Raw genomic sequence first — 55,411 nt, 5'->3', positions numbered from 1 at the left:
CCTGCGCCCAGATCCTCGACCGAGCGACCGCACCGGAGGTGCCCTCATGACCGTCACCCTGGTCCGTCTCGGCGGACGGCCCCACCTGCCCCTGCTCGTGCTGGGCCCCTCGCTGGGCACCTCGGCACGGTCCCTGTGGGGAGACGTGGCGGCACGTCTCGCCGGAGACTTCCAGGTGGTCGGTTTCGACCTGCCAGGGCACGGCACCCACCACGGCGCCTACGCCGACCACGACGTCGCCTCGGGGCCGCCCACGCTGAGCATGGCCGCCCTGGCCCGCGATGTCCTCGACGCGGTCGACGTGCTGGCCGACACCCGGCCGGGGGCGCCGCCGGCGAGCTTCGACTACGCCGGCGACTCCGTGGGCGGCTGCGTCGGCCTGCAGTTGCTGCTCGACGCACCCGCGCGCGTGCGGTCGGCCGTGCTGCTCGCCACCGGGGCGCGCATCGGCACCCCGGAGTCGTGGGCCGAACGCGTCGAGACCGTGCTCGCCTCGGGCACTCCCGCTCTCGTCTCGACCTCGGCCGAGCGGTGGTTCGCGCCCGGCTTCCTCGAGCGCGACGGCGCCACCGGCTCGGCGCTGCTGCACGCCCTCGCCGATGCCGGCGACCTCGGCTACGCCGCCGTCTGCTCCGCGCTCGGCAGCTTCGACGTGAGAGAGCGGCTCGGCGAGATCGTCGCGCCCGTGCTCGCCGTGGCCGGCGCCGACGATCTGGTCACGCCCCCGGCCGGGCTGCGCGCGATCGCCGAGGGCGTGCGCGAGGCCTCCTACGTCGAGCTCGCCGACGCCGCCCACCTGCCGCCGGCCGAGCAGCCTGCCGAGGTGGCACGACTGGTGCGCAACCACGCCCTGGGCCTCCCCTTCGACCAGCCTCTCGACCAGCCTCTCGACCAGCCTCACGAGCGCCAGTCCGGCCAGAACCGGCCCAGCGAGCGCGACACGCTGAGCGTGGCCCAGGTGCGGGAGGCCGGCATGACGGTGCGCCGCGAGGTGCTCGGCGACGAGCACGTGGACCGGGCCGCTGGCCGCACGACCGGCTTCACCCGCGACTTCCAGGCCCTCATCACCGAGTACGCGTGGGGGTCGATCTGGACCCGCCCCGGCCTCGACCGCCGCTCCCGGTCGCTCATCACCCTGACCGCGCTGGTGGCCCGCGGGCACCACGAGGAGCTGGCCATGCACGTGCGCGCCGCGCGCCGCAACGGCGTCACCGTCGCGGAGATCGAGGAGCTGCTGTTGCAGACCGCGATCTACTGCGGCGTGCCCGACGCCAACACCGCCTTCAGGATCGCTCAGCAGGTGCTGGTCGATCTGGGCGACGTCGACGCCCCGGCCCAGACCCTCGAGGAACCCTCATGAGCCACGCCTTCGTCTACACCGCCGTCCGCACGCCCTTCGGCAGGTTCGGCGGCGCCCTCTCGGGCGTGCGCCCCGACGACCTGGCGGCCGCGTCGCTGGGAGCCGCCCTCGACCGCGTGCCCGGGCTCGACCGCGAGCGCATCGACGACATCGTGTGGGGCGACGCCAACGGCGCCGGCGAGGACAACCGCAACGTCGCTCGGATGGCGCTGCTCCTGGCCGGGGTGCCGACCACCGTGCCGGGCGTCACCGTGAACCGGCTCTGCGGCTCCTCGCTGGAGGCGGCCATCCAGGGCTCTCGGGCGATCGAGGCCGGTGACGCCGAGGTGGTCGTGACCGGTGGCGTGGAGTCCATGACCCGCGCGCCGTGGGTGCTGCCCAAGAGCGAGAAGGCGTTCCCCGCGGGCGACCTCACCGCCGTGTCGACGACGCTCGGGTGGCGGCTGGTCAACGACCGGATGCCCGCGGAGTGGACCGTCTCGCTGGGCGAGGCCAACGAGCAGCTCGGCGAGCTGTACGGCATCTCCCGCGAGCGACAGGACGAGTTCTCGGCCCGCTCGCATCGACTCGCCGACCAGGCGTGGGACGACGGGTTCTACGACGACCTCGTGGTGCCGGTCGAGGGCGCCGAGCTGTCGCGCGACGAGGGCATCCGGCCGGGCACGACGCCGGAGAGGCTCGCGGGCCTCACGCCCGTCTTCCGTCGCGACGGCACCATCACGGCGGGCAACGCCAGCCCGCTCTCCGACGGCGCGGCGACGGTGCTGCTGGGCAGCGAGGCCGCGGCATCGCGCTACGGCCTGGACCCCCTGGCCCGGATCGCCGGCCGCGGGGCGAGCGCGTGCGACCCGCAGCTGTTCGGCTTCGCTCCCGTCGAGGCCGCCCACCGGGCGCTGGCCCGCGCGGGCGTCGACTGGAGCGACGTCGGGGCGGTCGAGCTCAACGAGGCCTTCGCGGTGCAGTCGCTGGCCTGCGTCGACGCCTGGGCCAAGGACGGTCTGGACCCCGAGCTGGTCAACGCGCGCGGCGGGGCGATTGCGCTCGGCCACCCGCTCGGCGCCTCCGGGGCGCGGATCCTCGGCACCGTGGTGCAGCGACTGCGCGAGGAGCGCCAGCGCTGGGGCGTGGCCGCGATCTGCATCGGGGTCGGCCAGGCGCTGGCGGTCGTCGTCGAGAACCTCGACACCGAGGCCGGCGCGGGGACCGGCACGGGCACCGGCGCCGGCACGGGGCGGGCCGGCTGATGGGCGTGCAGGTGTGCGCCGACCACGACGAGGCGGTGGCCGACGTCCGCGATGGCTCGACCGTGCTCATCGGCGGGTTCGGTCTGGCCGGCATGCCGACACGGCTGATCGACGCGCTGATCCGGCAGGGGGCGCGCGACCTCACCGTGGTCTCGAACAACGCCGGCAACGGCGACACGGGGCTGGCTGCGCTGCTCGACGCTGGGCGGGTGCGGCGGATGATCTGCTCCTTCCCGCGTCAGCACGACTCCCACGTCTTCGATCGGCTCTACCGGGCCGGCGAGATCGAGCTCGAGGTGGTGCCCCAGGGCACGCTCGCCGAGCGCATGCGTGCCGCCGGCGCGGGCATCGGCGGGTTCTACTGCCGCACGGGCGTCGGCACGCTGCTGGCCGAGGGCAAGGAGACGCGCGAGATCGACGGCACGACCTACCTGCTCGAGAAGCCACTGCCCGGCGACATCGCCTTCATCAAGGCGCACGCGGCGGACCACGCCGGCAACCTCGTCTACCGCAAGACCGCCCGCAACTTCGGACCCGTCATGGCCACGGCCGCCCGGTGCACGATCGCCGAGGTCGGCGAGGTGGTCGCGCCCGGCGGTCTCGACCCGGAGGCCGTCGTCACCCCGGGCATCTACGTCGACCGGGTGGTGTCGGCATGAGCCTGCGGATCACCGACGCGCCCCGCTCGAAGGACGAGCTCGCCGCGGCCATCGCGGCCGACATCCCGGCCGGCGCATACGTCAACCTGGGCATCGGTCAGCCGACGCTCGTGGCCGACCACCTCCGCGACGACGGCGGCGTGGTGCTGCACACCGAGAACGGCATGCTGCACATGGGCCCGGCCGCCCACGGCGACGAGATCGACCCCGACCTCATCAACGCCGGCAAGGTGCCCGTCACCGAGCTGCCCGGGGCCTCGTACTTCCACCACGCCGACTCGTTCGCGATGATGCGCGGCGGCCACCTCGACGTCTGCGTGCTCGGCGCCTTCCAGGTCTCCGCGACGGGCGATCTGGCCAACTGGCACACCGGTGCCGACGACGCCATCCCCGCCGTGGGCGGCGCCATGGACCTCGCGGTCGGCGCCCGCAGCGTGTGGGTGATGATGACGTTGCGCACGCGCGAGGGCGCTCCCAAGCTCGTGCCCTCGTGCGCCTACCCGCTCACCGGCGTCGCCTGCGTCGACCGCGTCTACACCGACGTCGCCACCTTCGACCTCGCCGAGGGCGCCGTGACCGTCACGTCGCTGCACGGCGTCGCGCGAGGCGAGCTCGAGGCGCTGGTCGAGGTGCCGTTGCGGTTCGCGTGAGCGCCGCGGGCCCGGGGACGGCTGCTCGCGCGTAGCGGTGAGACACGCGTCGCCGTGCGGTTCGCCGCCGACTCGCCCTAACGATCGATCACCAACCGGGAGCACCCGGCCGCCGCGCGCGAGCAGCACACGAACAAGACGTCCATGGCCTCCTGCTCGGCGGGGGTGAGGATGCTGTCGCGGTGCTCCACGAGGCCCTCCACCAAGTCGGTCTCGCAGGTGCCGCAGGTGCCTTCGCGGCACGACGACAAGATGTCGACGCCGGCGCGCTCGAGCACGTCGAGGATCGACTCCTCGGTGCCGACGGCGAGCACGCGTCCGTCGGAGGTGAGCTCGACCTCGAAGGCCCCGCCGGGCGCGGCGGCGTCCTCGCGGGCGACGAAGCGCTCGACCGCGAGGGTGCCGGCGGGGAAGCTCGCGCACGCCTGCTCGACCGCGGCGAGCATCGACGCCGGCCCGCATGCGTGCACCCGCAGGCCGTCGCGGGGTGGACCGACGATGCGCCCGAGGTCGAGCAGGCCCTCTTCGTCCTCGGGGTGGACGACGACCTTGGCGTCGCCGTAGCGGCCGGCGAGTTCGTCGGCGAAGGCCATGCTCGCCCGCGAGCGCCCGCCGTAGTGCAGCACCCAGGGCACCCCGGCAGCCTCGGCCGCGGCGAGCATCGGGACCAACGGCGTGATGCCGATGCCGCCGGCGAGGAAGAGGTGACTCCGCGACGGCTCCCACGCGAACTGCTGCCGCGGGCCGCGCGCCGACACGACGTCGTCGGCGGCCAACCCGTCGTGCACGAAGGCCGAGCCGCCGCGCCCGTGCCGCTCGCGCAGCACCGCGATCTGCCATCGGGACCGGTCGGCCGGGTCGCCGCACAACGAGTACTGGCGCACCAGACCCTCGCCGAGCGTGAGCTCGACGTGGGCGCCCGGCTCCCAGGCCGGCAGGTCACCACCCTCGGCATCGGTCAGCACGAGTCGGCGGACTCCCTCGGCCGGGTGGTCGGTCGCCACGACCCGCAGCTTCAGCTCGACCTCGGTCACGAGCGATCCCCCTCCTCGTGGGTGTCCGGGTGGTCGAGCAGCCAGGTCCACAGCTCGATCGGATCCTCGGCCTCCTGCGACTCCCCGCACCAGCAGTACCCGACCAGCACGTCGGTGTGCAGCTTCCAGACCACGCGGTAGACGCGCTCGCCGCGCAGCATCCGGTGCGGCGCCGGGAGGTCGGCGCGCACCGAGGCGCTCGCCGTCCTCATGCCTCCACCAGGGCGCCGGCCTCTCGCTGCCTCTTCAGCATCCGCCGCGCAGCCAGGCCTCCGGTGTCGATGTTGATGCTCAGCTCCTGGTAGTTCTCCTTCTCCGACTCGACCACCACCTGGAGGACGTCGAGCGCCTCGACGTCTTGCAGCACCACCGTGCGGTTCGACTCGGCCAGGAACCGCGAGACCTCGGTGTCCTCGAGCGCGAAGTCGCGCGCCACCATCCAGAAGTCGTGGGTGGAGCGCTCGGTCTCGGGCGTGATCGCGTAGACGACCTCGACGCGGAAGGCCTGGTCGTCGGGCCGGCCCTCGACGGGGTCGGGCGTGCCGACCGGCGCGATCCGCGAGTGCAGCAGGTAGAGGCACGGCGGGTGGTACTCGATGTCCTGCCAGCGGGTGATGCGCCCTTCGATGCCGGTCGAGCGGGCGTAGAACGGCGGGCACGCCGCGTCGTCCATGTGCCGACTCACGTAGACGATGTGAGCGTCCTCGTCGACCTCGGTCGTGATGGGGGTCTCGGCCACCTCCGGGGTGCCGATGTGACCGCCGTGCAGGTAGGTCTCGTGCGAGAGGTCGAGGAGGTTGTCGACGAGCAGCTCGTAGCCGGCCGCCAACGACTCCATGCCGCGCACGGTCGTGTAGTCGGCGTGGTCGAGCCACGGCGCGCGCGGCAGCCGGTCGGTGTCGGCCCGCTCGGGGTCACCGATCCACACCCACACCAGCGAGTCCTGCTCCGCGACCGGCCACGACGGCACCCGGGCGCTGCGCGGGATCCGCTTCTGGCCCGGCGCGGCCACGCACGTGCCGGTGCGGTCGTAGGTGAAGCCGTGGTAGCCGCAGATCACCTGGTCGTCGACCAGCTGGCTCTTCGAGAGCGGGAACCGGCGGTGCACGCAGCGGTCCGCCAACGCCACGACCTCACCCTCGACGGTGCGGTAGAAGACCAGCGGCTCACCGCAGATCGTGCGCCCGAAGAGCTCGGCCTCGATGTCGCTGGAGTAGGCAGCGACGTACCACTGGTTCATCGGCCACGGCGGCGTGGGCTGGGTCATGGGTCTCCTCCTCGACGAGACGGTGTGGCCCGATGCTCGACAAGAGGCTGTGGCGACCGACACACTGTTTCCGACTAACGGAAGAGTTTTCATGCCGCGCAGCTCCGACGGTTCGCGTTCGCTCAGCACCCGCACCATGGACGTGCTCGGCGCCTTCGGCGCGGGCCACACCGCGCTCACCCTCTCCGAGCTCGCCCGCGCCGCGGACCTCTCCTTGACCACGACGCACCGCATCGCCCGCGATCTCGCGGCCTGGGGCGCCCTCGAGCGCAGCACCGGTGGCCGCTGGCGGGTCGGACTTCGCCTCTGGGAGGTCGCCGCCCACGCACCCCGGGCGTTGCCCCTGCGCGAGGCCGCCCTCCCGGCGATGGAGGATCTCTACGAGGCCACACACGAGAACGTGCAGCTCGCCGTCCGCGAGGGACTCGAGGTGGTCTGGCTGGAGCGGCTCACCGGACGCGGTTCGGTGCGCGTGCTGACCCGCGTGGGCGGTCGCTTCGCCCTGCACGCCACCGGCGTCGGACTGGTCCTGCTCGCCCATGCGCCCGCCAGCGTGCAGGACCAGGTGTTCGACGCACCCCTGCGACGCTGGACCGCCCAGACGATCACCGACCCCGTGCGCCTGCGCGCCCAGCTCGCCGAGATCCGCCGCACCGGCATCGCGGTCTCCGAGGGCCAGGTCACCGACGACGCCGTCTCCGTGGCCGCCCCCGTGCGCGACGGCGAGCAGGTGGTCGCGGCGGTCTCGGTGGTGATGCACAACGACGGTCCGCTCAGCGTCGCGGCGGTCGCCCCGGCCGTCCGCGCGACCGCGCGGGCGATCTCGCGTGCCCACACCCCGTAGGCTCGTGAGCCCGATCACACGGGAGAGAGCGCAGGCGAGACCATGACCGACACCGTGCTGTTGTCCATCGGCGGCCTCGACGCCGAGGCCACCGGCGGCCACACCTTCGAGCGGCACAACCCGGTCTCGCACGAGGTGGCGACCCGCGCCGCGGCCGCCGGTGCGGAGGACGCGATCGCCGCGGTCGAGGCCGCTGCCGCAGCCTTCCCGGCGTGGTCGCAGACGAGCCCAGCCGAGCGCCGCGCGCTGCTCGACGCCGCCGCCGCGACGCTGGAGGCGAAGGCGGACCAGTTCGCGGCGGCCACCCTCGCCGAGACCGGCGCCCCGGGGTACTGGGGCCACTTCAACGTAGACCTGGCCGCCGGCATGCTGCGCGAGGCGGCTGCGCTGACGACCCAGGTGCACGGTGAGACGATCCCCTCCAACGTGCCCGGAAGCCTCGCCATGGCCGTGCGCCAACCTGCGGGCGTGGTGCTCGGCATGGCCCCGTGGAACGCGCCCGTGATCCTGGGGGTTCGCGCCCTGGCCACCCCGCTGGCCGTCGGCAACACCGTGGTGTTCAAGGCGAGCGAGAAGTGCCCCCGCATCCACCGGCTCGTCGTCGACGCACTGCTGGAGGCGGGTCTGCCCGACGGCGTCGTCAACTTCGTGAGCCACTCAGCCGACGACGCGCCGGCCGTGGTGGAGGCGATGATCTCCCACCCCGCCGTCCGCCGGGTCAACTTCACCGGCTCGACGGCGGTCGGCCGGATCATCGGCCGGCTCTGCGGTGAGCACCTGACCCCGTGCGTGCTCGAGCTCGGCGGCAAGGCACCCCTGGTGGTGCTCGACGACGCCGACCTCGACGACGCGGTCGACGGCGCTGCCTTCGGCGCCTTCGCCAACTCCGGCCAGATCTGCATGTCGACCGAGCGGATCATCGTCGACGAAGCGGTCGCCGACGAGTTCGTACGACGTCTGGCCGCCAAGGCCACGGGCCTGCCGTACGGCGACCCGTCGGGTCAGGTCGTGCTGGGCTCGGTCATCGACGACTCCACGGTCGAGCGCTGCAACGAACTGCTCGACGACGCTCTCGCTCACGGCGCCACGCTCGTCGCCGGCGAGCGGGTCACCTCCACCCTGATGCCTGCCACCTTGCTCGACGGCGTCACCCCCGCGATGCGGATCTGGAGCGAGGAGTCCTTCGGCCCGGTGAAGTCGATCCGCCGCGTGCGCGGCGTCGAGGAGGCCATCGAGGCCGCCAACGACACCTCCTACGGCCTCTCGGCCGCGGTGTTCGGCGCAGACGCCGCCCGCGCACTGGAGGTGGCCGGCCGCATCGAGTCCGGCATCTGCCATGTCAACGGGCCCACCGTGCACGACGAGCCGCAGATGCCCTTCGGCGGCGTGAAGGCGTCGGGTTGGGGGCGGTTCGGCGGTCTCGCCGGCGTGCACGAGTTCACCGACCTGCGCTGGATCACCGTGCAGACCGGGCAGCGGCACTACCCGTTCTGACCGCCCTGGGCGTCAGCCCAGCGTCGCGCCCGCCGAGCGCAGGTTCTCGCAGGCCTCGACGACGCGCGCCGCCATGCCCGCCTCGGCGGCCTTGCCCCACGCGCGCGGGTCGTAGGCCTTCTTGTTGCCGACCTCGCCGTCGACCTTGAGCACGCCGTCGTAGTTGCTGAACATGTGGTCGGCGACGGGGCGGGTGAAGGCGTACTGGGTGTCGGTGTCGACGTTCATCTTCACCACGCCGTAGTCGACGGCGTCGGAGATCTCCTGCGCCGAGGAGCCCGAGCCGCCGTGGAAGACGAGATGGAAGGGCTTGGAGCCGGCGTCGAGGCCGAACTCGCCGACGACGGCCTCCTGGGCAGCCCTGAGCACCTCGGGGCGCAGCTTCACGTTGCCCGGCTTGTAGACGCCGTGCACGTTGCCGAAGGTCAGCGCGGTCATGTAGTAGCCGCGGTCGCCGTAGCCGAGCGCCTTGGCGGTGGCGATGGCGTCCTCGGGGGTGGAGTACAGCTTCTCGTTGATCTCGTTCTCGACGCCGTCCTCCTCGCCGCCGACGACGCCCACCTCGATCTCGAGCACGATCTTGGCGGCGATGCACTTCTCGAGCAGCTCCGAGGCGATGGAGAGGTTCTTGTCGAGCGGCACGGCCGAGCCGTCCCACATGTGCGACTGGAACAGCGGCGCCTGACCGTTCTTCACGCGCTCGGCCGAGAGTGCGAGCAGCGGGCGCACGAACCCGTCGAGCTTGTCCTCTGGGCAGTGGTCGGTGTGCAGCGCGATGTTCACCGGGTAGCTCTTGGCGACCTCGGCGGCGTAGGCGGCGAAGGCCACGGAGCCCGACACCATGTCCTTGATGCTGGGGCCGGAGAGGTACTCCGCGCCGCCCGTGGAGATCTGGATGATGCCGTCGGAGCCGGCGTCGGCGAAGCCCTTCAGTGCCGCGTTGAGGGTCTGGGACGACGACACGTTGATCGCGGGGAACGCGTAGGCGTTGCCCTTCGCGGCGTCGAGCATCTCGGCGTACTTCTCGGGGGTGGCGATGGGCACTGCTTCTCCTCGGGGCGCGCTGCTGCGGTGGAGCCGGTCCGGTGGCTCGGGGTCACCCTAACCGCGGCTGTCAGGCTGGGGGTATGGACCGATGCCCCACCTGGACGACCAGCAGCCGCAGCACCCTGGCGACCGCCTCGCCTGACGAGGCGTGGTCGATCGTGGCCGGGGCAGGACCGGGCGCTCACTGGTACCTCGACGCGGCGCCGTTCGTCGTGCGCGGCGTGCTGGATCGCCTGGTCGGAGGGGCGGGGCGACGCTGGCCCGCACCCGATCGACCGCTCCTCGAGCCGGGCGACACGGCCGGCTTCTGGCAGGTCGAGGAGGCGGACGTCGACCTCGGCCTGGTGCTGCGTGCCGACGTCCGTGCGCCCGGCACCGTCCGGCTGCACACCCGCGTGCGCCAGGAGGACGCCGGGTGCCGGCTCGAGCAGACGGTCACGCTCGACCCGCGCGGGTTGCTCGGGCTGGGCTACCTCCTCGCCGATCTCCCGGCGCGCGAGGTGGTCATCGAGCTGACCCAGCGGCGGCTCCTGGCTGATCTGGCAACGATCCGGTGACGAGTCGGTCGCCGGGTGGACAGCGCGGGCCGATCGACTTTACGTTCTGCACGTCTCAGCCCTTTCTCAGAAGGTTCTCGATGTCTCCCACCACCCACCGGCTCGCTCCGGCGCTCGGGCTCACCGCGCTGTTGATCTCCCTGCTCGTCGCCCTCACGCCGTCCGCCGCTCGCGCCGACGACCCGCCGGCCGACCCCGACCCCATGGCCGGCGCCCCCACCGTGGGCACCTGCAGCCGGATGACCTTCGACGAGGCCACCCAGTACTCCGCACCCGACGCGACCTACGACTGCACCACCCGGCACACCACCAAGATCGTCGCGCTCGGCACGCTGCCCGACGGCGTCTCGTGGGACCAGCCCGCCAAGGTCAAGGCTGCTGTAGGCGAAGCCTGCGGCCCTGCCTGGCAGGAGTTCAGCGGCACCGACCCGCTTCGGTTCACCCGTTCGCTTCTCACCGGGTGGTGGTTCGCCCCGAGCCAGGAGCAGCAGGACGCCGGCGCACGCTGGATCCGCTGCGACGAGTCCCTGACTGCCGGCCAGAAGCTGGTGACGGTCAAGACCAAGGCCTACGCGAAGGTCACCAAGCGGGCTATCCCGAACAGCGTCGGCCGCTGCGTCACCAGCAAGTACGCCTACACGCTGTGCAGCGCGCCCCACGCCTGGAAGCACACCGGCGCCTTCTACGCCAAGAAGGTCTCCGACAACCAGGCCAAGGGACAGAAACAGCTGGAGCGCAAGGCCAAGAAGGGTTGCCCCTCGCGGGTGAAGGGCAACAGCTACGTGTGGTCGCAGCACTATCGGGGCCACCACACCTACGTGATCGTCTGCTACTCCAAGGACTGAGAAGACGAGGCCTTCTTCCCAGGGGCCGTGCACTCCGTGACAACCGGAGGGCACGGCCCCTCCGTCTTCATGGGCGAGACCGACTCTCCCGACGAGGTGGACCCATGAACCCCAACGACCTGCACGACCGTTTCGAGCGCACGCTCACCGACCAGCGGCCACCCACTCCTGATGTGGCAGACCTGCTCGACGACGGACACCGCGCCCTGCGCCGCCGACGACTGCTCGCCACGGCGGGCGGCACGACGGCGACCCTCGCCGCGGCTGCCGTGGTCGGCGTCCTGACCGTCGGCGGCACCCCCACCGCCCAGGAGGCACCCGTAGCCGGCTCGCCCGCGGCGCCCAGCTCCAGCGCGTCCGCCCCCGGTCCGATGGCCGGCGTGCGCTTCGACCCGCCGAGCGAGAAGGTGATCACCGAGGCGAACGCGGCCGTGACGATGGGCGACGACGGGAAGGTCGACGTCGAGCAGGGCCACCTGGTCGTCGAGACGCGGCGACCTACCCCCAACCCCGACGGGCTGGAAGGTCTCGCCACCGTCTACCGCCACCACCTCTACTTCCATCTGCTCGGACCGGACGGGAGTGGCGTGTTCCAGTGGATCGGCGACCCGTCGCTCAGCCTCACCGTGTGGATGCGGGCCCAGACCCAGGCGATGGGCGACACCGGCGGCACCGATTCCGATTCGACCACGATCGGCCCGCCGGTCATGCCGGAGGCCGTTGACGCCCGCTGGGTACGCTTCGTCGGCGACACCGAGGAGCTCGAGGCGACCGACGGTGCGCGCATCGTCGAGCAACGCCCCGGCGTGTTCGTCGGCAGCCGCTGGGCGGAGAAGACCGACAACACCGCGGCCGCGGTCGTCGAGACGAGCGACGGCACGCGCTACTTCGTGCTGGCACGCAGCTTCGACGGCAAGGCCGGCCAGTACATCGGCGTGCGTGCCTCCGACGTCGATGCCGCGGACGGTGGCGAGCCGACGCTGGACGACTTCCTCACCCTCGCCACCAGCCGGTACACCCCCGGCGAGAGCGGCACCTCGGAGGGACTCCGGTGAAGCGTGCCGAACGCGACGCGGCGTTCACCGAGTTCGTCGCCGCGCACCGGCGCCGACTGCGTGGCCTCGCCTTCGGGCTGTGCGGAGACTGGCACGCGGCCGACGATCTCGTGCAGACCGCGCTCGTGAAGCTCTACACCGCGTGGCCGCGCGCCACCCGAGAGGGCAAGGAGCTGGCCTACACCCGGCAGATCCTGGTGCGCTCGGCCATCGACGAGTCGCGGCGTCCGTGGCGACGCGAGCGCACCGGGCTGCCGAGCGGCGACCGCCCCGCGCCGTCGGAGCCGAGCGTGGAGGAGCGCGACGAACTGCTCACCGCCCTGGCCACACTGCCCCGCATGCAACGAGCCGTCGTGCTGCTGCGGCACTGGCTCGACCTCCCGGTCAGCGACGTGGCGCGTGAGCTCGGCATCAGCGAGGGCACGGTCAAGAGCCACAGCAGCCGGGGGCTGGCGGCGCTCGGCGTGACGCTGGAACCGGCCGACACCGCCTGAGCCGGACTCGGGATGAGTCTCGCCGACCGGCCCGACACGCTCGAGGTGGCGCTGCACCTCGCGGAGTCCTGACGAACCGCCTCCTGACGATCAGGTGTCTGACAACCTGGGGCGTCCGGGCTGCGTATCACCAGTACGCAACCCCGGAAGGCACCCACGATGAACGACCTCCACGACCAGATCGACGCCTCGTTCGGCGTCGGACCCACGCTGCCCGACGCCGCCCAGCGGGTGGCGCTCGGACGCCGCACGCAGCGCCGCCGCCGCGTGGCCGCCGCCGCGGGCGGGCTGGGCGTCGCGGCCGTGCTCGGCGTGACGTTCGCCCTCACCGGGCCGGGCGGCAGCACCCGCGCCGACGACCTGGTGGCGACCTCACCGGCGTCCGCGTCGGCCTCACCCTCGACCTCGTCGAGCCCCTCCGACGCACCCGCCGGCGGCTGGGAGGACGGCGAGCAGGTGCGCTATCGCGACGGTGACCTCGAGGTGCGGCCCGGCGTGACGGTGGTACGGACCATCGAGAACCCCTACGCCCGCACGGCCCCGGCGCTCTCGCGGGCCTACGTGCTCGAGGAGGACGGCCAGCGCTCCTGGCTGATCGCCGACGCCGACGACACCGGCGACCTCGGCTACCAGGCGAGCGTCCCGATGCCCCACCGCACCTTCGCGGAGTGGGTCGACCAGCAGGCCGAGGGCGAGAACGCCTCACGGTTCCCGGCGACGATGCGGCTCGCCGACGACGGATCGGTCGTTCCGCGCACCGGCGTCACGGTGGTGCAGCGAGCCGATGGAGTCGACCTGGCCCTGGCCGAGACCGGCGACACCACGGGCGCGGCGATCGTCACGGTCGCCTCGAAGCCGGGACGCGACTACTTCGTGGTCTGGACGCTGCGCGACGGCACGTTGGAGGTGTTCACGGCACCTCCGGGCGATCTGGTCGGCGCGACGTTCGAGCAGTGCCTGAACTACGCCCGCGATGGAGTCGGCCCGTTCCACCTGACGACGAGCGAGTCCCTCCCGACGGCGGGGGTCGCCTGATGAGCCTCAGCCGCCGAGCCGCGCGTGAAGCCGACTACGCGGAGTTCGTGGCCGACCGCCAACAGCACCTGCTGCGCATCGCCTACGCGGTGTGCGGCGACTGGCACGGCGCCGAGGATCTGCTCCAGACCAGCCTGGTCAAGCTCTACCTGGCCTGGCACCGGGTGCACCGCGACGGTCGAGAGGAGGCCTACACCCGGCAGATCATCGTGCGCACCCACATCAGCGACACCCGGCGTCCGGTCTTCAAGCGCGAGCGCGCCGGCCTCGAGGGGTGGGACGCCGCCGCGCGCGGCGACCTGGCCTACGAGGAGCGGTCGGCCCTGTTCGACGCCCTCCAGCAACTGCCCGAGATGCAGCGCAAGACCGTGCTGCTGCGCTACTGGCTCGGCCTCTCGATCGCCGAGGCCGCGGCAGACCTGGGCATCGGCGAGGGCACGGTGAAGAGCCACGCGAGCCGCGGCCTCGATGGCCTGCGCACAGTGCTCGATCCGGTGGACGCCGCCGCGCTGGAGCGGTGAGCGTCAGCCGCGCCAGGCGGTGTCACCGCAGAGGTCGGCGTGCTGCACCACCCAGGTGTGCATGGCGATCGCGGCCGCGGCCGAGGCGTTGATCGAGCGGGTCGAGCCGAACTGGGCGATGGAGAAGGTGGCGTCGCACACCTCGCGGGCCCGCTCGGAGAGACCCGGGCCCTCTTGCCCGAAGAGGAAGCACACCCGCTCGGGCACGGCCATGGTCTCCAGATGCAGCGAGCCGGGCAGGTTGTCGACGCCGTGCAGCGGCACCGGACCCTCGGGCAGCGCCGCGAGGTAGTCGTGCAGCGCGGGCACGTCGGCGTGGTGGCGCACATGCTGGTAGCGGTCGGTGACCATCGCCCCGCGCCGGTTCCACCGGCGGTTGCCGACGATGTGCACCTCGGCAGCCAGGAAGGCGTTGGCACTCCGCACGATCGTGCCGATGTTGAAGTCGTGCTGCCAGTTCTCGATGGCCACGTGGAAGCCGTGACGCCGGGAGTCGAGATCGGCCCGGATCGCCTCCATCGTCCAGTATCGGTACCGGTCGACGACGTTGCGCCGGTCGCCGCTGCGCAGCAGGTCGGCGTCCCACTGGTCGCCCTGCGGCCACTCGCCGGGCCACGGCCCGAGACCGACCTCCGCCGGGCCGTGCGGCATCGGGTCGTACGGCGCACGCGGCTGCACGCCGTCCGTCTCGCCGTGCGTCTCGTCGTCCACGGGGTAGGACCTCTCTTCACCATCAGGGTCTACCGGTACGGTAGTGGGGTGTTCGTGCTCCCCGACCTGGTGGCCGTGGCTCACGTCACCCTGCACCCTCTGCTCCTCGGCATCTCGTGGATGGATCCGCAGTGGCTGCTCGATCAGTTCGGCACCCAGCTCATCTGGCTCAGCCTGCTCATCGTCTTCGTCGAGTGCGGGCTGTTCTTCCCGTTCCTCCCCGGCGACACCCTGCTCTTCGCCCTCGGACTCTTCATCGCCGGCGAGCAGATCGAGGTCTTCGGCCTCAGCCAGCGCCCGCTGGAGCTCCTGGCCGCCATCGTGCTGCTCGGTGTCGCCGGGTTCCTCGGGAACGTGGTCGGCTACGAGATCGGCCGCAAGATCGGCCCGCCCATCTACGACCGCAACGGTCGCATCCTCAAGCGCAAGTACTTCGACAATACCCAGGCCTTCTTCGACAAGCACGGCAACAAGGCGCTCGTGATCGGGCGGTTCGTGCCCTTCGTGCGCACTTACATCACCGTCGTCGCCGGCGCCACGCTCATGCCGCGGCGCCGCTTCTTCACCTGGAGCGCCGTCGGCGCCCTGGCCTGGGTCGTCTCGATCACCATGCTCGGCTACTTCCTCGGACGCACCTTCCCGGCGCTGGGCGAGAACATCGACTACGCGGTCATCGCCATCGCCGCGTTCACCGTGATCCCGCTCTTCTGGGAGGGCATCAAGCACCGCCTCGGCGAGCGCCGCCGCGCCCGTCAGGACGGCGGCGCCGCGCGGTCGGACGACGGCATCGCTGCCGCAGCCGAGCACGAGCCGGTGCGCCAGCCCGACGCCTGAACCGGCGACGGAACCGACGCCGAGGCAGGGTCAGCGGGCCGGCGCGGGCTCGACCTCGTTGCTGGGGTCCGCATCAGGATCCGCGTCGGGGTCGACGTCCGCCACCCGCGCGGGCAGCAGCAGCACCAGGCCGACCACGAGCACGGCGACCACGGCCGCCACGGCGAAGGCCCACCGGAATCCACCGACGGAGGCCGCGGCCGGGCTGGCGCCGTCCGCAAGGAGGCTGGAGGCGCGCGAGCTGAGCACGGTGATCGAGACCGCCGTGCCGACCGCGCCGGCGACCTGCTGGGTGGTGCCGAGGAGCGAGGAGCCATGGGAGTAGAGGTGCCCGGGCAGCGCGCCGAGGCTGATGGTGAACACCGGGGTGAACAGCGCGGCCAGGCTCGCCATGAGCAGCATGTGCACGGCCACGACGAGCACGTAGGGCGTGGTCTCGCCGATGCGGCTGAGCAGCGCGAGCCCCGCGACGATGCCCACGGACGCAGGGATGACCAGCGGACGCGCACCGACCTTGTCGAAGGCGGCGCCCACGCGAGGCCCGAGCAGCCCCATGGCCAGTCCACCGGGCGCGACCAGCAGGCCGGTCTGGAGCGGCGAGAGCCCGCGCATCTCCTGCAGGTACAGCGGCAGCAGGATCATCGCGCCCATCATCGCCAAGAAGCCGACGGACTGGATCGTGATGCCGACCGTGTACGTGCGGTGCGCGAGCACCCGCAGGTCGAGCAACGGTGCGTCCTTGCGCTGCAGCGAGACCTGGCGCCACACGAACAGCCCGACGACGGCGAGCCCACCCACGATGAACGCCGTCGGCCGGGCGCTGCCCTGCGGTCCGCCGATGAGGCTCAGCCCGTAGACCAGGCTGCCGAATCCGAGAGCGGCGAGCACCACGCTGAACACGTCGATGGACGACGGCGCAGGTTCCCCGACGTCCACGAGGTGGCGCAGGGCCAGCCAGGTGACGGCCCCCGCGATCGGCACCATGACGGCGAAGAGCAGTCGCCACGACCCGAACTGGAGCACGACACCGGAGACCGCCGGGCCGAGAGCAGGCGCCACCGAGATCGCCAGCGTCACGTTGCCCATCACGCGACCCCGATCGTGCTCGGGCACGATCGTCATGAGCGTGGTCATGAGCAGCGGGAGCATGACCGCGGTGCCGGCAGCCTGCACGATGCGGCCGGCCAGCAGCAGTGGGAACACCGGGGCGACGCCCGCGATGACGGATCCGGCGAGGAACGTGAGCATCGCGGTGCGAAAGGCCACCCGGGTGGTGACCCGTTGGAGGAACCACCCGGTCACGGGGATCACGACGGCCATCGTGAGCATGAACGCCGTCGACACCCACTGCGCCGCACGAGCGGTGATGTCGAGGTCGACGATGAGCCGCGGGATCGCGTTGACCATGAGGGTCTCGTTGAGGATCACCACGAACGTGGCCAGCACCAGCCACCGGAGCACCGCGTACGGGTTCTCGACGGGCTTCACCGGCGCGGGAGCGTGCTGCTCGGTCTGTTCGGGCATCAGGGGGACTCCTGGGAGCGAGGGGTCGGCGTCATCTGGTGAGACCGCGCGGGGTCGCGCTTCTCATCGGTGTGCCGGGACACCCGACCACGCGATCGGTCGGTGACGCCAGCGGGTTTCGGCGGATCAGGACGCCGACACGGCGTCGAGCTGGGTCTTCGTGAGCACCGAGCGCACCTCGAGATCGACGTCTGCCAGCGGGTTCTCGCCCTCGGGGCTGCGGTCGATGGCGCACACGACGGTCTCGACGATCGCGCCGGCTTCACGCAGCGCATGCGTGGCGTCGCGGACGGCACCACCGGTGGTGATGACGTCCTCGATGATCGTGATGCGACGACCCTCGACCTGCGGACCCTCGGCCAGCTTGCAGGTGCCGTACTCCTTGGCCTTCTTGCGCACGAACAGCGCCGGCTGACCGGTGAGCGCCGAGACCATCGTGGCGATGGGCACACCCCCGAGCTCGAGCCCGCCCAGCAGCTCGGTGTCGTCGGGCAGCAGCCCCACCATCTGCTCGGCGACCCGGCGCAACAGCATCGGGTCGGACTCGAAGAGGTACTTGTCGAAGTACTCACTGGCCACCTGCCCCGACCGCAGCGTGAAGCTCCCGGTCAGGCGGCAGAGGGCGTCGATGTCGGCGGCGAGGCTGGCGGCGTGGGCGTCGGTCACGGGTCCATTGAACCCCGGCGCACCCTCGCTACGGTGAGGCACATGGCAGCGCAGCGTCAGCCCGTCGTCCGACCGAGCCGGTTCGAGGGCATCGAGCCGACGATCTTCTCGCAGATGTCGGCACTGGCTGTGCGCTCGGGCGCGGTGAACCTGGGGCAGGGCTTCCCGGACGTCGACGGTCCGGCGTCCGTGCTCGAGGCCGCCGCCTCTGCGCTGCGCCAGGGCGCCAACCAGTACGCCCCGGGCATCGGGGTTCCGGCGCTGCGAGCGGCGGTGGCCGAGCACCAGCGCCGGCACTACGGCCTCGAGATCGACCCCGACACCCAGGTGTGCGTGACCACGGGTGCGACCGAGGGCGTCGCCGCCGCCCTGCTGGGGCTGCTCGAGCCGGGTGACGAGGTGGTGGTGGTCGAGCCGTACTACGACTCCTACCCGGCGATGCTCCAGGTGGCCGGTGCGGTGCGGCGCCCGGTGACGCTGCGGGCGCCGGACTTCCGGCTCGACCCCGACGAGGTGCGGGCGGCCGTGACGCCGCGCACCAAGGCGATCCTGCTCAACTCACCGCACAACCCCAGCGGCACGGTGCTGACGCGCGAGGAGCTCGAGGGCGTGGCGGCGGTGGCGATCGAGCGCGACCTGATCGTCGTCACCGACGAGGTCTACGAGCACCTGACCTTCGACGAGCACCTGCACATGCCGATCGCCACCCTGCCGGGCATGTTCGAGCGCACGCTCACGCTCTCGAGCCTCGGCAAGTCCTACTCGCTCACGGGGTGGAAGGTGGGGTGGGCGACCGGGCCGGTCGACCTGGTCGCGCAGGTGCTCGACGCCAAGCAGTGGCTCACCTTCACCTCCGGCTCACCGCTCCAGCCGGCCGCCGCCGTGGCGTTGAGCGAGGAGCCGGACTGGCCCGCTTCGCTCGCCGCGGATCTCCGGATCCGGCGCGACCTGCTGTGCTCCGGGCTCGCCGAGGCTGGCCTGCCCGCACGCACACCCGAGGGCACCTGCTTCGCGACCACCGACATCGCGCACCTCGGCTGGCGCGACGGCTTGGAGTTCTGCCTGGCGCTGCCGGAGCGGGCGGGAGTGGTCGCCGTCCCCCTCCAGGGCTTCTACGACTCCGACGCCGGACGCCACCTCGTGCGGTGGGCGTTCTGCAAGACACCCGAGGTGATCCGGGACGGGCTCGACCGGCTGAGGACGGCCGACCTCGAGCGCTGAGCCGCTACCGGCGTCGGTACCAGGCGCGTGACTCGGGGCGCAGCAGGAGTCCCAGCGACATCATCATCACCATCAGCGGCAGCAGCAGGGCGACCTCGCCCAGGCTCAGCACGAGCAGTCCGACGGCGGCGACGGCACCGGAGATGCACAGCGCGAGCCAGGCCCAGCGGTGCCCGCGCCACGCCAGCACCGCGACGCCGGCCGCCGCCACGGCCCAGGCGATGGCGAGGCCGAGCATGGCGTAGATCGCAGCGCGGACGTCGTCGCGCGTGACGTCGCTCGAGGCGAAGGCGGAGTTCTTGGTCTGCTCGATCGCGTCGTCGATCGACCGGTTCAGGCTCGCGGGATCACTCGCCAGGCTCACGATCGCGAGCACCAGCCCGATCACGACCATGGTGCAGGCGGCCCACGCGAGCACCAGGCCGCCGCGCAAGGGCCCGGGCACGCCCGAGCGACCCGCGGGCGCCGGCGTGCCGGCTGCTGTGGCCGTCGTCGTACCGAAGCCCTGGAACGCCGACGGCCCGGCGTGGGTCGCTGGCGGCAGTCCGGTCGACGACGGCGGCGGGGCGCTCTCCCACGGGCGATGGTCGCTCGCGGGTCGAGCCTCCTGAGGCGGCTGCGGCACGCGCTGTGGACGCGTGGAGGCCGGCACCTCGGGCGGGTTTTTGAACCAGCCATGAGCGGGCTGAAGCCACAGCGACACGACCGCACCCGCCATGAGGGCGGCCACGAGTCCACCCGACAACATGCCCGCGAGCAGCAGCGGCACGGCCAGCACGCTCAACGCCACCCGCGCCGTGCGCGAACGCTGCATCACCTGCCACCCGAGGATCCCGGCGGCGACGGCCGAGGCGGCTGCCACCATCGCCAGGATCTTGATGGCCTGCAGGGCAGCAGGAACCCCGACGCCCAACCCGGAGAGCGGCGGGTCCGAGAGCACCTGCTCCACCTGCTCGCGCGTCTCGACCGTCTCCAGCCCCGCGATCAGCTGCCAGGCGCCCATCACCACCAGCACCGCGCCCACCATCAGCAACACCCCCACCATCGTCACCTGGCGAGGGCGCTCGGGGGTGCCGGACGGCGTCGTCGTGCTCACGTCGCACATTCCACCAGACCGGCTCAACTCCCCCCGCCCCACGTCTCGACGGCCGCGGTCTGGGGCGATTGGGCTGTCGTTTGGGATCAAACGACGGTAAAGAGCCCGGTTTTTACCGTCGTTTGATCCCAAACGACGGTAAAACCGACCCAGCGCAGCCGAACCCTCGTCACCCGAGGGTGGGCAACCAGCTCACGTGCCCGGCGAGGACGGCGTAACCGACGAAGGCGCCGACGTCGAGCAGGGTGTGGGTGACGACGAAGGGGGTGACCCGGCCCCAGCGGCGGTAGAGCCAGCCGAAGAGCAGGCCCATCACCAGGTTGCCGACGAAGCCGCCCAGGCCCTGGTAGAGGTGGTAGCTGCCGCGCAGGAGGGCGGCCAGGCCGATGGCGGCCGTATCGCAGAAGCCCAGCTGGCGCAGCCGCACCAGCACGAACCCCAGCACCACGCACTCTTCGAGGACGGCGTTCTCGAACGCGGCGAGCACCAGCACGGGGTACTGCCACCACTGGCCCGGCAGCGACTGGGCGACGACGGTGAGGTTGGTGCCCAGCGCGAACGTGGCGAGGTAGAACGCGACGCCCACCGAGCCCACTCCGGCGGCCAGCAAGGCCCCGACCCCGACGTCACGGCCCCAGCCGCCGCCCGTGCCCTGACCGTCGACCCCGCCCTTCCAGGGCCGCAGCCACACCTCGCGCAGCGAGGTGGCCGAGCGCGCCAGCAGATACGCCGCCAACCCGACCGGCACGAGCGCGAAGACGATGCGCAGCAGCTGATACGTCAGGTCGAGCCAGGGCCGGTCCGGGGCGAGGGAGTTGTTGAGATTCGCCGCCTGCCCCGACAGCGGGCCGGGGGCGGTCAGCGCCGCCACCAGGCTCACCACGGAGTAGACCGCCGAGCGCCCCAGCGACACGAACAGCACCAACGCCAGCTCGCACCACAGCAGTGCCCGGGCGAGATCCGGCACGCCGCCGGGTACCGGAGTGACGATCAGCCCGAGCCGCCGCCTGGGCGTCTCGGGCTGATCGGTGGTCACGCCCTCATCATGCCGGGCGCAGGTGAGTGGCTCATGAGCCGGCGCTGAGCACCAGGCCGTCACTCTCGGGGTCGACGTCGACCTCGACACCCCCGCCGTCGGCCACGTCACCGGCGATGAGCAGTCGCGCCAACGGGTCGCCGATCGCGGACTGGATGAGCCGCCGCAGCGGGCGGGCGCCGTACGCCGGGTCGTACCCGGTGTCGGCGAGCCAGGTGCGCGCGGCGTCGGTGACCGAGATCGAAATGCGGCGCACCGCCAGCCGCTGCTCGAGCAGCGCGAGCTGGAGGTCGACGATGTGCGCGAGGTCGTCGCGGCTGAGCGGGTCGAACGTCACGATCTCGTCGAGCCGGTTGAGGAACTCGGGCTTGAACGCCGCCCGCACCACCTCGAGCACCGCCTCGCGCCGCACCTGTGCGGGCACCTCGGTGTCGACCAGGTGCTGGCTGCCGAGGTTCGAGGTGAGGATGAGCAGCGTGTTGCGGAAGTCGACCGTGCGCCCCTGCCCGTCGGTGAGCCGGCCGTCGTCGAGCACCTGAAGCAGGATGTCGAACACCTCGGGGTGCGCCTTCTCGACCTCGTCGAGCAGCACCACCGAGTACGGACGCCGCCGCACGGCCTCGGTGAGCTGGCCGCCCTCGTCGTACCCGACGTAGCCCGGCGGCGCACCGACCAGCCGCGAGACCGCATGCTTCTCGCTGTACTCGCTCATGTCGATGCGCACGATGGCGCGGTCGTCGTCGAAGAGGAAGTCGGCCAGCGCCTTGGCCAGCTCGGTCTTGCCGACGCCCGTGGGGCCGAGGAACAGGAACGAGCCGGTGGGCCGGTTCGGGTCGTTGATCCCGGCGCGCGAGCGGCGGACGGCGTCACTCACGGCCGTGACCGCCTCACGCTGGCCGATGAGCCGCTCGCCGATGACCGACTCCATCTGCAGCAGCTTGGTGCCCTCGCCCTCGAGCAGGCGCCCGGTCGGGATGCCGGTCCAGGCCTCGACGACGTCGGCGATCTGCTCCGGGCCGACCTCCTCACCGACCAGCGGGTCGGAGACGGACTCGGCCTCGGCGACCTCTGCGATCTGCTTCTCCAGCGCCGGGATGCGGCCGTAGCTGATCTCGCTGGCACCGGCCAGGTCACCCTCGCGCATCAGTCGGTCGGCCTCGACGCGCAGCTGGTCGAGCTGGCGTCGCAGGTCGCCCTCCCCCTCGAGTGAGGCCTTCTCGGCCTCCCAGCGGGCCTCGAGCCCACGCAGCTCCTCCTCGGCGTCGGCGAGGTCGGCGCGCAGCGCGGCCAGGCGCTCGACCGACGCGTCGTCGGACTCCTTCGCGAGGGCGAACTCCTCCATCTTCAACCGGTCGACGTGGCGACGCAGCTGGTCGACCTCCTCGGGGCTGGACTCGATCTCCATGCGCAGCCGTGAGGCCGCCTCGTCGATGAGGTCGATCGCCTTATCGGGCAGCTGGCGGCCGCTGATGTAGCGGTCGGAGAGCGAGGCGGCGGCCACGAGCGCGGCGTCGGTGATGCGCACCCCGTGGTGCGCCTCGTACTTCTCCTGGATCCCGCGCAGGATCTGGATGGTGTCCTCGACGCTCGGCTCGCCCACCAGAACCTGCTGGAAGCGGCGCTCGAGCGCGGGATCCTTCTCGATGGATTCGCGGTACTCGTCGAGCGTCGTGGCGCCGACCATGTGCAGCTCGCCCCGCGCCAGCATCGGCTTGAGCATGTTCCCGGCGTCCATCTGCGAATCGCCGCCGGCACCAGCGCCGACGACCGTGTGCAGCTCGTCGATGAAGGTGATGACCTGGCCGCCGGCGTCCTTGATCTCCTCGAGCACGGCCTTGAGCCGCTCCTCGAACTCGCCGCGGTACTTCGCGCCGGCGACCATCGCCGCGAGATCGAGGCTGAGCACACGACGGCCCTTGAGGGAGTCGGGCACGTCGCCGGCCACCACGCGCTGGGCCAGGCCCTCGACGACGGCGGTCTTGCCGACGCCGGGCTCGCCGATGAGCACGGGGTTGTTCTTGGTGCGGCGGCTGAGCACCTGCACCACGCGACGGATCTCGGCGTCGCGGCCGATCACCGGGTCGAGCCGGCCGTCCTCGGCCGCCTGCGTGAGGTCGACGCTGTACTTCTCCAGCGCCTCGTAGGTCGACTCGGCGTCCTGGCTGGTGACGCGGCGGTTGCCACGCACAGCGGTGAGGCCCTCACGCAGCCCGGACTCGCTCAGCCCGGAGTCGGTGAGCACCTTCTGCGCGCTCGACTCGACGCCCGCCAGGCCGATGAGCAGGTGCTCGGTGGCGACGTAGTCGTCCTTCATCGACGCCGCCAGGTCGAGCGCCGCGGCCAGCACCCGGGTGAGCGCCGGCGAGGCGCCCGGCTGCTGCACGGTGGAACCGCTCGCCCGCGGCAGCGACTCGGCCACGGAGCGGGCCGTCGCCAGGAGTGCCCCGGCCTCGATGCCGGCCTTGGTGACCATGGTGCGGGCGATGCCGTCGTCGTGGCTCAGCAGCGCCACCAGCAGGTGCACCGGCTCGGTGGCGCTGTTGCCGGCGGTGGTGGCGGCGAGCTGCGCGGACTCGATGGCCTCGCGGCTGCGGGTGGTGAACTTCTCGACACCGAACTGACTCATGAGCATCTCTCCTGCGCGGCGTCCGGACTCCCGACCGGACGCGGGTCTGATGGGAACGTATCTGGCCTCTGCGGCCTACACCAGGATCAACATCAAGAAAGTTGAGTCCATTCCACTCAACGTGCCCACGCCTTCGAAGTCGACGTAGAACTCATCTGCCATGGCTGCTGCCCCCGTCCGGCCTGCTCCCGTCCGGCCTGCGCAGACCCCGGCCCGCGCCGCGTCGACGAGGGCGACGAGGGCTCGACGTCGATCCCGACCCGTCACCTACCCGGTCGCGCCGCGACGCAATCGCGGCGCATCCGGCTCAGCCTGGCTCAAAGGCCCTCGGGCGGCGGTTCGCCGCTCGCCGCCTCCGGTGGGGCATCGTGCTCGGGAAACCTCTCGCGGCTCGCGCCCTCGTCGAGCAGGGCGGCGCGGCAGAAGTCCTCGCCGAAGGGCGTGAGGTGGATGCTGCGGCGCACCACCTTGGCGAACGTGACCGAACGGCAGGCCTCGAGCACGTCGGGCTGCGCCTCCAGCACCTGGTACTCCAGCGGATCGCGCACGGGCTCGCTGGAGAACCACACGACGCCGAGCCGGAAGAGATTGTTGAGGTAGGCGGGCACCTGCTCCGGACGCCGCAGCCCGGCCCGGGCGCCGATCATGGTGAGCCCCGGGGCGACCAGCTGGCTGCTGACCAGCCCGACCGGACCGCCCGTGCGCACGTCGACGCTGGGCTGGGGGCCGTGCTCGAGCAGCATCATGAGCAGCCGGGCCTCGTCGGGGGCGAGCTCGTCGAGCATGCGGGAGAAGGCCGGGTGCCCGGTGTCCGCCTCGTCGTCGTCGATGGCGCGGGAGCGCTGCATGAGGGCGGCGCCCCGCTCCCGCAGCGTCTGGCCCGACCTCGGGGCCGGCCCGCGGGCGGTGTTTGCCTCGCGCTCCTGCAGGTGCTCGCGCGGTACGGCGCCGAGTCGCTCGGCGGCACGCAGCAGCACCTCGCCGACCGGTTCGCCGTCCGCCACCTCGCGGGCCATGGACGACGCGATCCCCGCAGCCAGGGTGGCGTCGCGCGCGAGCAGGCGGGCGGCGTCCGGGCTGCCGAGTGCGATGAGCAGACGACGCAGCGCAGCCACATAGGCGCGACTCCCCCAGCTGGCGGTGTTCCACGCCGCGGAGGCGGAGAGCCGCGCGAGGCCGGGCAGGGACGCCGCGACGCCGGCCGCCGTGATCGGGGTGCTCTCCCGGTCGTCGGGGGCGCTCACGAGGAGACGCCGAACACGAGCAGGTGCAAGAAGCCGCCGGCCAGACCCATGACGGCACCGTGGGCGTAGAGCATCCACTCATCCTCCCGGATCGCCGAGCGCATCATCTCCACGAAGTCGCGCGGCGGCAGCTCCTTGGTGCGCCGGGAGACCAGCTGCTCGATGCGGTCGGCCTGCTGCTCGGAGAACGCGGGGTCGGTGAGTGGCTCCATGGTGCGGTCGACGGCCTCACGGGCCACGGCGTCCCGGATCCCGTCGAAGCGACCCGGACCCATCGCCACCCGTACCGCTCGACGGGCCGGACCCGCCGCACGATCGACCGACGGGCCGAGCGCTGTGACCAGCAGCTGCCGGGTGCGGTCGCCCGACGGGCCCTCGAGCAGGTAGGTGACCAGGCGCTCGAGGGTGATGACGTCCTCGGCGATGATGCGCGCGTACACCTCCGCGGCCTTCGGCTGGCGCCGCGGGAAGAGCCCGTGCACGCGCACGCCGAGGATGCGACGGGGCTCGGGGGGCTCGAAGATCAGCCACATGCCGAGCGCGTTGGTGACCCAGCCGACCAGCACGCCGAGGATCGGCAGCAGCCACCACTGCCCGAAGATCGAGTCGACGATGGCCACGGGGATGCCGAGCAGGAACCCGAACACGAACCCGAAGGCGACCATGAGGTTGAGCTCGCGCTGACCGAAGTCGCGGAAGATCCGGACGACGAGCGCGGGGTCGGAGCGGAAGTGGTCGATGACCATGAGCTTGGGGTCGAGCAGCTGGTCGATGTGCTCGCCGAGCTGGTCGGTCACCTCGCCCACCACCTGCGGCAGCTGCGACTGCACCCGGGCGACCACGGCGTCGCGTACGGGCTGCGGCAGGTCGCGCCACAGCTGGGGCTCCTGGCGCGACATCACGTCGTCGACCAGCTGCGGCACCTCCGGGCGCATCACCGTGACGATGTGGTCGGCGATGTGCTCGGGCTCCAGCTGGGCGTAGAACTCCGAGGGCGTACCGAGCTTCGAGATCGCCTTGTCGACCGCGATGGAGCCCATCTTGGCCGCTCGGGCCGGCACGATGCCCTGCCAGCCGATGCCGCCCTGGAGCAGACCCGGCACCTCCTGGATCTTGCGGGGCAACACCGAGGCGAGCTGGCGCAAGCCGGGCACGCGGCGTCCGCGGAAGTGCACGGGGGCGAACAGCATCCACAGACCGGACCAGTTGATCAGCCAGCCGACGACGCCGGTGAAGACGGGGATGGTCAGGAAGTGCACCCAATGGATGCCCGACCACCACTCGCCGATCGCCTGGAGCACTCGCGCATTGTCGCGGCAGACCGCGGCAACCGCCACACCCGGACCAGCCCGGCCACCGGACCTCACCGCATAGCGCAGGGGGTCGGACGGCGTGTCTGCCCCTGGGACGGTGAAACTTCGCCGTCCCGGGGGCGAGTTCACCGGACGTCCGGTGAACTCGCGCCCACTAGCGCGATCGCCGCCACACGACGACCGAGCTGCCGGGGTCGGGGGCTCGGAGCACAGGCAGCTTGTTGGCCGGCGCGCCCGGTGCCGCGGCCCGCCGCTGAGCCGCCGCCTGGCGCAGGGCGTCGCGGACGGCGTCCAGCTCGGCGACCAGCTCGGCATTGCGCGCCGACAACGCGGCGACACGGTTCTCGAGCTCGAGGATGCGGCGTACGCCCTCGATGCCGATGCCGGACGCGGTGAGGTCGGCGATCTCGCGCAGCCTCTCGACGTCGTTGTGGCTGTACCGGCGCCCGCCACCCCCGGTGCGACCCGGCGTGATCAGGCCCATGCGCTCGTAGGTGCGCAGGGTCTGCGGGTGCAGGCCGGTGAGCTCGGCGGCCACCGAGATCACGAACACGGCCGCGTCGGGGTTGGACTCACCGAACGGTGAGCCCAACCGCGGCGCCCGGCCGGCCACGGCTCAGGCCCCCGCCTGCTCGAAGAGGTTCGCGCGCAGCGGCTTGGACGCCGTCGCCTCGCGGTAGGCCTCGACGGCGGCGCGTGCCTCGGCGTCGAGGCTCGCCGGCACCTGCACCTCGACGGTCGCGAGCAGATCGCCGCGCGAGCCATCGGACTTCGGTGCACCCTTGCCACGCACCCGGAAGGTGCGCCCGTTGGGCGTGCCAGCGGGCAGCTTGAGCGTGACCGGGGTGCCACCCAGGGTCGGGATCCGCACCTCGGCACCGAGCGCCAGCTCGTCGAAGCTGACCGGGACGTCGAGGGTGAGGTTGTCCTCCTTGCGGCCGAAGACCCGGTGCGGCGAGACCTTCACGACGACGTAGAGGTCGCCGGTGGGGCCGCCGTTGCTCCCCGGCGTTCCCTTGCCGCGCAGCCTGATGCGCTGGCCGTCCTTGACGCCGGCGGGGATCCGCGCCTGGATCGTGCGCGAGGCACTGCCGCGACCGCTGCCCTGACAGACGGGGCAGGCCTCGTCGTAGAGCAGCTGACGTCCGCCGCAGGTGGGGCAGGTCTCGTTCATCGAGAACGCGCCACCGACCCCGCGCACGACGTATCCACCGCCCTCGCACTCCGGGCACACGTGCGGCTTGCTGCCCGGCTTGCCGCCGGTGCCCTGGCACGCCGAGCACGGCGAGTCGGAGGAGAGCCGCAGCGAGATCGTGACGCCGTCGATGGCGTCGGTGAAGCTGATGGTCGCGTTGCTCTCGACGTCGGCGCCCTTCTGGGCGCGAGGACGCCGTTGCTGGCGCCCGCCGCCGAAGCCGCCGCCACCACCGCCGCCGAAGAGGTCGCCGAACAGGTCGCCCAGGCCACCCGCCCCGCCCTGCTGGCGGAGGAGGTCGTCGAGGTCGATGTTCTGGCCGCCGCCGAAGCCGCCGGGGAACCCGCCGCCGCCAGCGCCACCGAACCCACCGGGAAAACCCCCGGAGGAGTACAGCCGACGCAGTTCGTCGTACTTCGGCCGCTTGTCGGGGTCGCCGACGACGTCGTAGGCCTCGGCGACCTGCTTGAAGGTCTCGTGCTTGGCCGTGTCGCCCGGGTTGGAGTCGGGGTGGTTCTCCCGCGCCAGCTTGCGGTAGGCCTTCTTGATGTCGGCCGCCGAGGCGTCCTTGGCGACGCCGAGCACGGCGTAGAAGTCCTTCTGCGCCCAGTCGGGCCGCATTCCTTCGGTGTCAGTCACGGGAGAACCTCCCTTCCTCTCTCATCGTTGCAGTGGATCCGCCGATGCGGGCCGATCCGACTCAAGCCGGATCGACCACGAGCACCTGGGCGGCGCGCACGACGCGGTCGCCGATGCGGTATCCGGCCTTGGCGATCACCTTGCAGGTGGTCACCTCGACCTCGGCGTCCTCGCCGATGTGCGAGAGCGCCTCGTGCAGGCTCGGGTCGAAGGCGTCGCCGACCTCGCCGAACCGCACCAGCCCGGCCGTGGCGACGGTGCGCTCGAGCTGCTCGGCGACCGCCTTGAGGCCGCCGGACAGCTCCTCGTGCTCCCGCGCCCGGTCGATCGTGTCCAGCACCTCGGTGATCGGCGCGAGCGCGGCGTAGGTCGCGTTCTGCTTGACCAGGTCGCGGTCCCGCTCCACCCGACGCTTGTAGTTCACGAACTCGGCCTGGAGCCGCTGGAGGTCGAGCGTGCGCTCGGCCAGGGCGGTGCGGGCGGCGTCGATCTCGTCGGCCACCGAACCGCCGTCGGCGTCGGTGGTCGCGTCGACCGGAGCACCCTCCTCGACCATGTCGGAACCCTCCGCGGCCGCTTCGACCTCGGTTTCGTTGGCCATCTCGGCCGCCGCGTCGCCGAACCCCTCGGCCGAGCCCTGGTCCGGGCCCTGCGCCGAGGGCCCGGCCGGGGCCGCCGGGTCCGGAGGCGTGCCCTCGGACCCGGTCGGCTCCTGCGCGCCAGCCTCCTCCGGGGGCTGGGTCACTTGCTCTCACCCTCGCCGGCGTCGGTCGGCTCGTCGTCGACGACCTCGGCGTCGACGATGTCGTCGTCCGCCTCGCCCGTCGCGCCGGTGGAGCCACCGGCGGCCGACGCGTCGGCCTCGGCGGCGGCGTACATGGCCGCGCCCATCTTCTGGCTGGACTCGCCCAGCTTGGTGACGGCGGCCTGGAGGGCGTCGGAGTCGGCCTCTTCGTTCTCGAGCAGACCCTTGAGCGCGTCGACGTCGGCCGTGACCTCGCTCTTCACGTCGTCGGGCAGCTTCTCGTCGTTGTCGGCGAGGAACTTCTCGGTCGTGTAGACCATCTGCTCGGCCTGGTTGCGGGTGTCGACCGCGGCGCGACGCTTGGCGTCCTCCTCGGCGTACTGCTCCGCCTCCTTGACCATGCGGTCGATGTCGTCCTTGCTCAGCGCCGAGCCACCCGAGATGGTCATCGACTGCTCCTTGCCGGAGGCCTGGTCCTTCGCGATGACGTGCACGATGCCGTTGGCGTCGATGTCGAAGGTGACCTCGATCTTCGGCACGCCACGCGGGGCCGGGGGCAGACCGGTGAGCTCGAAGTTGCCCAGGGGCTGGTTCTGCGCCCACATCTGACGCTCGCCCTGGGCGACCTTGATCTCCACCGACGGCTGGTTGTCGTCGGCGGTCGTGAAGATCTCGCTGCGCTTGGTCGGGATGGTGGTGTTGCGCTCGATGAGGTTGGTCATCACGCCGCCCTTGGTCTCGATGCCGAGGGAGAGCGGGGTGACGTCGAGGAGCAGGACGTCCTTGACCTCGCCCTTGAGCACACCGGCCTGAAGGGCCGCGCCGTCGGCGACGACCTCGTCGGGGTTGACGCCCTTGTTGGGCTCCTTGCCGCCGAGCAGGCTCTTGACCAGGTCGGTGACGGCCGGCATGCGGGTCGAGCCGCCGACGAGCACCACGTGGTCGATACCGGACACGTTGACGCCGGCGTCCTTGAGCACGGCCTGGAACGGGGCCTTGGTGCGGTCGAGGAGATCCTCGGTCATGCGCTGGAACTCACCGCGCGTCAGCCGCTCCTCGAAGTGCAGCGGGCCGGACTCGCCGTGGGTGATGTAGGGAAGGTGGATCGTGGTCTCGGTCGAGCTCGAGAGCTCGATCTTGGCCTTCTCCGCCGACTCCTGGAGGCGCTGCTTGGCGATCTTGTCGGCCGCGAGGTCGACGCCGTTGGCGTCCTTGAACTTCTTGACCATCCACTCGACGATCCGGTTGTCCCAGTCGTCGCCGCCGAGCACGTTGTCACCCGAGGTCGCCTTGACCTCGACGACACCGTCGCCGACTTCGAGCAGGGACACGTCGAACGTGCCGCCGCCGAGATCGAACACGAGGATCGTCTGGTCCTCGCCCTTGTCCAGGCCGTAGGCCAAGGCGGCCGCCGTGGGCTCGTTGACGATGCGGCTCACGTTGAGGCCCGCGATCTCGCCGGCCTCCTTGGTGGCCTGGCGCTGGGCGTCGGAGAAGTACGCCGGCACGGTGATGACCGCGTCGGTGACGTCCTCGCCGAGGTAGGACTCGGCGTCGCGCTTGAGCTTTTGGAGCACGAACGCGCTGATCTGCTGCGGCGTGAACTCCTTGTCGTCGATCTTCGTCTTCCAGTCGGTGCCCATGTGGCGCTTGACCGACCGGATGGTGCGATCGACGTTCGTGACCGCCTGACGCTTGGCGACCTCGCCGACCAGCACCTCGCCGTTCTTGGCGAAGGCGACGACCGACGGGGTGGTGCGAGCGCCCTCGGCGTTCGCGATGACGGTGGGCTCGCCACCTTCGAGGACCGACACGACGGAGTTCGTCGTGCCCAGGTCGATGCCGACGGCACGTGCCATGGCTGCTACCTCCTGCTTTCGTCTGCGTGGGTTGACCCGCATGAGCGGGTTCGCTGGGAGTCGGGCTCCGCTGATGACGCCATCCTGCGTCGCTCAACTCGACCTGACAAGTTACTTGAGTGCCTTCGACTCAAGTTTGCTCACTTGATGCAATGCAATGGCGAGCCGGTTCATTCCCGTGCTTGGCTCCCGTCATGGGAGAACTTCTGCTGCGCCCCCTGCGCGTCGACGACGAGGACGCCGCACTCGAGGCGGATCGACTGCTCGCCGCCGACGACTTCACGTTCGTGCTGGGCCGCGACGAGGGCGAGGCGTGGGCCGACTACGTGCACCGCACCCACGGCTGGCCCGACCGCGTCGGCCTGCCCGAGGGTCACGTTGCCGGCGCCTTCCTCGCCGCCGAGGTCGACGGGACGCTGGTGGGTCGCGCCTCCCTGCGCTTCGAGCTCAACGACTTCCTCGGGCGTTGGGGTGGCCACGTGGGCTACGGCGTGCACCCGGCCCACCGCCGGCTCGGCTACGCCACCGCGATCCTGCGCGCGGCCCTGCCGTTGCTCGCCGAACGCAGTGTCGAGCAGGCACTGGTCACCTGCGACCTCGACAACGAGGGCTCCCGGCGCACCATCGAGCGCTGCGGTGGCGTGCCCGACGGCATCGCCGAGCCGGACCCCGACGCCGGCGGGCCGGCGTCCACCGCCAAGCTCCGGTTCTGGGTGCCGACCGGGGGGCCGGGAGGTTTATCGGGGCCCCGATGAAACTTCGCCTCCCCCGCTGTTGCTTCATCGGGGAACCCGCGGGTTCATCGGTTCCCCGATGAAACTTCGCCTCCCCCGATGTTGCTCCATCGGGGAACCCGCAGATTCATCGGCGCACCGATGAAACTCCCAGCCTCCGACGTCGACTCGACGAGCCGGCCCTACCCCAGGCCCGCGAGTCGCAGCGAGACGTCGACGATGGAGACGCGGTCGAGCGAGGTGACGTCGGCCAGCGGCACCCAGCGCGCCTCGTCGGTGCTGCCGTCCTGCTCGTGGCGCAGGACGCCGCCGACGACGCGAGCGCGGAAGACGACGCGCACCGCCTTCATCGGTCGGGCGGTGTCGATGGAGCGGCGCTCGGCCGGGAAGACGTAGGAGTCGACGCCGAGCAGCTGCTCGATCTCGACGTCGTAGCCACTCTCCTCCTTGACCTCGCGCACCACGCCCTGCTCGGCGGTCTCGTGCAGCTCGACGCCGCCACCGGGCATGGTCCACTGCGGTCGCGAGCCCTCGTTCCACAGCGCCAGCAGCACCCGGTCGCGGTCATCGACCACGACCGCATAGGCAGCGAACCGGGTGTCGTACTCGGTGTAGTGGAGAGCAGACATGAGGCCTAGTCTCCCTGACCGGACTCGTACACCGCGACCGCGCCTTCCAACTCCGCGATGAGCGCCCGCGTGGCGGGCACGACGTCGGCGCCGGTGCGATGCACGACTCCGACATGCCGGACGCCGAGCTCGGCGAGGTCGTCGACCTGCACCGCGGGGTGCCGGTAGGCCGCCAGCGCGGAGTCCGGCAGCACCGCGACGCCGAGGCCACGCGCGACCAGGTTCTGCACCACCACGTAGTCGTCGGTGGTGTGCCGCAGCGCCGGCTCGAACCCGGCCCGCCGGCACACCTGCACCAGGTGACCACGACACCGTTCGCACCCACCGATCCAGTCGCTTCGGGCCAGCTCGCTCACGGAGGACGGCACCGGGAGCCCGGGCGGGGTCACCAGCCGCACCGCCTCGGTGAGCAGCGGACGCCAGACGAGCCCGGCCCGGCCCTCGAGGTCGGCGGGCGCTCCGTCGTAGCCGAAGACCAAGGCCAGGTCGGCATCACCCGCGGCGACCGCGGGCACAGCGTCCGGCGGCTCGGCCTCCACCAGGCCGACGCTGACCCCGGCATGCGAATCGGCCAGCGACCGCACCGCATCGGGCACCAGCGTGGCGGCGGCCGACGGAAAGCTCTGGAGCCGCACCCGCCCCGACCGCAGGCCCGCGAGGTCGCCCAGTTCCTCGCCCGCGGCGTGCAGCTCTGCAGCGATGGCATCCGCGCGTCGCACCAGAGCAGCTCCGGCCTCGGTGATCGTGGTGCCGCCGGGCCCACGCACCACCAGCGGCACCCCGGCTTGTCGCTCGAGCGCAGCGAGGTGCTGGCTGACCGCCGGCTGGGTCCAGCCCAGGCTCCGGGCCGCCCCTGCGATCGAACCGCTGCGCGCCACCTCGCGGAAGATCAGCACCCGTCGCACGTCCACGAGACCCAAGTATTGCTTGGGTCTGGGTTCACGCAAAGAGGACTTCCTTGGGCTCCGGCGAGCGAGCACTCTGAGGGAATGAGCACGCACCGCACCATCGGCCTCGTCGGCGGCATGAGCTGGCACTCGACCCTGACCTACTACCGGCGGATCAACGAGATCGTCGCCGAGAGGCTCGGCGGGCACCACAGCGCCCGCGTCACGCTCCAGTCGCTCGACTTCGCCGACGTCCGCGCCCACCAGCTCACCGGCGACTACGAGGCGTCGGGGCGCCTGCTCGCCGAGGCCGGACGCCGCTGTGTGGCCGGCGGTGCGGAGCTGATCGCCATCTGCACCAACCTCATGCACAAGAACCACCAGCACCTGGCCGCCGCGGTCGACGTGCCGGTCGTACACATCGCCGACGCCGTCGCCGAGCGGTGCCGCCGGCACGGCTGGGCCACGGTCGGTCTACTGGGAACCCGCCCGGTGATGGAGGAGTCGTTCTACGCCGAGCGGCTGGCGAGCCACGGCATCGGCGTCGTCACGCCGAGCGGACCCGACCGGGCGGAGGTCGACCGGATCATCTTCGACGAGCTCACCCGTGGCATCTTCACCGACGCGTCGCGCCACCGCTACCTGGAGATCATCGCCGGCCTGGCCGGGCACGGCGCGGAGGCGGTGGCGTTCGCGTGCACCGAGATCGGGCTGCTGGTGCCGTCATCCACCTCGCCGCTGCCGAGCATCGACACCGGTCTGGCTCACGCAGAACTGCTGGCCGAGCTGGCGCTGGCGCCGGTGCCCGTACCGGCCGGGTGTTGAACCCACCCCCGCGCCACGGTTCGGTGGAGACATGACCGTTTCGATGATCACCTTGAACAACGGCACCAGCATCCCGCAGCTCGGCTTCGGGGTCTTCCAAGTGCCTGCGGAGCAGACCGCTGACACCGTCACCACGGCATTCGAGGTCGGCTACCGACACATCGACACCGCCCAGATGTACGGCAACGAGCAGGGTGTCGGCCACGCGATCGCCAATGCCGGAATCCCGCGCAGCGAACTGTTCATCACCTCCAAGCTCAACAACAACAACCACACGCCGGACGACGTCAAGCGCTCGTTCGACGAGACGCTCAGCAAGTTGGGGCTCGACCAGATCGACCTCTTCCTCATCCACTGGCCGCTGCCCACCCGCTACGACGGCGACTACGTCTCGACCTGGAAGGCCATGGTCGACCTCGTGCAGCAGGGCGGTGCGCGGTCCGTGGGTGTCTCGAACTTCGAGCCCGAGCACCTCGACCTCATCGTGGCCGAGTCCGGCGTCGTCCCCGTGGTGAATCAGATCGAGGTGCACCCCTACTTCGCGAACGAGGCGGCCCGAGCGGGCACGCACAAGCACGGTGCCGCGGTCGAGGCGTGGTCGCCGATCGCCCAGGGCAAGGTGCTCGACGACGAGACCATCGCCAAGGTGGCCGCCGCCCACGGCAAGACGCCCTCGCAGGTGACCCTGCGCTGGCACATCGAGCGCGGCGACATCGTGTTCCCCAAGTCGATGCACCGCGAGCGGATGGTCGAGAACTTCGAGATCTTCGACTTCGCGCTGACCCCCGAGGAGATGGCCGCGATCGACGGGCTCGACCGCGGCGGCGACGGACGCCAAGGCCCCGATCCGGCCACGTTCGACTACGTGCCGGAGTGACCACGGGCCCTGGCCGGGTCAGTCCGCGATCTGCCCGGCCAGGGTCTCGGCCTGCTCGCGGGTGAAGTCGCCCGCGATCTGGAGGCTGCCACTCGAGATGGTGTCGGCCACGGTCGGCGACGAGACGATCAGGCCACCGACCACGATGGCCACCTTCGACCGCGACGACGCGGCGCTACTCGTCAGATCGGCCAAGGCAGCCGAGGCGGCGTCATCGAGGTCGACCTCGACGCCCCAGCCGTCTGCCAGTTCCACGGCCCGGGCGCTCGTCACTCCCTCGTCGCTCACGCCGGCCGGACCGAGCAGGAACTTCACACCGCGTCCGTCGCACGCGGCGGCGGCGGAGCCGGGCAGCAGGGCCCGGGGCTTGCTCCGCAGGCACTCGAGCGTGGCGAAATCCTGCTGCACCGGTGCCGGGACGCCACTCACGGCGTCCTTCGCCACCTGGTCGACCGCGATCACCGGACGCACCTGGAGACCCATCGGATCCACCCCCTCCAGCGTCGAGATCGCCGAGGGCTCGGGCGAGGACGTCGACGCGGCCTCCTCACCCGAGGTCTGGTCACCACACCCGGCCATCGCCGGCGCCGAGAGCGCGAGCGCGGCGAAGGCGAGACGGGTACGGGGTATCACCCGACGGTCACGCTCACCGGGTTGGAGGCGGTGTTCGTGTCGGGGTCGACGACGCGAAACTTGTTGACACCCTGGAAGCTGGTCTGCACGTAGGTGGAGAACGTCTCGTTGCTCACTACGACTGTGACGGGAAAGTCCTGCCAGCCGCCACCGGCCTGCTTCTGCACCTGGAGCACGGCGCCCTCGCCACCGGGATAGACGCCGGTGAGGTCGATGCGCTCCATGACGCTGACCGAGGTCTGGCCGGACTGGAGGGTGATCTGGCCATCCTTCTCCGACGGCTTCGCCGTCGCGGTCGGCGGCGCCGCGCCCGAGGAGTCGGAGGTCGGCGCGGCGTCTCCGCCCAGGGTGATGAGCGGGCCGGTGGGCTCCTCGGTCATCGAGGGCTTGGGCAGGTGGAACCTGGTGTGCTGGCTCGAGGCGAAGTCGGGGCTGCTGCCATCGATGCCCATCACCTTCGTGGCGGCCAACGCAACGCCGCCCATGACCAGACCGATCAGGAGTGCGACGCCGACGAGGGCCGCGAGCCCGACGAGAACGGGGTTGTCCTCGAGCGGGTTGGGCTTCTCGGGCTGGTCGGACACCGGACCTCCTTGGACGACGGCGGGCCGCAAGCGTGCGGCGTCCTCATTGTGGCCGACCGGGGGCACCGCTCCAAGCCGCCCTTACCGCAGCCGCGCCGTGGAGGGGGCCGGTCAGCGCGGGGAGAGGACCAGCACCGGTATCTCGCGGTCGGTCCAGCGCTCGTACTTCTCGAAGTCTGCATAGAGGTCGACCAGACGCGGCCACAACTGTGCCTTCTCCTCCGCCGGCGCCTGCCGGGCGTGGACGGCGACCCGCCGGCGCCCGGGCAGGCTCACGGCCACGTCGGGCTGCGCGAGCAGGTTGCGGTACCACTGCGGGTGCTTCGGCATGCCGCCCTGGGAGCCGACGATCACCAGGTCGCTGGTGCCGACCGGGGCGCCGGGGCGGTCGGCCAGATAGAGCAGCGGGGTCGTGAACTCCCTTCCGGAAGTGCGACCGACGTGGTGCAGCAGCAGCGTGGGCACCGGCTTCTTGAACCCGGCGCCGACGCGCCACGTGTTGCCGATCCGACCGTTGGTGGCCTCGAAGACCTTCACTTGCGCCTTGGCCATGTACTTGATGGCTCGCGCCGCCCAGGGCGAGTCGAGGCCGGGTGGGCGCTCCTCGGGCAGACCGAACGACGGCATCAGAGGCCACGCTTCCAGACGATGTCCTCGACCAGGCGGCGACTGCGCCAGCCCTCGGGCGTGCGGACCATCGCGTGGCGGTAGAAGCCGCCGAAGTGGGCGACCTTCGTGCCGCCACTGCCGTCGTCCAGGGTCATCGGGTTGTCGAAGTAGGCCACCACGTCCGCGGCCGAGCGCTCCGCGTCGGTCCAGGTGATCTCGATCTGACCGAGCATGTGCATCGTGCGACGGAAGAACATCGGCAGCACCTCGGCCAGCCACGCCTTGACCGTCGGGAAGGCGTCGTGCACCCCGCCGGAGGCGGTGTAGTCGATGACGGCGTCTGCGGTGAAGACCTGGTCGAGGCGATCCCAGGCGTGCTCGTCGACGGCTCGCGTGTAGCGCGTCAGCACCTCGGCGATCTCGAGGCGGTCGGAGATCTCGGCGATGTCCATGGGCGGACTCTGGCACAAAACTGAAACACGTTCTATGTTTCGACAAGCTCAACAACCGGGATCCGGACGCTCAACAACCGGATCCGGACGCTCAACAACCGGATCCGGACGCTCAACAACCGGATCCGGACGCTCAACAACCGGATCCGGACGCTCAGCAACCGAAAGGCAGCGATGCGGTTCACCTATGCGGAGGCCATGACCGACCCGGCGTACTACGCGCCCCTCGCCCAGGCCGCGGAGGCGGCCGGCTACACCTCCATGACCGTGGCCGACTCCCTCATCTACCCGGAGGAGTCGGACTCGACCTACCCCTACACCGACACCGGTGACCGGGAGTTCCTCCAGGGCAAGGACTTCGTCGAGACGATGGTGCTCTGCGCGCACCTCTTCGCGGTCACGACGACGCTGCGGTTGACGCCCTTCGTGCTCAAGCTGCCGGTGCGACCGCCCGTGCTGGTGGCCAAGCAGGCGTCGTCGTTGGCCTACCTCTCCGGCGGCCGGCTCGGTCTCGGCGTCGGCCTCTCGCCGTGGCCCGACGACTTCAAGGCGCTCGGCGTGCCGTGGGAGCGCCGCGGCAAGCGCATGGACGAGTGCATGGACATCCTCACCGGCCTGACCAGCGGCGAGTTCTTCGGCTACGAGGGCGAGTTCTTCCAGATCGAGCGCATGCAGCAGCGCCCGGCGGCGCCGTCCCCGATCCCGCTGTTGGTCGGCGGTCACGCGGACGCCGCGCTGCGTCGCGCCGTGCGCAAGGGCAACGGCTGGATGCACGCCGGGGGCGACGGCGAGGAGCTCGACCGGCTGCTGAAGCGGCTCGCCGAGATCCGCGAGGAGGAGGGCGATGACCGCCACGACTTCGAGGTGCACGTCATCTCCTACGACGCCTACACCCCCGACGGCATCAAGCGCCTCGAGGACAAGGGCGTCACCGACTGCATCGTCGGCTTCCGGGTGCCCTACATCAAGGGCCCCGACCCCGAGCCGCTCGAGACGAAGGTCGCGAACCTGGAGAAGTACGCCGAGAGCGTCATCGCCCAGGTCAACGGCTGAGGGGGCCAGCGTCGTGACGCACGCACCGCAAGGCCCCGAGCCGTCCCCGAACCCGGACGTCGAGGGCACCGACGGCTCCTGGGATCTCACCGCTCCGCTGCGCGAGGCGATCGCCGAGGGCGAGCGGTTGATCGCGGCCGCGCCGTTCATCCGCACGCAGGCCGACCTGCTCGAGGGGTACGACTACCTCTCCGGGCGCATCCGGCTGGCGATGCAGAGCGCCTTCGACCACGACCTCGACCGGCCGCTGTTCATCAACCCGACGCACCAGTTCTCGCGCCAGGGGCTCGACAACCCCGACGCCGTGTACCTCAACGCCTACCTGCGCGGCGGGGCCGAGTACGTCGTCCGCGGGCGGCGCGGTACGTCGGCCGACCTGTCGTTCCAGGTGATGAGCGGCAGCTACTCGGCCTCGTCGGCGGCGGGTTCGATGCTGGCCTTCGACGACCGCGAGCTCGACATCGCCGACGACGGCACCTTCGAGTTCACCTTCATCGCCGATCCCGAGGCGAAGATCCTCATCGTGCGCGAGGTCTTCTGCGACTGGGAACACGAGTCGCGCGGGGTCTTCACCATCGAGCGCACCGACACCATCGGGCAACCGGCCCGCGACCTCACCCGCGCGCTGCTCACCAAGAAGTACGAGGTGGCCGCTCGGTCGGTGACATCGGGCATCCTCACCTGGTTCCACTTCCCGCACTGGTTCCAGTACGACGAGCCGGTCAACACCCTCACCACGCCGACCTCGACGCCCGGCGGCCTCGCCTCCCAGCGCTCCTCGATCGGGCACTACGCCCTGGCCGAGGACGAGGCGTTGATCATCGAGGTGCCGCGGTGCGACGACGCCGCCTACCAGGCCGTGCAGGTCGGGTCGGACTGGTACGCCTCGACCGACTACGAGACCCACCAGACCTCGCTGACCAAGGCCCAGGCCGACACCGACCCCGACGGCGTCATGCGGTTCGTCGTGAGCGAGCACCCGCCCTCGGGCGAGGAGTCCGCGCCCTACCTCGCCAACTGGCTCGAGACCACCGGCCACCGCACCGGCTCGCTCATGCTGCGCTGGCAGCGCCTCGAGCGCGACCTGGGGGCCGGCGACGGACCGCGCGTCACCGTCGTCCCGCTTGCCGAGGTACCCGGGCACCTGCCGCACCTCGCCCCCCTGACCCACGAGCAGTACGCCGAGCGCATCGCCGCGCGCCAGCGGGCCGTGGCCCGCCGGATGATCAGCTGAACCAGGAGCCCCACACGTGACCGCCACCGCCACCGTGCACGACACCTCCGCCGACGAGCGCTACGAGGCGCAGCCGCTGCTGCGCGGCAAGGTCGTGGTGCTCTCCGGCGTCGGCCCCGGTCTCGGCCGCGCGTTGGGCGAGGAGGCTGCGCGCATGGGCGCCGACCTCGTGCTCGTCAGCCGCACCGAGAGGCGGCTGGAGAAGATGGCCGAGGTCGTGCGCGGGCTCGGACGGCGCGCCTTGGTCGTGCCATGCGACATCACCGACGACGCGGCGCGGGTGCACCTGGTCGAGCGCACGCTCGAGGAGTTCGGCCGGGTCGACTGCCTGCTCAACAACGCCTTCGCCATTCCGCCGATGGACCCCATCACCACCATCGGCAACGAGGCACTGCGGGCGGCCAACGAGACCAACGTGCTGGCGCCGCTGCGACTCACGGCGGCATGCGCCGACGCGCTGGCCGACACGCGCGGCTCGGTGATCATGCTGAACTCCTGCGTGCAGTTCTCCTCCCAGCCCGAGTACGCCGGCTACAAGCTGAGCAAGGGAGCGCTGGCCCACCTGGCGAGCTCGCTGGCCACCGAACTCGGGCCGCGCGGCATCCGAGTGAACTCGGTGGCGCCGTCCTACATCTACGAAGACGTCAACAAGGCCTACTTCGATTGGATCGCCTCGGAGTCCGGCCGCACGCACGACGAGGTGTACGCCGAGAAGGCCGCGCCGACCGACCTCAAGCGCCTCGCATCGCCGGGCGAGGTGGCCCGGGCCGCGCTGTTCCTCGCCACCGACCTGGCCTCGGCCGTCACCGGCCAGACCCTCACCGTCGACTGCGGGGAGTTCCACTCGTGAGCGACAACGTGATGACCCGCGAACGCGCCGACGTGGGCTCGTTCGACGACATCGCCGCGGCTGCCGTCCGCACCACCGGCATGGACGACTTCGGCGGCACCGCCCACGAGGAGGGGCTGCGCATCCTGGTCGACGACCTCGCCTCGCCCGAGGCGGGGCTGACCGGGCGAGGCAACTACTTCCAGCGCTCCGAGGTCAAGAGCGCTCTGGTCGGCCGGCTGCTGGTCGAGGCGCAGCTCAAGGCCCACCCGGACGCTGCCGACGTTCCGATCGAGCGACCGGTCTTCGTGCTCGGCCTCCCCCGCACCGGCACGACCGCGCTGCACCGGCTGCTCGTGGCCGACCCGGCGCACCAAGGGCTGGAGATGTGGCTGACCCAGTACCCCCAGCCGCGCCCGCCGCGCGAGACCTGGGAGACGGATCCGATCTTCGCCGCGATGCAGCAGGCGTTCTCGGCTCACCACGTCGAGGATCCGGAGTTCATGGGCATCCACTACATGGACGCCACCAGCGTCGAGGAGTGCTGGCGGCTTTTGCGCCAGACCGGCAAGTCCAACAGCTACGAGTCCCTGGCGCATGTGCCGCGCTACAGCGCGTGGCTGCGCAGACAGGACTGGACCGACGCCTATACGCGTCACAAGCAGAACCTCCAACTCATCGGCCTGCACGACGCCGAGAAGCGGTGGGTGCTGAAGAACCCCTCGCACCTCGAGCCGTTCGAGTCCCTGATGCGCGTCTACCCCGACGCGCTGATCGTGCACACTCGCCGCGACCCGGTCAGCTGCATCGCGTCGTCGTGCTCGCTCTCGGCCTCGGCGACCGACGGACACTCGACCACGTTCGTCGCAGAGACCGTCGGCCGCACCCAGCTCGAGCAGTGGTCGGCCAGCTATCACGCCTTCATGGACGCCCGCACCCGTTACGACTCCGCCCAGTTCGTCGACGTCGACTTCGCCGACCTCCAGGGCGACCCGGTGGGCACCGTGCGCGGGGTGTACGAGGCGTTCGGTCTGGACTTCGGAGCGGAGGTCGAGAGCGTCGTCCGCGCCGAGGCGGCGGAGGCGTCGTCGGGCAAGGCGGCCCCCTCGCACTCCTATTCGCTGGCCGACTACGGCCTCACCGAGGAGCAGGTGCGTGCCGCGTTCGAGCGGTGAGGCAGGCAACCGTTCCAGGTGCACCGACGGTTGCTGCCTCACCGCCGCTGGGCATCAGCCGGCGGCGAGTTCGCGCCGCAGACTGGCGACCCGCTCGACGGCAGACGTGGAGTCCAGCTCCGCCCGCTCGCCGGGGTGGTCGAGGTAGTGGCGCACGACGGCGAGGGCCAGGTACGGGTCGATCGCGAGGCGCCGGACGTCGAGGGTGAGGCCGTCGACCCTCACGGCACCGCGCACGAAGACCGTGCCCGCGACGTCCTCGCCGGGCGCCTCGAGGGTCAAGAAGTTGTCGATGCGGTCCTCGGGTGAGCGGAAGAGATCCTTCGCCGGCCGATAGCGGCTCCAGTGCGCCCGCACCGCGACGACGTCGTCCCAGCGCAGGCTCGCCGGCTTGAACTGCATCGTGAGCCAGACCTGGTCGGGCCCGAGCAGGAGGCCGAGGCCGGAGCGCACCCGCGAGCGCACCCCGCCGACCGTGGCAGCCACGAAGAGCAGACCCAGCAGCCAGAGCAGCGCCGTCGCGAGGAGAGCCTTCGCCAGGCCCCCTTCCCCGGCCGCCACCACGAGGGCGACCACCGGTCCGACGAGGCATGCCACCGCGCCGACGGCGAAGAGGTAGACCGTGCCCCAACGAAAGCCGGCGGCCGGGAGCAGCAGTCCGGACCGTCCCCCGGCCTTGTCGACCCACGGGCGTGGCTCGAGATCGCGGCGCGGACGGTCGACGGCGTAGAGGACCGCGCCGACCAGCAGCATGGCGAGCACCGCCCAGCCGGCCGGCTCGCCCTCCTTCGCGCCCGACGCCGCGGCGAACGCGATGAGCAGCACGCCCAGCCCGACGAGGGCTCCGCGCAGGTAGCGGCGTCGAGGCGCCAGGTGCCATCCCTCCCCGCCCTCGTTACCGCGGATGGGGGTCGGCGCGTCGGCGTTGATCACCGTGCTCGGGTACCCGCCACCGCGCAGCCACGAAACGTGCGGTGAACATCGGCCCTCGATGTGTGATCGCCGCCACGTTCGGGTAGACCGTGTACATGCGTTCACTCACCCTCGCCGCCCGCGGACGCCGGCTCGGCGCCGTCATCGCCTCTGTCGCCGCGCTCGCCGCCGGCGCGCTCATCACCTCCGCTCCCGCCCAGGCCGCCGCGACCGGCCCGGCCTTCTCCGCTCCGGACTCGACGATCGACGCCGCAGTGACCTGCGACGGCGACTTGTCGTCGTCCTCGAAGACGCCGGTGCTGCTGGTGCCGGGCACGACCCTGACGCCCGCGATCAACTTCTCCTGGAACTACGAGAAGGTGTTCTCGGCCCAGGGCCGACCCTGGTGCGCGGTGACGCTGCCGAACCACGCGATGAGTGACATCCAGGTGGCCGGGGAGTACGTGGCACGCGCGATCCGCACCACCTACGCGCAGGCCGGACGCCGCATCGACGTGCTGGGCTTCAGCCAAGGCGGCATGGTGCCGCGGTGGGCACTGAAGTACTGGCCCGACACCCGCGCCATGGTCGACGACCTCGTCGGGCTCGACCCGTCGAACCACGGCACCCTCGACGCACATCCGATCTGTGCGCTCCCCGGTGGCTGCGCCCCGGCGTTCTGGCAGCAGCGCACCGGCTCGGACTTCCTGACCGCGCTGAACGACGGCCCGGAGACCTGGGCGGGCATCTCCTACACGCAGATCTACACCGCCACCGACGAGGTCGTGGTGCCGAACGTCGACCCGGCCGCCAGCTCGGCGCTGCACACCGGCGCCGGGGCGATCAGCAACGTGATGGTGCAGTCGATCTGCCCCGTGCACGTCTCCGAGCACCTCTCGATGGGCACCTCGGACCCCGTCGGTTACGCCTTGGCGCTCGATGCGTTCGACCACGCCGGTCCGGCGAAGGCCTCGCGGATCTCGCGCACCGTGTGCTTGCGAGACGTGTTCCCGGGCATCGACCGGCTCGCCTACCCCGCGAACTTCGGCAAGGTGCTCGCCACGGCCGGGGAGCAGGCGCTGACGGCGAAGCGGGTGCCCGCCGAGCCCGAGTTGGCGGCGTACGCGCGCTGAGGCTCGCGCCGAGCTCTCAGATCAGACCCGAGCGCGACGCCGCACGCCGTGGCATCACGTGGATGCGCGCACCGAAGCGCGGCACCGAGGTGATGTTGCGGACCCGCGGCTCGTCGTCGCCGGCCGCAGCGACGTCGTGGCGGCGCAGCACCTCGCGCAGGATCGCGACGCCCTCCATCTGGGCGAAGCCGGCGCCGATGCAGCGGCGCACGCCGCCACCGAACGGGATCCACGTATGGGGTGCCGGGTTCCGACCCACGAACCGCTCGGGGTCAAACCGCTCCGGTTCGGTGAAGTTCGAGTCGCGAGCGTGCGCCAGCAGGATCGAGGCACCCACCGTGGCGCCCTTCGGCAGGTCGAGGCCGGCGATCGTGGCGGGTTCCATGAGGGTGCGCACGACCATCGGGATCACCGGGTGCAGCCGCATCGACTCCTTCACCACCGCCTCGAGCCACGCGTCGTCCTCAGCGCTCGGCCCGAATGGTGTGGATCCGTCGGCGGCGCGCTGGCTGCGCGCCAGCAGGTCGGAGCGGCGTCCGAGCTCGTAGAGAGCCCACGCCAGCGAGGTCGCTGTGGTCTCGTGACCGGCGAGCAGGAGGGTGACCAGCTGGTCACGCAGCTCCGCGTCGCCGAGGCGGTCGTCGCCCTCGCCGGCGCGCATCAGCTGGGAGAGGACGTCGGTGCGCATCTCCAGGTCGCCGACCTCGCGGCGCTCGTGGATCTCGGCGTAGATCAGCTCGTCGAGCTCGCGTTGGTTCTCGACCGCCCGCTTCCACCGGCCGTGCTCCTGGAGCCTCGGGAAGCCGAAACCGAGCAGGATGTCGGGGCCGATCGAGATGGTCTCGTTCACGCGCGGGCGCAGCGCGGCGAGCCGGGTCTCGTCGGTGACGCCGAAGACGACTCGCAGGATCACCTCGAGGGTCAGCACGTTCATCCGGTCCAGCGAGCGCAGCGTCACATCGGCTGGCCAGTGCGCCGCCTCGTCGGCCGCGATCGCGGAGACCAGCTCGCGGTACTCGCGCAGCGCCTGCTTGTTGAACGCCGGCATCAGCAGCCGGCGCGCGCGGGCGTGCTCGTCGCCGTCTTGGAGCAGCAGCGAGTGTTCGCCCATCACCGGGCCCAGGATCGCGTTCCCCTTGCCGGCGTGGAAGACGGAGGGGTCGGCGGCGAACAGCTCCTTGGCCTGCTCCGGGCGGGTCAGCACCACCAGCGGGCGGCCGTCGGGCAGCATCCGCACCGTGAACACGTCGCCGTAGCGGCGCTGGAGCCACGGCTGGAACCGGTGTCGGAACCGGATCAGCGCGATGCTCTGCACCAGCGATGGCCAGCGCGGACCGGGTGGCAGCGGCACGTCGGGGTCGGGGCGCAGACCGCGCACCCCGATGCCCACACCGTTCATGGTGCGGAGGCGTTGGTCGGTCAGCGCGCGCGAATCCGGAGCCACAGCCGTCATCCGGCCATCGTAGGGAGCCCATCCGCGCCCCCGGACGACGTAGGGTCACCCTCGTGACGACTCCACGGCGGCTCGGCGCCGGCACCCTCGCCCTCGCAGTCGCGACCGCTCCCCTGCTCGCGTCCGGAGCAGCGGTCGCGGGCGCACCGGACACGCTGTTCCCCGACCAGGGCAACGCGGCGATCGACGTGCTCAAGTACCAGGTGAAGATGGACTATCGGCCGGTCCTCAACAGCGCCGAGGCGACCGTGCAGATCCTGGCCGAGGCCGAGGAACCGCTCGACCAGGTCGTGCTCGACTATGCGGGAGCCGACGTCACCAGCGTGCAGGTCGACCACCAGCCGGCCACGTTCTCGCAGAGCGACGACCATCTGGTCATCACGCCGGGCGAGTCCACCCCGGTCGGCGCCGGCAGGTTCACCGTGCAGATCGGCTGGTCGGGCACCCCGCCCGACTACACCGACGCCGACGGATCCACCGAGGGCTGGGTGCAGACCTCCGACGGCGCCATCGCCTTGGGCGAGCCGCTGGGTGCGATGACCTGGCTGCCGTCGTCCAACACGCCTGGCGACAAGGCGAGGTGGCGCGTGCTGGTGAAGGTGCCGCGCGGGTTCACGGCCGTGTCGAACGGAAAGCTGGTCAAGCAGCGCGACACGACCACCCAGTCGACGTTCATCTGGCGCAGCCAACAGCCGATGGCCCCGTTCCTCGCCACGCTCGCGATCGGCCGCTTCAGCGAGGACCATTCGACCTTCAAGGGCTCCGACGGGCACCGCATCACCGTGCGCGAGTACGCCGACGCCGGCATCGGGCAGGCGCAGAAGCCGCAGATGAGCGCGCAGCAGGCCATCGAGTTCCTGCAGCCGTTCTTCGGGCCCTACCCGTTCAGCGACGCCGGCTCGATCGTCGACGACGCAGACGTCGGCTACGCGCTGGAGACCCAGACCCGGCCCTTCTACCCGCCGGGAGCGGCGTCGAAGAGCACGGTGATCCACGAGACCGCACACCAGTGGTTCGGCGACTCCGTGGGCATCATCGACTGGCACGACCTCTGGCTCGCCGAGGGGTTCGCGACCTACGCCGAGTGGCTCTACTCCGCGAAGACCGGCGGCAAGACACCCCACCAGCACTTCGCCGAGAACTACGCCAAGCCGGCCGACGACAGCCTCTGGAGTCCGGCCCCCACCGAGTTCACCGACCCCGCCGACCTCTTCGGCGAGCCGGTCTACACCCGCGGCGCGATGACACTCCAGATGCTGCGCGAGCGGGTCGGCGCCAAGGACTTCTTCCGCATCGTTCGCCGCTGGGCCGCCCTGCACGAGCACGGCACGGTGCGCACCGCGACCTTCGAGCGGCTCGCCCAGCGGGTCTCGGGCAAGAAGCTCGGTCACCTCTTCGACGACTGGTTGCGCAAGGACGGCAAGCCGACGGGTTGGTGACCCGCGAGGGGTCGCATATTGCTGCTCGAGGAGTCGCGTAGTGCTTGAGCGTCCGATCCGTCGCGGCCCCTCGCGGCACACTTTGCGGCCCCTCGCGGCACACTTTGCGGCCCCTCGCGGGACGATTCGCGACCCCTCGCGGGTCAGCGGGTGGTCCACCACGCGGCGGGCTTGAGGCCGGGCTTGGCGCAGGACTGACGCCGCATCACCTGCTGCGACGTCGCCTCGACCTCGATCTGCTCGACTGAGCCACCCTCGGTCAGGTCGAGGACGACGCGCACGGCGTCGCCGTCGGGCGCCACCTCCCGGACGGTCAGGGCGTCGGGGCCGCTGAGTCCGCGCCGCTGGACGACGTGAGCCAGGGCCGCCTGCACGGCGGCGGGGGCTCCGGCGCGGCCGCGCACATGGCCGGCCGGCCAGCGACCCTCGACCACCTCGGCGGCGGCGGCAGCAGCGGTATCGGCGTCGAGGCGACCGAGCACGAGCCCGCTGGGCAGCGCGAGCAGGGTGCCGGCGAACCGGTGACCGCCCAGGTGATCGACCTCCCACGTGGTGCCGGGCCACCGCTCGGCGAGCGCGGCGGTGACCGGTCGGCCCAGCAGCGCGCAGCAACGGTCGCGGCTGCCGTTGGTGCAGCAGAACCAGGTGGGCTCGGTGACCGGCTCCCAGCCGTCGTGCTCCGACGGCTCGGCGTGTGGGTCGACGGCGAGCACGTCGTCGAGGTGGGGCAGCAGCGTGGCCCACGCCAGCGCGGGGGCGGTCGGGTCGGCGACGTCGAGGTGCACCACGAAGACCTGCGCGCCGGTCGAGCGGGCGCCGTCGGGGCGCCGGATCAGCTGCACCCGCACGCCGTCGAGCCCGGCCAGGTAGGCACGCACCGGCTCGGGCATCCGGGCACCGGTGAGCGCATCGCTGCCCCAGGGCCCCGGTACCTCGACCAGCAGCCAGCAGGCGTCGATGGGCGCCGTGCCGGACTGCGGCTCGGCGTCGGCCAGGCTGGCCGCGGCGCACTGGAAGTCACTCGGCACGTCGGGCGGTACCTCGCTGGGGGATGAGCTCACATGGTCATTCCACCAGGCCACGCCGCCTGGCCACAGCGGCAGCCTCCGTGCGACCGGACACCCCCAGCTTGGCGAGGATGTTCGACACGTGCACCGAGGCGGTCTTGGTGCTGATGAACAGCTGGGCGGCGATCTCGCCGTTGGTCCGACCGGCCGCCACGAGGGCCAGCACCTCGCTCTCCCGCGCCGTCAGCGGTGCGGGGCCGGGGTGCGAGCCAGAGGCCGCTCGCGGAGCCCGGCCGCTGCTGGCGCGGAGCGCAGCCAGCAGCACGCTCGCCCCCAGCCGTTCGGCGATCGCACGAGCGAGCGCGACCTGCTCGCGCGCACCGGCGGTGTCACCCGAGGCGCGCAGCACCTCCGCTAGCCGGACGCGGCACCAGGCCAGCTCGTAGACCGCGCCCAGCTCCTCGGCCGCGCGGACGGCGCCACGCCAGGCCTCGGTCATCTCACGCTCGTCCATCTCGTCGCCCGCCCGCCACCGAGCGCGCATCGCCTCCGCCTCGAGACGCGCCGACCACGACCGGCCCTCGATCGCCCACTCGGCGTGTTGCTCGCGCACGGTGCGTCCGTCGTCGAGCAGGCGCTGGACCGCCTCGAGCGAGGCGGGCCGAGCCGTGCTCGGGAGGGCTGCCACGTGGTCGGCGACCACGCCGACGGCCACGGCCGCGAGCCGGACCCGGGCTCCGAACCAGGGTGACCAGAGCCCGGAGAGGGCGCCGACCGCGTCGTCGTAGCGCGCCAGGGCGTCGGCCCCGGGATCATCGCCGTGGGCGAGCAGCCCCACCGCCTGGAGCTGGGCAGGCACCGCATGGATGGTCAGGAGCCCCTCGGTGACCCACATCGGGCGCAGCGCGTCGAGCTCAGCGAGCACGTCGGCGGGATCGCGGCCCTGGGCCAGCTCGATGGACGCGGCGACCGACCGCATCTCGGCCGCCTGCGCGGCGGGAGGCTGGCCGGCGATCTGCAGCAGCGCCAGGGCCTCGGGCCAGCGGCCACGCACCAGCTCGACCCAGCCGAGCTGGCGGCGGGAGTTGAACCCGTAGGGCCCCCACGGGCGCCGCTCGAGCCGGGCACGGTCGAGGGCGTGCCGGAACCACCGTGCGGCGGAGTCCCAGTCCGCCTCGTCGGCGTAGGAGAGCCCCAGGATGTGCAGGGAGCGCAACTCGGCGTCGAGCGCACCCGCCTGACGGGCCCGCTCCGCGGCCTGCTCGAGCTCGGCGCGCATCGTGGCAGCGGGGGCGGTGGCCATGCCGGCGACGGTGACGGCGGCCTCGGAGGCCAGCATGGCGAGCCCCAGCCGCTCGCAGATCTCCAGCGCCTCGCGTGCGGCTCCCTGCGCCTCCTCGGCATGCCCCTGCCAGGCTCGGATGCGTGCGTGTGTGATGAGCACGCGTGCGCGCAGGCCGCCCGCGTCGGCGGGCACCAGACGCACCGCCTCCTCCGAGAGCGGCACGCACTCGATGTCGCGCTCGGTCGGGTAGAGGTAGTTCGCCTGGGCGGTGAGGAGCCGCGCACGCTGGGCGTCGGTGGGGCTCGCCATGCGCGCGAGTTGGTCGGCCACCAGCTCGGCCGCCCGGAAGGGCAGCCCGGCCGCGAGCAGGGCGTCACCCGCCTCGACGGCGATCTTGGAGGCATCCAGGCCGTGCTCGACGTCTCGCAGGGCCGGTTCCGCCAGCAGTTCCAGCGCTCGTTGCAGGTGACCTGCCGCCTCGTCCGGGCCGCCCACCTCACCGGCCTCGCGACCGGCGCGTACGGATGCGTCGAGGGCCGTCGGCAGGTCGCGCGCGAGCCGCGCGTGCCGGGCCAACGCGGCCGCCGTGCCCCACGCCCGACCCTCGCGCAGCGCCGCCGCGTAGGTCGCGTGCAGACGCTGCCGCTCGCCAGGCAGCAGGTCGTCGTAGACCGCCTCGGCGAGCAGCGCGTGGCGGAACACGTAGTCGCCCCGGTCGGCGACCAGCACGTGCGCCTCGACGGCGGCACGCAGGGCCTCGTCGAGCACGCCCGGAGGCACGTCGGCTCCGGCCAGGAGCAGCTCGTGGGAGACGCGACGGCCGCCTACCGCGGCGGCACGCACGACGAGCCGCGCGTCGGCGTCCAAGCGATCGAGTCGCACCAGCAGCAGGTCGGCGAGGTCATCGGGGATGCCTCGGTCGAGCTGGTGCACGGCTCCGACGAGCTCTTCGACGAAGAACGCGTTGCCCTCGGCCCGCTCGACGATGCCCCGCAGGTGCCGCTCCAGGTTCTGCTCCCCGGGGAGCAGCGAACCGGCCAGGGTGCGCACGTCGTCGTCGCGCAGGGGCTCCAGGGCGATCCGTGCGACCCCGCGCAGTCGCGCCCACTCGGCGACCTGACGACGCAGGGGGTGTCGGCGGTGCAGGTCGTCGGAACGGTAGGAGGCGACCAGCCGGACCCGCCCCTCGCCCTCGGCGAGCCGGGTCAGTAGGAAGGAGACGAGGTCGCGCGTGGACGGGTCGGCCCAGTGCAGATCCTCGACCACCAGGAGCATGCGCTGCTCGGCGGCGGCCGCGGCCAGCACGGCGTGCACCGCCTCGAGCACCGACCCGCGCTCGGCCATGGCGACGACTTCCTCGCCTCGCTCCGTGTCGTGTTCGCGGGGTCTCGCCGCGAGGAGTCCGCGACGGCCGGACTGGAGGCGCAGCAGCGCCGGGTGGTCGCCGGCAACGGCCTCGACCACCCCTGCCCGATGCTCGAGCAAGCGGCCGAGCACCTCGGTGAAGGGCAGGTAGGGCAGCGCGCTGTCGCCGACGTCGAGACAGTGGCCGGCGACCACCTGCCACCCCTGCTCCAGCGCCCGGTCGCGCAGCGCCGTCAGCAGTCGGGTCTTGCCGACGCCGGCATCGCCCGAGAGCAGGACGGCGCTCGCCCGGCCGGCCTCGACCTCGCCGTCGGCGCGCGGATCGTCGCCGGACCCGACACCGACCAGGCCGCACAGCTGTGCCAGCTCGGCGTCGCGCCCGACGAGGGGGCGCGGGGTGAGGGCGGGCACCGCCCCATCATGGCGGCGCCCACCGACAGACGTAGGCGACGACGCGGGGTTCACCCCTGGATCGTGGACCGCCGGCGGGCCGTGCGGCGGAGCAGGTGCCCCCCGACGCGCTGGCGGCGCACCCGGGTCTGCGGGAAGCGATAGTCGATCTCGGCCTTGAGGTTCTCGATGCGGTAGGAGCTCATGCCACGAATCTCGTGCCCTGAGGTAGGCCCGCACATCGGGAAGGTGCCTTATCTCTGGTCCGCCCCGAGCCCGGCTACCTCAGACCGGGCCGACCGGCAGACTGTGCCGCATGGAGTTCCGCGACGTGGTGCGGCAGCGGCGCATGGTGCGTGACTACACCGACGAGCCGGTGGCGGCGCATGTCGTCACGCGGGCCTTCGAGCACGCGACCCGGGCGCCCAACGCGGGTTTCACCCAGGGGTGGGCCTTCGTGCTGCTCGACACCACCGACGCGGTGCGCGGCTACTGGACGACGACCGCCGGCCCCGACCGGGTGGCCGACCCCGACCGCTGGCTGGCCGGCATGATGCGTGCCCCCGTGGTCATCGTGCCGTGCAGCAGCCGGGCCGCGTATCTCGAGCGGTACGACGCACCCGACAAGGCCTCCACCCGCGCCCGCAACGACGCTCCGGCGGGTGAGCCGTGGACCGTGCCCTACTGGCACATGGACGCCGCCATGGCCGCCCTGCTGATCCTCCAGACCGCCGTCGACGAGGGTCTCGGCGCGTGCTTCTTCGGCATCCCGCCGCACCGCGAGACGGCGCTGCGCGAGCACCTGGGCCTGCCCCCGGACGTCGACCCCATCGGTGCGATCACCCTCGGCCACCCCGCACCCGCAGCACCCCGCGCCGGCTCGCCCCGGCGCCGCTCTCGTCGTCCGCTCGACGACGTGGTGCACCGCAGCGCGTGGCAGGCGTGAGCCGACCTGACCCTGGACCAGGTGGACGAGTTCGTGGACGCCGGCGAGGAGGTGAAGCGCTCGCCTCTCCTCGGAGTTCGCCCTCGGCGACTTCGCCTCAGCGGTACGGCGAACGGGCGGTCGCGACGTTCCTCGCGCGGGGCGAACGGATCCTTGTCGTCACCGAGGAGACCACCCTGCCCCACGACGAGGGCGCGCTCATCTCCGCTGTAGTCGACACCGTGAAGCCGGCGAGCGCGCGGGCGCGGCTGCCCAGAAGGCCAGTCAGTAGACCAGCCAGCAGACCAGCCAGCAGAGCAGCCAGGAGGCCGGCGAGAGGACGAGTACCCGTGCTCAGGCGTGAGCGCGGCCGTCGCGGCGAGGCTGGCGGCATGACCTCGACCGCGTCCGTGCCCCCTCGCGCCCTCTCGGGTGGCCGCGTCTTCGCCGCTCTCGTGACCGCATTCGCCGTGCTGGCGCTACTGGCCGCCGCGGTCTTCACCTACCTCGGCTACGTCGGCGACGACCCCTTCGACGCCTTCTGGTTCCTCTACGCGATCGCCCTCGCCGTGCCGGCCGTGAGCGCCGGCGCCCTGGGCGGCGCCGGGCTGGCGGTCACGTCGCCGACCGCACAGTGGTGGCTCGCGGGCCTCGGCGCGGGCGTCCTGGCCCTCCCGATGCTGCTGGCGGCGGCGTTCTTCGGACTGTTCTGAGGGCGCGGTCTGAGGGCGCGGGTAGGCTGATCATGGGAGTGATGCCCGTGCCCGCCGAACGCAACCAGCCCACCCGTTCCAGCACCAGCGAGGTGCAGCGCGCGCGAGACGAGGCCGAGCGTCGCAAGCGCAGCCAACAGAGCGCCTCGGCTGCCCGGATCGCCTACCAGCACCAGTGGGTCGATCAACAGGTTCGCATCGCGATGGCGAACGGAGAGTTCGACGACCTGCCCGGCGCTGGCAAGCCGATCGAGGGGCTCGGCGAGCAGCACGACCCCGACTGGTGGGTCAAGAAGCTCATCGAGCGCGAGCAGATCACCGGCGTACTGCCGGCGAGCCTGCAGTTGCGCAAGGACGACGCCCTCCTCGACTCGCGTCTGGACGCGCTGACGGTCGAGCGTGAGGTGCGACGCGAGGTCGAGGACTTCAACGCCCGCGTGATCCACGCTCGCTACACCCCCCAGGACGGCCAGCCGCCCCTGATCACCATGCCTCGCGACGTCGACGCCACCGTGGCCGCGTGGGCGCAGCGTCGCCGCGCCCGCGCCGAGGCCCGCCGTGCCGCTCAGGCCGACGCCGCTCCCGCCGTCCGTGCCCGTCGGTGGTGGCGGCCCAATCGGTCCGCGGGAGTTTCATCGGGGGACCGATAGACCTGCGGGTGCACCGACGTTGCCTCATCGGGGAACTCACTGGAACATCGGCCCCCCGATAAAACTCCGCCCACGGAAGACCACCAAACCTACCCATGAGTAACCAAGCGGGCGCGGCTGCTAGGTTCGCCCTCATGCGCAGCGCGAAGGACTTCTTCCGGCCCCTGGCGGTGGGTGCGCCCACCCCGCCGACCGAGATCCCGGCCCGCCCGAGCCGGGCGATCCACTTCTTCGACCCGAGCAACCCGAAGATGGCCGCGAAGGTGCCCGACATGGTCGGCTCGGTCGACGTGCTCCTCGGCAACCTCGAAGACGCGGTGAAGGCCGACAACAAGGTGGCCGCGCGCGAGGGTCTGGTCGAGATCGGTCAGAACACCGAGGGTCTCGGTGGCCCCGAGGCGCAGACCCAGCTCTGGACTCGCATCAACGCGCTCGACAGCCCCTGGGCACTCGACGATCTCACCACACTCATCCCCGCGATCGGGCACACGCTCGACGTCGTGATGGTGCCGAAGGTGCAGGGCGCCGAAGACATCCACTACGTCGACCGGCTGCTCGCCCAGCTCGAGGCCAAGGCCGGGCTCGACCGCCCGATCCTGGTGCACGCGATCCTCGAGACCGCGCGGGGCGTGGCGAACATCGAGGAGATCTGCGGCGCCTCCCCGCGCATGCAGGGCCTCTCGCTGGGCCCGGCCGACCTCGCCGCCGACCGCCGCATGAAGACCACCCGCGTCGGCGGCGGCCACCCCGGCTACCTGGTGCGCCAGGATCCGGCGTCCAGCAGCGAGGCCGACATCAACGCCTCGCGCAGCGTCTTCCAGCAGGATCTGTGGCACTACACGATCGCCCGCATGGTCGACGCGTGCGCCATGCACGGCATCTACCCCTACTACGGCCCCTTCGGCGACATCGCCGACGTCGTGGCCTGCGAGGACCAGTTCCGCAACGCGTTCCTACTCGGCTGCGTGGGCACCTGGAGCCTGCACCCCAAGCAGATCGCGATCGCCAAGAAGGTGTTCTCCCCCAGCGTCGAGGACGTCGCCCACGCCCGCCGCGTGGTCGCCGCCATGTCTGCCCTGGGGGGCGACGGCACGGGCGCGGTGATGCTCGACGGCAAGATGGAGGACGACGCCTCCCTCAAGCAGTGCCTGGTCATGGTCGAGCTGGCCGAGCGCCTGGCCGCCACCGACCCCGAGCTGGCCGAGCTGTACGCCGCCGCCGAGGAGGGCTGACCCCATGAGCGCCCCGACCAGCACGTTCACGCCGCTGCGCAGCGTGCTCTACATGCCCGGCTCCAACGAGCGAGCCCTCGAGAAGGCCAAGACGATCCCGTGCGACGGCCTCATCCTCGACCTCGAGGACGCCTGCGCCCCCGACGCCAAGGACGCCGCCCGCGCGCTCGTCTGCGCCGCAGCCGCGTCGGGTGAGTACGGACGCCGCACCGTCACGATCCGCGTCAACGGCCTGGGAGCCAAGTGGCACGACGCCGACATGGCGGCCGTCGCGAAGGCCGGCCCCGACGCCGTCGTGGTGCCCAAGGTGAACGGCGCCGCAGAGGTCGCCCAACTGGTGGCCGAGCTCGAGCAGCACGGCGCCCCTGAGCACACCAAGCTCTGGGCGATGATCGAGACGCCGACGGCGATCTTCGACGTCCGCGAGATCGCCGCCGCCTCCGACCGGCTCACCGTGCTGGTCATGGGCACCAACGACCTGGTCAAGGAGCTCTACGCCGAGCATGTGCCCGGCCGCGCACCCCTGCTCATCAGCCTGAGCCTGAGCCTGCTCGCCGCCCGCGCGGCCGGTGTGCAGATCCTCGACGGCGTCTACAACGACGTGAAGGACGCCGAGGGCTTCCTCGCCGAGGCCACCCAGGGCCGCCGGATGGGCTTCGACGGCAAGACCCTGATCCACCCCAGCCAGGTCGACCCGGCCAACGAGCAGTTCGCGCCCAGTGCCGCTGCGGTCGAGGACGCCCAGGGCCTCATCGAGGCCTGGGACGCCGGCTCCGGCGGCGTGGTGACCTACAAGAACAAGCTCGTCGAGAACCTGCACGTCGAGTCCGCTCGGCGCACCTTGACGATGCACGAGGCGATCACGGCCCTGCAGGGCTGACCTGCCCTACCCGTCGAGCCGCGCCACCCGGCGGACCCCCGCCGTCCTGCGGTAGGAGGCGTCGAGCAGCTCGGCGACCTCGCGCCAGTCGGTCGCAGCGCCGGCCAGGTCGAGTCCGAGCCAGCCAGTGGTGCCGAGGTAGGCGGGCACGAACACCCGCTCGTCCTCCAGCAGCGCCGGTCGCTCGGCCTCCTCGGGCAGCACCAGCACGCACTCCTCGTGCGAGACCCACTCGCCGTCGACCCGCTGCGAGCCGCCGTAGTAGCAGAAGACCTTGGTGGTGAAGAACGCCGGACGACCGTGCGAGACCTTCTCGGCCGCATCCGGGAATCCCAGCGCGACCTCGCGCACCCGGGCGAGCAGCGGATCGTCGTCGCGGAACATCTGCGGGTGCGCCACGGTCACTCCCCTCCCGGGTCGGCCCCCGGGCCGTTCCCCGGATCCCCCCGCCGGAGCGCATCCCCGACCCGATTCCGTACGGAACCGACCACGCTGCCGGCCATCTGGCCAGCCGTACCGCCGAGGTCGCGCAACGTCGAGGCCAGGCTGTCCTGGCTCCGCTCGAAGGCCTGCTGGTAGGAACGTGCGGCATCGCGAGCGGCATCGCTGAGCGACGCGTCGTGGTCGTCGGTGCGGCGCGGGTAGTCGCCCGCCAGCACGCGCGTGTACTCCCCGGAGTCGAGCCACCGAC

58 protein-coding genes (2 of these 58 running past the window's edge) are annotated in these 55,411 nt (G+C 71.7%); 29 read left to right on the top strand and 29 right to left on the bottom strand.

The window, feature by feature from the left end; all coding sequences use genetic code 11:
• The 5 genes in view from ISG29_RS06490 to ISG29_RS06470 are tightly spaced (each overlapping or abutting the next) and all read left to right on the top strand, a layout consistent with a single transcriptional unit that may run on beyond the window.
• Positions 1–50, top strand: the 3' end of a protein-coding gene (locus ISG29_RS06490; protein WP_207792816.1) for a lyase family protein. The gene continues 1,201 nt to the left of window position 1, outside the view; only the last 50 of its 1,251 coding nucleotides appear in the window; the start codon falls outside the window, past its left edge; its stop codon occupies positions 48–50.
• On the top strand, positions 47–1,360 hold the full coding sequence (gene pcaDC / locus ISG29_RS21930) for a bifunctional 3-oxoadipate enol-lactonase/4-carboxymuconolactone decarboxylase PcaDC (protein ID WP_194502561.1): 1,314 nt from the start codon (positions 47–49) through the stop codon (positions 1,358–1,360). The genes ISG29_RS06490 and pcaDC overlap by 4 nt, the downstream gene beginning before the upstream one ends.
• Positions 1,357–2,604, top strand: coding sequence for a thiolase family protein (locus tag ISG29_RS06480; RefSeq protein ID WP_194502560.1), 1,248 nt, complete (start codon positions 1,357–1,359; stop codon positions 2,602–2,604). The genes pcaDC and ISG29_RS06480 overlap by 4 nt, the downstream gene beginning before the upstream one ends.
• On the top strand, positions 2,604–3,263 hold the full coding sequence (locus ISG29_RS06475) for a 3-oxoacid CoA-transferase subunit A (protein WP_194502559.1): 660 nt from the start codon (positions 2,604–2,606) through the stop codon (positions 3,261–3,263). Before ISG29_RS06480 ends, ISG29_RS06475 begins: the two co-directional genes overlap by 1 nt.
• The gene (locus ISG29_RS06470; RefSeq protein ID WP_194502558.1) at positions 3,260–3,913 is read left to right on the top strand and encodes a 3-oxoacid CoA-transferase subunit B; all 654 of its coding nucleotides are present in this window, start codon (positions 3,260–3,262) and stop codon (positions 3,911–3,913) included. Before ISG29_RS06475 ends, ISG29_RS06470 begins: the two co-directional genes overlap by 4 nt.
• A gap of 77 nt (positions 3,914–3,990) precedes the next feature.
• Here ISG29_RS06470 and ISG29_RS06465 read toward each other — a convergent pair whose 3' ends face one another.
• Genes ISG29_RS06465 through ISG29_RS06455 form a run of 3 tightly spaced genes read right to left on the bottom strand, consistent with a single transcriptional unit; the run spans position 3,991 to position 6,214 of the window.
• Positions 3,991–4,947 carry a PDR/VanB family oxidoreductase gene (locus ISG29_RS06465; protein WP_194502557.1) on the bottom strand — a complete coding sequence of 319 codons (957 nt, stop codon included), beginning with the start codon at positions 4,945–4,947 and terminating at the stop codon, positions 3,991–3,993.
• The gene (locus tag ISG29_RS06460) at positions 4,944–5,159 is read right to left on the bottom strand and encodes a hypothetical protein (protein WP_194502868.1); all 216 of its coding nucleotides are present in this window, start codon (positions 5,157–5,159) and stop codon (positions 4,944–4,946) included. The genes ISG29_RS06465 and ISG29_RS06460 overlap by 4 nt, the downstream gene beginning before the upstream one ends.
• Positions 5,156–6,214: an aromatic ring-hydroxylating dioxygenase subunit alpha gene (locus ISG29_RS06455; RefSeq protein WP_194502556.1), complete on the bottom strand. Its 1,059-nt coding sequence runs from the start codon at positions 6,212–6,214 to the stop codon at positions 5,156–5,158. The genes ISG29_RS06460 and ISG29_RS06455 overlap by 4 nt, the downstream gene beginning before the upstream one ends.
• Before the next feature lie 91 nt (positions 6,215–6,305).
• On the opposite strand from ISG29_RS06455, the gene ISG29_RS06450 reads away from it, so the two are divergent.
• Positions 6,306–7,058 (top strand): IclR family transcriptional regulator, encoded by a 753-nt coding sequence (locus tag ISG29_RS06450; protein ID WP_194502555.1) that lies wholly within the window; start codon positions 6,306–6,308, stop codon positions 7,056–7,058.
• 42 nt (positions 7,059–7,100) lie between these two features.
• Positions 7,101–8,552, top strand: a complete 1,452-nt coding sequence (locus ISG29_RS06445; RefSeq protein WP_194502554.1) for an aldehyde dehydrogenase — start codon at positions 7,101–7,103, stop codon at positions 8,550–8,552.
• 12 nt (positions 8,553–8,564) lie between these two features.
• Here the strand turns inward: ISG29_RS06445 and fbaA are convergent, their stop codons facing one another.
• Positions 8,565–9,596, bottom strand: coding sequence for a class II fructose-bisphosphate aldolase (gene fbaA, locus ISG29_RS06440; RefSeq protein WP_194502553.1), 1,032 nt, complete (start codon positions 9,594–9,596; stop codon positions 8,565–8,567).
• An 83-nt stretch (positions 9,597–9,679) separates the two neighbouring features.
• On the opposite strand from fbaA, the gene ISG29_RS06435 reads away from it, so the two are divergent.
• The 6 genes from ISG29_RS06435 to ISG29_RS06410 all read left to right on the top strand — a co-directional run bounded on the left by ISG29_RS06435 (position 9,680) and on the right by ISG29_RS06410 (position 14,106).
• A complete protein-coding gene (locus tag ISG29_RS06435) occupies positions 9,680–10,156 on the top strand; it encodes a DUF2867 domain-containing protein (RefSeq protein WP_194502552.1) in 477 nt (158 codons plus the stop codon).
• 80 nt (positions 10,157–10,236) lie between these two features.
• Positions 10,237–11,001, top strand: a complete 765-nt coding sequence (locus tag ISG29_RS06430; RefSeq protein ID WP_194502551.1) for a septum formation family protein — start codon at positions 10,237–10,239, stop codon at positions 10,999–11,001.
• A 104-nt stretch (positions 11,002–11,105) separates the two neighbouring features.
• Entirely contained in the window at positions 11,106–12,056 is a 951-nt protein-coding gene (locus ISG29_RS20715) for a hypothetical protein (RefSeq protein ID WP_194502550.1), read from the top strand.
• Positions 12,053–12,550 (top strand): SigE family RNA polymerase sigma factor, encoded by a 498-nt coding sequence (locus ISG29_RS20710; RefSeq protein WP_194502549.1) that lies wholly within the window; start codon positions 12,053–12,055, stop codon positions 12,548–12,550. Before ISG29_RS20715 ends, ISG29_RS20710 begins: the two co-directional genes overlap by 4 nt.
• 159 nt (positions 12,551–12,709) lie before the next feature.
• On the top strand, positions 12,710–13,585 hold the full coding sequence (locus ISG29_RS06415) for a hypothetical protein (protein WP_194502548.1): 876 nt from the start codon (positions 12,710–12,712) through the stop codon (positions 13,583–13,585).
• The gene (locus ISG29_RS06410) at positions 13,585–14,106 is read left to right on the top strand and encodes a SigE family RNA polymerase sigma factor (RefSeq protein ID WP_194502547.1); all 522 of its coding nucleotides are present in this window, start codon (positions 13,585–13,587) and stop codon (positions 14,104–14,106) included. The genes ISG29_RS06415 and ISG29_RS06410 overlap by 1 nt, the downstream gene beginning before the upstream one ends.
• Positions 14,107–14,109: 3 nt before the next feature.
• Here the strand turns inward: ISG29_RS06410 and ISG29_RS06405 are convergent, their stop codons facing one another.
• Positions 14,110–14,757, bottom strand: a complete 648-nt coding sequence (locus tag ISG29_RS06405; RefSeq protein WP_194502832.1) for a TrmH family RNA methyltransferase — start codon at positions 14,755–14,757, stop codon at positions 14,110–14,112.
• A gap of 108 nt (positions 14,758–14,865) precedes the next feature.
• Between ISG29_RS06405 and ISG29_RS06400 the strand changes: the two genes are divergently transcribed.
• Entirely contained in the window at positions 14,866–15,651 is a 786-nt protein-coding gene (locus ISG29_RS06400; protein WP_328828203.1) for a DedA family protein, read from the top strand.
• A gap of 30 nt (positions 15,652–15,681) precedes the next feature.
• Here the strand turns inward: ISG29_RS06400 and ISG29_RS06395 are convergent, their stop codons facing one another.
• The gene (locus ISG29_RS06395; RefSeq protein ID WP_194502546.1) at positions 15,682–17,175 is read right to left on the bottom strand and encodes an MDR family MFS transporter; all 1,494 of its coding nucleotides are present in this window, start codon (positions 17,173–17,175) and stop codon (positions 15,682–15,684) included.
• A 126-nt stretch (positions 17,176–17,301) separates the two neighbouring features.
• A complete protein-coding gene (gene pyrE / locus ISG29_RS06390; RefSeq protein WP_194502545.1) occupies positions 17,302–17,841 on the bottom strand; it encodes an orotate phosphoribosyltransferase in 540 nt (179 codons plus the stop codon).
• Positions 17,842–17,883: 42 nt separating this feature from the next.
• Here pyrE and ISG29_RS06385 point away from each other — a divergent pair, with 42 nt between their 5' ends.
• Positions 17,884–19,062 (top strand): aminotransferase class I/II-fold pyridoxal phosphate-dependent enzyme, encoded by a 1,179-nt coding sequence (locus ISG29_RS06385; RefSeq protein WP_194502544.1) that lies wholly within the window; start codon positions 17,884–17,886, stop codon positions 19,060–19,062.
• Between the two features lie 4 nt (positions 19,063–19,066).
• On the opposite strand, the gene ISG29_RS06380 is transcribed toward ISG29_RS06385, so the two are convergent.
• From ISG29_RS06380 to dnaK, 9 genes are all read right to left on the bottom strand, one after another.
• A complete protein-coding gene (locus ISG29_RS06380; protein WP_194502543.1) occupies positions 19,067–20,158 on the bottom strand; it encodes a hypothetical protein in 1,092 nt (363 codons plus the stop codon).
• A 169-nt stretch (positions 20,159–20,327) separates the two neighbouring features.
• Entirely contained in the window at positions 20,328–21,194 is an 867-nt protein-coding gene (locus ISG29_RS06375) for a CPBP family intramembrane glutamic endopeptidase (RefSeq protein ID WP_328828199.1), read from the bottom strand.
• Between the two features lie 31 nt (positions 21,195–21,225).
• Positions 21,226–23,820, bottom strand: a complete 2,595-nt coding sequence (gene clpB / locus ISG29_RS06370) for an ATP-dependent chaperone ClpB (RefSeq protein WP_194502542.1) — start codon at positions 23,818–23,820, stop codon at positions 21,226–21,228.
• 317 nt (positions 23,821–24,137) lie between these two features.
• Entirely contained in the window at positions 24,138–25,064 is a 927-nt protein-coding gene (locus ISG29_RS21540; protein ID WP_207792815.1) for an Abi-alpha family protein, read from the bottom strand.
• Entirely contained in the window at positions 25,061–26,365 is a 1,305-nt protein-coding gene (locus tag ISG29_RS06360) for a hypothetical protein (RefSeq protein WP_194502541.1), read from the bottom strand. The genes ISG29_RS21540 and ISG29_RS06360 overlap by 4 nt, the downstream gene beginning before the upstream one ends.
• Positions 26,366–26,531: 166 nt before the next feature.
• The gene (locus ISG29_RS06355; protein ID WP_328828195.1) at positions 26,532–26,990 is read right to left on the bottom strand and encodes a heat shock protein transcriptional repressor HspR; all 459 of its coding nucleotides are present in this window, start codon (positions 26,988–26,990) and stop codon (positions 26,532–26,534) included.
• A 3-nt stretch (positions 26,991–26,993) separates the two neighbouring features.
• The gene (locus ISG29_RS06350) at positions 26,994–28,193 is read right to left on the bottom strand and encodes a DnaJ C-terminal domain-containing protein (RefSeq protein WP_194502827.1); all 1,200 of its coding nucleotides are present in this window, start codon (positions 28,191–28,193) and stop codon (positions 26,994–26,996) included.
• A gap of 79 nt (positions 28,194–28,272) precedes the next feature.
• On the bottom strand, positions 28,273–28,956 hold the full coding sequence (grpE, locus tag ISG29_RS06345) for a nucleotide exchange factor GrpE (protein ID WP_328828193.1): 684 nt from the start codon (positions 28,954–28,956) through the stop codon (positions 28,273–28,275).
• Positions 28,953–30,815, bottom strand: a complete 1,863-nt coding sequence (gene dnaK, locus ISG29_RS06340) for a molecular chaperone DnaK (RefSeq protein ID WP_194502540.1) — start codon at positions 30,813–30,815, stop codon at positions 28,953–28,955. The genes grpE and dnaK overlap by 4 nt, the downstream gene beginning before the upstream one ends.
• Before the next feature lie 194 nt (positions 30,816–31,009).
• Here dnaK and ISG29_RS06335 point away from each other — a divergent pair, with 194 nt between their 5' ends.
• Positions 31,010–31,570, top strand: coding sequence for a GNAT family N-acetyltransferase (locus ISG29_RS06335; RefSeq protein WP_194502539.1), 561 nt, complete (start codon positions 31,010–31,012; stop codon positions 31,568–31,570).
• Between the two features lie 161 nt (positions 31,571–31,731).
• On the opposite strand, the gene ISG29_RS06330 is transcribed toward ISG29_RS06335, so the two are convergent.
• A complete protein-coding gene (locus ISG29_RS06330; RefSeq protein WP_194502538.1) occupies positions 31,732–32,178 on the bottom strand; it encodes an NUDIX hydrolase in 447 nt (148 codons plus the stop codon).
• Positions 32,179–32,183: 5 nt separating this feature from the next.
• Positions 32,184–33,089 carry a LysR family transcriptional regulator gene (locus ISG29_RS06325; protein WP_194502537.1) on the bottom strand — a complete coding sequence of 302 codons (906 nt, stop codon included), beginning with the start codon at positions 33,087–33,089 and terminating at the stop codon, positions 32,184–32,186.
• Between the two features lie 78 nt (positions 33,090–33,167).
• Between ISG29_RS06325 and ISG29_RS06320 the strand changes: the two genes are divergently transcribed.
• Entirely contained in the window at positions 33,168–33,890 is a 723-nt protein-coding gene (locus tag ISG29_RS06320; RefSeq protein ID WP_194502536.1) for an aspartate/glutamate racemase family protein, read from the top strand.
• A 31-nt stretch (positions 33,891–33,921) separates the two neighbouring features.
• Complete coding sequence (locus tag ISG29_RS06315) at positions 33,922–34,767, top strand: aldo/keto reductase (protein WP_194502535.1); 846 nt, start codon at positions 33,922–33,924, stop codon at positions 34,765–34,767.
• Positions 34,768–34,785: 18 nt separating this feature from the next.
• Here the strand turns inward: ISG29_RS06315 and ISG29_RS06310 are convergent, their stop codons facing one another.
• From ISG29_RS06310 to ISG29_RS06295, 4 genes are all read right to left on the bottom strand, one after another.
• Positions 34,786–35,400, bottom strand: coding sequence for a SecDF P1 head subdomain-containing protein (locus ISG29_RS06310; RefSeq protein WP_194502534.1), 615 nt, complete (start codon positions 35,398–35,400; stop codon positions 34,786–34,788).
• Positions 35,397–35,984 (bottom strand): hypothetical protein, encoded by a 588-nt coding sequence (locus ISG29_RS06305; RefSeq protein WP_194502533.1) that lies wholly within the window; start codon positions 35,982–35,984, stop codon positions 35,397–35,399. The genes ISG29_RS06310 and ISG29_RS06305 overlap by 4 nt, the downstream gene beginning before the upstream one ends.
• Before the next feature lie 111 nt (positions 35,985–36,095).
• Positions 36,096–36,611, bottom strand: a complete 516-nt coding sequence (locus tag ISG29_RS06300; RefSeq protein WP_194502532.1) for a nitroreductase/quinone reductase family protein — start codon at positions 36,609–36,611, stop codon at positions 36,096–36,098.
• The gene (locus ISG29_RS06295; RefSeq protein ID WP_194502531.1) at positions 36,611–37,045 is read right to left on the bottom strand and encodes a nuclear transport factor 2 family protein; all 435 of its coding nucleotides are present in this window, start codon (positions 37,043–37,045) and stop codon (positions 36,611–36,613) included. The genes ISG29_RS06300 and ISG29_RS06295 overlap by 1 nt, the downstream gene beginning before the upstream one ends.
• Before the next feature lie 198 nt (positions 37,046–37,243).
• On the opposite strand from ISG29_RS06295, the gene ISG29_RS06290 reads away from it, so the two are divergent.
• The 4 genes from ISG29_RS06290 to ISG29_RS06275 are packed head-to-tail and all read left to right on the top strand — an operon-like array spanning position 37,244 to position 41,336.
• Positions 37,244–38,098 (top strand): TIGR03619 family F420-dependent LLM class oxidoreductase, encoded by an 855-nt coding sequence (locus ISG29_RS06290; RefSeq protein WP_235958605.1) that lies wholly within the window; start codon positions 37,244–37,246, stop codon positions 38,096–38,098.
• 13 nt (positions 38,099–38,111) lie between these two features.
• On the top strand, positions 38,112–39,332 hold the full coding sequence (locus ISG29_RS06285; protein WP_328828186.1) for a hypothetical protein: 1,221 nt from the start codon (positions 38,112–38,114) through the stop codon (positions 39,330–39,332).
• 16 nt (positions 39,333–39,348) lie between these two features.
• Positions 39,349–40,182, top strand: coding sequence for an SDR family oxidoreductase (locus ISG29_RS06280; protein ID WP_328828184.1), 834 nt, complete (start codon positions 39,349–39,351; stop codon positions 40,180–40,182).
• Positions 40,179–41,336 carry a sulfotransferase family protein gene (locus ISG29_RS06275; RefSeq protein ID WP_328828182.1) on the top strand — a complete coding sequence of 386 codons (1,158 nt, stop codon included), beginning with the start codon at positions 40,179–40,181 and terminating at the stop codon, positions 41,334–41,336. The genes ISG29_RS06280 and ISG29_RS06275 overlap by 4 nt, the downstream gene beginning before the upstream one ends.
• 54 nt (positions 41,337–41,390) lie before the next feature.
• Here the strand turns inward: ISG29_RS06275 and ISG29_RS06270 are convergent, their stop codons facing one another.
• On the bottom strand, positions 41,391–42,269 hold the full coding sequence (locus ISG29_RS06270; protein WP_194502529.1) for a hypothetical protein: 879 nt from the start codon (positions 42,267–42,269) through the stop codon (positions 41,391–41,393).
• 95 nt (positions 42,270–42,364) lie between these two features.
• Here ISG29_RS06270 and ISG29_RS06265 point away from each other — a divergent pair, with 95 nt between their 5' ends.
• Positions 42,365–43,381 (top strand): esterase/lipase family protein, encoded by a 1,017-nt coding sequence (locus tag ISG29_RS06265; protein ID WP_194502528.1) that lies wholly within the window; start codon positions 42,365–42,367, stop codon positions 43,379–43,381.
• A 16-nt stretch (positions 43,382–43,397) separates the two neighbouring features.
• Here the strand turns inward: ISG29_RS06265 and ISG29_RS06260 are convergent, their stop codons facing one another.
• A complete protein-coding gene (locus tag ISG29_RS06260; protein WP_235958604.1) occupies positions 43,398–44,834 on the bottom strand; it encodes a cytochrome P450 in 1,437 nt (478 codons plus the stop codon).
• Between the two features lie 53 nt (positions 44,835–44,887).
• On the opposite strand from ISG29_RS06260, the gene ISG29_RS06255 reads away from it, so the two are divergent.
• Positions 44,888–46,273, top strand: a complete 1,386-nt coding sequence (locus ISG29_RS06255) for a M1 family metallopeptidase (protein WP_194502527.1) — start codon at positions 44,888–44,890, stop codon at positions 46,271–46,273.
• A gap of 143 nt (positions 46,274–46,416) precedes the next feature.
• Here the strand turns inward: ISG29_RS06255 and ISG29_RS06250 are convergent, their stop codons facing one another.
• Genes ISG29_RS06250 through ISG29_RS21270 form a run of 3 tightly spaced genes read right to left on the bottom strand, consistent with a single transcriptional unit; the run spans position 46,417 to position 50,526 of the window.
• Positions 46,417–47,334, bottom strand: a complete 918-nt coding sequence (locus tag ISG29_RS06250) for a sucrase ferredoxin (RefSeq protein WP_194502526.1) — start codon at positions 47,332–47,334, stop codon at positions 46,417–46,419.
• A gap of 4 nt (positions 47,335–47,338) precedes the next feature.
• Positions 47,339–50,341: a helix-turn-helix transcriptional regulator gene (locus ISG29_RS21535; protein WP_194502525.1), complete on the bottom strand. Its 3,003-nt coding sequence runs from the start codon at positions 50,339–50,341 to the stop codon at positions 47,339–47,341.
• A 50-nt stretch (positions 50,342–50,391) separates the two neighbouring features.
• Entirely contained in the window at positions 50,392–50,526 is a 135-nt protein-coding gene (locus tag ISG29_RS21270; protein ID WP_268927623.1) for a hypothetical protein, read from the bottom strand.
• 110 nt (positions 50,527–50,636) lie between these two features.
• Here ISG29_RS21270 and ISG29_RS06240 point away from each other — a divergent pair, with 110 nt between their 5' ends.
• The 5 genes from ISG29_RS06240 to ISG29_RS06220 all read left to right on the top strand — a co-directional run bounded on the left by ISG29_RS06240 (position 50,637) and on the right by ISG29_RS06220 (position 54,720).
• A complete protein-coding gene (locus ISG29_RS06240; RefSeq protein WP_194502524.1) occupies positions 50,637–51,266 on the top strand; it encodes a nitroreductase family protein in 630 nt (209 codons plus the stop codon).
• A 371-nt stretch (positions 51,267–51,637) separates the two neighbouring features.
• The gene (locus ISG29_RS06235) at positions 51,638–51,958 is read left to right on the top strand and encodes a hypothetical protein (RefSeq protein ID WP_194502523.1); all 321 of its coding nucleotides are present in this window, start codon (positions 51,638–51,640) and stop codon (positions 51,956–51,958) included.
• Positions 51,959–51,990: 32 nt separating this feature from the next.
• Entirely contained in the window at positions 51,991–52,608 is a 618-nt protein-coding gene (locus ISG29_RS06230) for a DnaJ family domain-containing protein (protein ID WP_235958603.1), read from the top strand.
• A gap of 134 nt (positions 52,609–52,742) precedes the next feature.
• A complete protein-coding gene (locus ISG29_RS06225) occupies positions 52,743–53,840 on the top strand; it encodes an HpcH/HpaI aldolase/citrate lyase family protein (RefSeq protein ID WP_194502522.1) in 1,098 nt (365 codons plus the stop codon).
• 4 nt (positions 53,841–53,844) lie between these two features.
• Positions 53,845–54,720: an HpcH/HpaI aldolase/citrate lyase family protein gene (locus ISG29_RS06220; protein WP_194502521.1), complete on the top strand. Its 876-nt coding sequence runs from the start codon at positions 53,845–53,847 to the stop codon at positions 54,718–54,720.
• 6 nt (positions 54,721–54,726) lie between these two features.
• Here ISG29_RS06220 and ISG29_RS06215 read toward each other — a convergent pair whose 3' ends face one another.
• Together ISG29_RS06215 and ISG29_RS06210 are read right to left on the bottom strand one after the other, a co-directional pair.
• Positions 54,727–55,119, bottom strand: a complete 393-nt coding sequence (locus tag ISG29_RS06215) for an MmcQ/YjbR family DNA-binding protein (RefSeq protein WP_328828175.1) — start codon at positions 55,117–55,119, stop codon at positions 54,727–54,729.
• Between the two features lie 2 nt (positions 55,120–55,121).
• Positions 55,122–55,411: the 3' portion of a M48 family metallopeptidase gene (locus ISG29_RS06210; protein WP_194502520.1), read on the bottom strand. Its footprint extends 781 nt past the window's final position; the window shows 290 of its 1,071 coding nt (coding positions 782–1,071); the start codon falls outside the window, past its right edge — the gene reads right to left on this strand; it ends in the stop codon at positions 55,122–55,124.

This window comes from Nocardioides acrostichi (assembly GCF_015319165.1).
In the GTDB taxonomy this organism is placed as follows: Bacteria; Actinomycetota; Actinomycetes; order Propionibacteriales; family Nocardioidaceae; genus Nocardioides; species Nocardioides acrostichi.
This window is presented reverse-complemented; position numbering and strand designations above follow the sequence as displayed.

What these genes read in the sequence shown, in the direction of transcription:
- pcaDC (WP_194502561.1), top strand. Translation starts at nt 47, where the DNA reads ATGACCGTCACCCTGGTCCGTCTCGGCGGACGGCCCCACCTGCCCCTG.
- ISG29_RS06480 (WP_194502560.1), top strand. Translation starts at nt 1,357, where the DNA reads ATGAGCCACGCCTTCGTCTACACCGCCGTCCGCACGCCCTTCGGCAGG.
- ISG29_RS06475 (WP_194502559.1), top strand. Translation starts at nt 2,604, where the DNA reads ATGGGCGTGCAGGTGTGCGCCGACCACGACGAGGCGGTGGCCGACGTC.
- ISG29_RS06470 (WP_194502558.1), top strand. Translation starts at nt 3,260, where the DNA reads ATGAGCCTGCGGATCACCGACGCGCCCCGCTCGAAGGACGAGCTCGCC.
- ISG29_RS06460 (WP_194502868.1), bottom strand. Translation starts at nt 5,159, where the DNA reads ATGAGGACGGCGAGCGCCTCGGTGCGCGCCGACCTCCCGGCGCCGCAC.
- ISG29_RS06455 (WP_194502556.1), bottom strand. Translation starts at nt 6,214, where the DNA reads ATGACCCAGCCCACGCCGCCGTGGCCGATGAACCAGTGGTACGTCGCT.
- ISG29_RS06450 (WP_194502555.1), top strand. Translation starts at nt 6,306, where the DNA reads ATGCCGCGCAGCTCCGACGGTTCGCGTTCGCTCAGCACCCGCACCATG.
- ISG29_RS06445 (WP_194502554.1), top strand. Translation starts at nt 7,101, where the DNA reads ATGACCGACACCGTGCTGTTGTCCATCGGCGGCCTCGACGCCGAGGCC.
- ISG29_RS06435 (WP_194502552.1), top strand. Translation starts at nt 9,680, where the DNA reads ATGGACCGATGCCCCACCTGGACGACCAGCAGCCGCAGCACCCTGGCG.
- ISG29_RS06430 (WP_194502551.1), top strand. Translation starts at nt 10,237, where the DNA reads ATGTCTCCCACCACCCACCGGCTCGCTCCGGCGCTCGGGCTCACCGCG.
- ISG29_RS20715 (WP_194502550.1), top strand. Translation starts at nt 11,106, where the DNA reads ATGAACCCCAACGACCTGCACGACCGTTTCGAGCGCACGCTCACCGAC.
- ISG29_RS06415 (WP_194502548.1), top strand. Translation starts at nt 12,710, where the DNA reads ATGAACGACCTCCACGACCAGATCGACGCCTCGTTCGGCGTCGGACCC.
- ISG29_RS06410 (WP_194502547.1), top strand. Translation starts at nt 13,585, where the DNA reads ATGAGCCTCAGCCGCCGAGCCGCGCGTGAAGCCGACTACGCGGAGTTC.
- ISG29_RS06405 (WP_194502832.1), bottom strand. Translation starts at nt 14,757, where the DNA reads ATGCCGCACGGCCCGGCGGAGGTCGGTCTCGGGCCGTGGCCCGGCGAG.
- ISG29_RS06395 (WP_194502546.1), bottom strand. Translation starts at nt 17,175, where the DNA reads ATGCCCGAACAGACCGAGCAGCACGCTCCCGCGCCGGTGAAGCCCGTC.
- ISG29_RS06385 (WP_194502544.1), top strand. Translation starts at nt 17,884, where the DNA reads ATGGCAGCGCAGCGTCAGCCCGTCGTCCGACCGAGCCGGTTCGAGGGC.
- clpB (WP_194502542.1), bottom strand. Translation starts at nt 23,820, where the DNA reads ATGAGTCAGTTCGGTGTCGAGAAGTTCACCACCCGCAGCCGCGAGGCC.
- ISG29_RS06350 (WP_194502827.1), bottom strand. Translation starts at nt 28,193, where the DNA reads ATGCGGCCCGACTGGGCGCAGAAGGACTTCTACGCCGTGCTCGGCGTC.
- dnaK (WP_194502540.1), bottom strand. Translation starts at nt 30,815, where the DNA reads ATGGCACGTGCCGTCGGCATCGACCTGGGCACGACGAACTCCGTCGTG.
- ISG29_RS06335 (WP_194502539.1), top strand. Translation starts at nt 31,010, where the DNA reads ATGGGAGAACTTCTGCTGCGCCCCCTGCGCGTCGACGACGAGGACGCC.
- ISG29_RS06330 (WP_194502538.1), bottom strand. Translation starts at nt 32,178, where the DNA reads ATGTCTGCTCTCCACTACACCGAGTACGACACCCGGTTCGCTGCCTAT.
- ISG29_RS06320 (WP_194502536.1), top strand. Translation starts at nt 33,168, where the DNA reads ATGAGCACGCACCGCACCATCGGCCTCGTCGGCGGCATGAGCTGGCAC.
- ISG29_RS06315 (WP_194502535.1), top strand. Translation starts at nt 33,922, where the DNA reads ATGACCGTTTCGATGATCACCTTGAACAACGGCACCAGCATCCCGCAG.
- ISG29_RS06300 (WP_194502532.1), bottom strand. Translation starts at nt 36,611, where the DNA reads ATGCCGTCGTTCGGTCTGCCCGAGGAGCGCCCACCCGGCCTCGACTCG.
- ISG29_RS06295 (WP_194502531.1), bottom strand. Translation starts at nt 37,045, where the DNA reads ATGGACATCGCCGAGATCTCCGACCGCCTCGAGATCGCCGAGGTGCTG.
- ISG29_RS06290 (WP_235958605.1), top strand. Translation starts at nt 37,244, where the DNA reads ATGACCGACCCGGCGTACTACGCGCCCCTCGCCCAGGCCGCGGAGGCG.
- ISG29_RS06265 (WP_194502528.1), top strand. Translation starts at nt 42,365, where the DNA reads ATGCGTTCACTCACCCTCGCCGCCCGCGGACGCCGGCTCGGCGCCGTC.
- ISG29_RS06260 (WP_235958604.1), bottom strand. Translation starts at nt 44,834, where the DNA reads ATGACGGCTGTGGCTCCGGATTCGCGCGCGCTGACCGACCAACGCCTC.
- ISG29_RS21270 (WP_268927623.1), bottom strand. Translation starts at nt 50,526, where the DNA reads ATGAGCTCCTACCGCATCGAGAACCTCAAGGCCGAGATCGACTATCGC.
- ISG29_RS06240 (WP_194502524.1), top strand. Translation starts at nt 50,637, where the DNA reads ATGGAGTTCCGCGACGTGGTGCGGCAGCGGCGCATGGTGCGTGACTAC.
- ISG29_RS06235 (WP_194502523.1), top strand. Translation starts at nt 51,638, where the DNA reads ATGACCTCGACCGCGTCCGTGCCCCCTCGCGCCCTCTCGGGTGGCCGC.
- ISG29_RS06230 (WP_235958603.1), top strand. Translation starts at nt 51,991, where the DNA reads ATGGGAGTGATGCCCGTGCCCGCCGAACGCAACCAGCCCACCCGTTCC.
- ISG29_RS06225 (WP_194502522.1), top strand. Translation starts at nt 52,743, where the DNA reads ATGCGCAGCGCGAAGGACTTCTTCCGGCCCCTGGCGGTGGGTGCGCCC.
- ISG29_RS06220 (WP_194502521.1), top strand. Translation starts at nt 53,845, where the DNA reads ATGAGCGCCCCGACCAGCACGTTCACGCCGCTGCGCAGCGTGCTCTAC.